Annotated in this window: 48 protein-coding genes and 1 tRNA gene; 13 read left to right on the top strand and 36 right to left on the bottom strand. The window is 72.3% G+C overall.

The features are described from left to right. A partial coding sequence (locus tag NH339_RS18995) for a hypothetical protein (RefSeq protein WP_374208198.1) occupies window positions 1-99 on the bottom strand: 99 nt, incomplete at its 3' end. A 127-nt stretch (window positions 100-226) separates the two neighbouring features. Between NH339_RS18995 and NH339_RS04460 the strand changes: the two genes are divergently transcribed. Further along, window positions 227-2,137, top strand: coding sequence for a glycosyltransferase (locus tag NH339_RS04460; protein WP_253022950.1), 1,911 nt, complete (start codon window positions 227-229; stop codon window positions 2,135-2,137). Window positions 2,138-2,188: 51 nt separating this feature from the next. Here NH339_RS04460 and NH339_RS04455 read toward each other — a convergent pair whose 3' ends face one another. Genes NH339_RS04455 through NH339_RS04445 form a run of 3 tightly spaced genes read right to left on the bottom strand, consistent with a single transcriptional unit; the run spans window position 2,189 to window position 5,611 of the window. Beyond that, on the bottom strand, window positions 2,189-3,160 hold the full coding sequence (locus NH339_RS04455) for a lysylphosphatidylglycerol synthase domain-containing protein (RefSeq protein WP_253022948.1): 972 nt from the start codon (window positions 3,158-3,160) through the stop codon (window positions 2,189-2,191). Continuing rightward, window positions 3,150-4,385, bottom strand: coding sequence for a polysaccharide pyruvyl transferase family protein (locus tag NH339_RS04450; RefSeq protein WP_253022946.1), 1,236 nt, complete (start codon window positions 4,383-4,385; stop codon window positions 3,150-3,152). The genes NH339_RS04455 and NH339_RS04450 overlap by 11 nt, the downstream gene beginning before the upstream one ends. Before the next feature lie 2 nt (window positions 4,386-4,387). Continuing rightward, the gene (locus NH339_RS04445) at window positions 4,388-5,611 is read right to left on the bottom strand and encodes a glycosyltransferase (RefSeq protein ID WP_253022944.1); all 1,224 of its coding nucleotides are present in this window, start codon (window positions 5,609-5,611) and stop codon (window positions 4,388-4,390) included. Window positions 5,612-5,834: 223 nt separating this feature from the next. On the opposite strand from NH339_RS04445, the gene NH339_RS04440 reads away from it, so the two are divergent. Continuing rightward, window positions 5,835-7,661 (top strand): glycosyltransferase family 39 protein, encoded by a 1,827-nt coding sequence (locus tag NH339_RS04440; protein ID WP_253022943.1) that lies wholly within the window; start codon window positions 5,835-5,837, stop codon window positions 7,659-7,661. Between the two features lie 80 nt (window positions 7,662-7,741). On the opposite strand, the gene glf is transcribed toward NH339_RS04440, so the two are convergent. Beyond that, window positions 7,742-8,899, bottom strand: a complete 1,158-nt coding sequence (glf, locus tag NH339_RS04435; protein ID WP_067858856.1) for a UDP-galactopyranose mutase — start codon at window positions 8,897-8,899, stop codon at window positions 7,742-7,744. A 160-nt stretch (window positions 8,900-9,059) separates the two neighbouring features. On the opposite strand from glf, the gene NH339_RS04430 reads away from it, so the two are divergent. Next, complete coding sequence (locus tag NH339_RS04430) at window positions 9,060-10,067, top strand: glycosyltransferase family 2 protein (RefSeq protein ID WP_083516415.1); 1,008 nt, start codon at window positions 9,060-9,062, stop codon at window positions 10,065-10,067. Between the two features lie 63 nt (window positions 10,068-10,130). Here NH339_RS04430 and NH339_RS04425 read toward each other — a convergent pair whose 3' ends face one another. Beyond that, on the bottom strand, window positions 10,131-10,901 hold the full coding sequence (locus tag NH339_RS04425; protein ID WP_236749730.1) for an ABC transporter ATP-binding protein: 771 nt from the start codon (window positions 10,899-10,901) through the stop codon (window positions 10,131-10,133). Then, the gene (locus tag NH339_RS04420; RefSeq protein ID WP_253022942.1) at window positions 10,901-11,761 is read right to left on the bottom strand and encodes an ABC transporter permease; all 861 of its coding nucleotides are present in this window, start codon (window positions 11,759-11,761) and stop codon (window positions 10,901-10,903) included. Before NH339_RS04420 ends, NH339_RS04425 begins: the two co-directional genes overlap by 1 nt. 138 nt (window positions 11,762-11,899) lie before the next feature. Here NH339_RS04420 and rfbB point away from each other — a divergent pair, with 138 nt between their 5' ends. Beyond that, window positions 11,900-12,901, top strand: coding sequence for a dTDP-glucose 4,6-dehydratase (gene rfbB / locus NH339_RS04415; RefSeq protein WP_253022941.1), 1,002 nt, complete (start codon window positions 11,900-11,902; stop codon window positions 12,899-12,901). Window positions 12,902-12,909: 8 nt separating this feature from the next. Here the strand turns inward: rfbB and NH339_RS04410 are convergent, their stop codons facing one another. From NH339_RS04410 to NH339_RS04400, 3 genes are read right to left on the bottom strand one after another with little or no spacing between them, the layout of a single operon-like run. Then, window positions 12,910-14,256, bottom strand: a complete 1,347-nt coding sequence (locus NH339_RS04410; RefSeq protein WP_253022940.1) for a DUF6716 putative glycosyltransferase — start codon at window positions 14,254-14,256, stop codon at window positions 12,910-12,912. Then, on the bottom strand, window positions 14,253-15,146 hold the full coding sequence (locus NH339_RS04405) for an N-acetylneuraminate synthase family protein (RefSeq protein ID WP_253022939.1): 894 nt from the start codon (window positions 15,144-15,146) through the stop codon (window positions 14,253-14,255). Before NH339_RS04405 ends, NH339_RS04410 begins: the two co-directional genes overlap by 4 nt. Then, complete coding sequence (locus tag NH339_RS04400) at window positions 15,139-16,398, bottom strand: acylneuraminate cytidylyltransferase (RefSeq protein ID WP_253022938.1); 1,260 nt, start codon at window positions 16,396-16,398, stop codon at window positions 15,139-15,141. The genes NH339_RS04405 and NH339_RS04400 overlap by 8 nt, the downstream gene beginning before the upstream one ends. 209 nt (window positions 16,399-16,607) lie before the next feature. On the opposite strand from NH339_RS04400, the gene NH339_RS04395 reads away from it, so the two are divergent. Then, complete coding sequence (locus tag NH339_RS04395; RefSeq protein ID WP_253022937.1) at window positions 16,608-17,888, top strand: DUF6716 putative glycosyltransferase; 1,281 nt, start codon at window positions 16,608-16,610, stop codon at window positions 17,886-17,888. Window positions 17,889-17,970: 82 nt separating this feature from the next. Here the strand turns inward: NH339_RS04395 and NH339_RS04390 are convergent, their stop codons facing one another. After that, a complete protein-coding gene (locus NH339_RS04390) occupies window positions 17,971-18,795 on the bottom strand; it encodes a siderophore-interacting protein (RefSeq protein WP_253022936.1) in 825 nt (274 codons plus the stop codon). A 74-nt stretch (window positions 18,796-18,869) separates the two neighbouring features. Between NH339_RS04390 and NH339_RS04385 the strand changes: the two genes are divergently transcribed. Both NH339_RS04385 and NH339_RS04380 read left to right on the top strand, forming a co-directional pair. Next, on the top strand, window positions 18,870-20,828 hold the full coding sequence (locus NH339_RS04385; protein WP_253022957.1) for a M13-type metalloendopeptidase: 1,959 nt from the start codon (window positions 18,870-18,872) through the stop codon (window positions 20,826-20,828). Then, window positions 20,825-22,054 (top strand): MFS transporter, encoded by a 1,230-nt coding sequence (locus NH339_RS04380; protein WP_253022925.1) that lies wholly within the window; start codon window positions 20,825-20,827, stop codon window positions 22,052-22,054. The genes NH339_RS04385 and NH339_RS04380 overlap by 4 nt, the downstream gene beginning before the upstream one ends. On the opposite strand, the gene NH339_RS04375 is transcribed toward NH339_RS04380, so the two are convergent. From NH339_RS04375 to NH339_RS04355, 5 genes are all read right to left on the bottom strand, one after another. Continuing rightward, window positions 22,035-23,096 carry an HTTM domain-containing protein gene (locus NH339_RS04375; RefSeq protein WP_253022923.1) on the bottom strand — a complete coding sequence of 354 codons (1,062 nt, stop codon included), beginning with the start codon at window positions 23,094-23,096 and terminating at the stop codon, window positions 22,035-22,037. The two genes, NH339_RS04380 and NH339_RS04375, sit on opposite strands and share 20 nt — an antisense overlap. Then, entirely contained in the window at window positions 23,093-23,869 is a 777-nt protein-coding gene (locus NH339_RS04370) for a DUF5819 family protein (RefSeq protein ID WP_253022921.1), read from the bottom strand. The genes NH339_RS04375 and NH339_RS04370 overlap by 4 nt, the downstream gene beginning before the upstream one ends. A 77-nt stretch (window positions 23,870-23,946) precedes the next feature. Then, window positions 23,947-25,740, bottom strand: coding sequence for a choice-of-anchor G family protein (locus tag NH339_RS04365; protein WP_253022919.1), 1,794 nt, complete (start codon window positions 25,738-25,740; stop codon window positions 23,947-23,949). 156 nt (window positions 25,741-25,896) lie between these two features. Next, window positions 25,897-26,871, bottom strand: a complete 975-nt coding sequence (locus NH339_RS04360; protein ID WP_253022917.1) for an HTTM domain-containing protein — start codon at window positions 26,869-26,871, stop codon at window positions 25,897-25,899. Then, window positions 26,868-27,647, bottom strand: a complete 780-nt coding sequence (locus NH339_RS04355; RefSeq protein WP_253022915.1) for a DUF5819 family protein — start codon at window positions 27,645-27,647, stop codon at window positions 26,868-26,870. The genes NH339_RS04360 and NH339_RS04355 overlap by 4 nt, the downstream gene beginning before the upstream one ends. Before the next feature lie 40 nt (window positions 27,648-27,687). Here NH339_RS04355 and NH339_RS04350 point away from each other — a divergent pair, with 40 nt between their 5' ends. Further along, entirely contained in the window at window positions 27,688-28,197 is a 510-nt protein-coding gene (locus NH339_RS04350) for a GNAT family N-acetyltransferase (protein ID WP_253022913.1), read from the top strand. Here NH339_RS04350 and NH339_RS04345 read toward each other — a convergent pair. Together NH339_RS04345 and NH339_RS04340 are read right to left on the bottom strand one after the other, a co-directional pair. Next, a complete protein-coding gene (locus NH339_RS04345) occupies window positions 28,167-28,637 on the bottom strand; it encodes a MarR family winged helix-turn-helix transcriptional regulator (protein WP_253022911.1) in 471 nt (156 codons plus the stop codon). The genes NH339_RS04350 and NH339_RS04345 overlap by 31 nt on opposite strands. After that, window positions 28,634-30,265, bottom strand: a complete 1,632-nt coding sequence (locus tag NH339_RS04340) for an MDR family MFS transporter (RefSeq protein ID WP_308207028.1) — start codon at window positions 30,263-30,265, stop codon at window positions 28,634-28,636. Before NH339_RS04340 ends, NH339_RS04345 begins: the two co-directional genes overlap by 4 nt. Before the next feature lie 123 nt (window positions 30,266-30,388). Between NH339_RS04340 and NH339_RS04335 the strand changes: the two genes are divergently transcribed. Next, window positions 30,389-30,772, top strand: coding sequence for a DUF1304 domain-containing protein (locus tag NH339_RS04335; protein WP_253022910.1), 384 nt, complete (start codon window positions 30,389-30,391; stop codon window positions 30,770-30,772). 81 nt (window positions 30,773-30,853) lie between these two features. Here the strand turns inward: NH339_RS04335 and katG are convergent, their stop codons facing one another. Both katG and NH339_RS04325 read right to left on the bottom strand, forming a co-directional pair. Then, on the bottom strand, window positions 30,854-33,046 hold the full coding sequence (katG, locus tag NH339_RS04330) for a catalase/peroxidase HPI (RefSeq protein WP_253022953.1): 2,193 nt from the start codon (window positions 33,044-33,046) through the stop codon (window positions 30,854-30,856). 80 nt (window positions 33,047-33,126) lie between these two features. Further along, window positions 33,127-33,591, bottom strand: coding sequence for a Fur family transcriptional regulator (locus NH339_RS04325; RefSeq protein ID WP_253022909.1), 465 nt, complete (start codon window positions 33,589-33,591; stop codon window positions 33,127-33,129). A 127-nt stretch (window positions 33,592-33,718) separates the two neighbouring features. On the opposite strand from NH339_RS04325, the gene NH339_RS04320 reads away from it, so the two are divergent. Next, window positions 33,719-34,213: a GbsR/MarR family transcriptional regulator gene (locus NH339_RS04320; RefSeq protein WP_253022908.1), complete on the top strand. Its 495-nt coding sequence runs from the start codon at window positions 33,719-33,721 to the stop codon at window positions 34,211-34,213. Here NH339_RS04320 and NH339_RS04315 read toward each other — a convergent pair. From NH339_RS04315 to NH339_RS04300, 4 genes are read right to left on the bottom strand one after another with little or no spacing between them, the layout of a single operon-like run. After that, on the bottom strand, window positions 34,167-34,964 hold the full coding sequence (locus NH339_RS04315; protein WP_253022907.1) for an ABC transporter ATP-binding protein: 798 nt from the start codon (window positions 34,962-34,964) through the stop codon (window positions 34,167-34,169). The two genes, NH339_RS04320 and NH339_RS04315, sit on opposite strands and share 47 nt — an antisense overlap. Next, complete coding sequence (locus NH339_RS04310) at window positions 34,961-35,977, bottom strand: iron chelate uptake ABC transporter family permease subunit (RefSeq protein WP_253022906.1); 1,017 nt, start codon at window positions 35,975-35,977, stop codon at window positions 34,961-34,963. The genes NH339_RS04315 and NH339_RS04310 overlap by 4 nt, the downstream gene beginning before the upstream one ends. Continuing rightward, window positions 35,974-36,954 carry an iron ABC transporter permease gene (locus NH339_RS04305; protein WP_253022905.1) on the bottom strand — a complete coding sequence of 327 codons (981 nt, stop codon included), beginning with the start codon at window positions 36,952-36,954 and terminating at the stop codon, window positions 35,974-35,976. The genes NH339_RS04310 and NH339_RS04305 overlap by 4 nt, the downstream gene beginning before the upstream one ends. Beyond that, entirely contained in the window at window positions 36,954-37,973 is a 1,020-nt protein-coding gene (locus NH339_RS04300) for an iron-siderophore ABC transporter substrate-binding protein (RefSeq protein WP_253022904.1), read from the bottom strand. Before NH339_RS04300 ends, NH339_RS04305 begins: the two co-directional genes overlap by 1 nt. A gap of 246 nt (window positions 37,974-38,219) precedes the next feature. Between NH339_RS04300 and NH339_RS04295 the strand changes: the two genes are divergently transcribed. Then, window positions 38,220-38,696: a neocarzinostatin apoprotein domain-containing protein gene (locus NH339_RS04295; protein ID WP_253022902.1), complete on the top strand. Its 477-nt coding sequence runs from the start codon at window positions 38,220-38,222 to the stop codon at window positions 38,694-38,696. 85 nt (window positions 38,697-38,781) lie between these two features. Further along, window positions 38,782-42,591, top strand: a complete 3,810-nt coding sequence (locus NH339_RS04290; RefSeq protein ID WP_253022899.1) for an HtaA domain-containing protein — start codon at window positions 38,782-38,784, stop codon at window positions 42,589-42,591. A 291-nt stretch (window positions 42,592-42,882) separates the two neighbouring features. On the opposite strand, the gene NH339_RS04285 is transcribed toward NH339_RS04290, so the two are convergent. The 7 genes from NH339_RS04285 to NH339_RS04255 all read right to left on the bottom strand — a co-directional run bounded on the left by NH339_RS04285 (window position 42,883) and on the right by NH339_RS04255 (window position 46,677). Continuing rightward, window positions 42,883-42,955 (bottom strand) — tRNA-Ala (locus NH339_RS04285). Between the two features lie 77 nt (window positions 42,956-43,032). Continuing rightward, window positions 43,033-43,677 carry a histidine phosphatase family protein gene (locus NH339_RS04280; RefSeq protein WP_253022897.1) on the bottom strand — a complete coding sequence of 215 codons (645 nt, stop codon included), beginning with the start codon at window positions 43,675-43,677 and terminating at the stop codon, window positions 43,033-43,035. Continuing rightward, a complete protein-coding gene (rsfS, locus tag NH339_RS04275) occupies window positions 43,674-44,033 on the bottom strand; it encodes a ribosome silencing factor (protein ID WP_253022895.1) in 360 nt (119 codons plus the stop codon). The genes NH339_RS04280 and rsfS overlap by 4 nt, the downstream gene beginning before the upstream one ends. Then, window positions 44,030-44,668, bottom strand: coding sequence for a nicotinate-nucleotide adenylyltransferase (nadD, locus tag NH339_RS04270; RefSeq protein WP_257721377.1), 639 nt, complete (start codon window positions 44,666-44,668; stop codon window positions 44,030-44,032). Before nadD ends, rsfS begins: the two co-directional genes overlap by 4 nt. Before the next feature lie 29 nt (window positions 44,669-44,697). After that, complete coding sequence (locus NH339_RS04265; RefSeq protein ID WP_236749731.1) at window positions 44,698-44,847, bottom strand: hypothetical protein; 150 nt, start codon at window positions 44,845-44,847, stop codon at window positions 44,698-44,700. A 47-nt stretch (window positions 44,848-44,894) separates the two neighbouring features. Next, complete coding sequence (locus NH339_RS04260) at window positions 44,895-46,142, bottom strand: glutamate-5-semialdehyde dehydrogenase (RefSeq protein WP_253022893.1); 1,248 nt, start codon at window positions 46,140-46,142, stop codon at window positions 44,895-44,897. A gap of 19 nt (window positions 46,143-46,161) precedes the next feature. Then, window positions 46,162-46,677 carry a hypothetical protein gene (locus NH339_RS04255; protein WP_253022891.1) on the bottom strand — a complete coding sequence of 172 codons (516 nt, stop codon included), beginning with the start codon at window positions 46,675-46,677 and terminating at the stop codon, window positions 46,162-46,164. A gap of 25 nt (window positions 46,678-46,702) precedes the next feature. On the opposite strand from NH339_RS04255, the gene NH339_RS04250 reads away from it, so the two are divergent. After that, on the top strand, window positions 46,703-47,974 hold the full coding sequence (locus tag NH339_RS04250) for an endonuclease/exonuclease/phosphatase family protein (RefSeq protein ID WP_253022889.1): 1,272 nt from the start codon (window positions 46,703-46,705) through the stop codon (window positions 47,972-47,974). Between the two features lie 70 nt (window positions 47,975-48,044). On the opposite strand, the gene proB is transcribed toward NH339_RS04250, so the two are convergent. The 5 genes from proB to NH339_RS04225 form a co-directional block, all read right to left on the bottom strand. Further along, window positions 48,045-49,145 carry a glutamate 5-kinase gene (gene proB / locus NH339_RS04245; RefSeq protein WP_253022887.1) on the bottom strand — a complete coding sequence of 367 codons (1,101 nt, stop codon included), beginning with the start codon at window positions 49,143-49,145 and terminating at the stop codon, window positions 48,045-48,047. Then, window positions 49,142-50,821, bottom strand: a complete 1,680-nt coding sequence (gene obgE / locus NH339_RS04240) for a GTPase ObgE (RefSeq protein WP_253022885.1) — start codon at window positions 50,819-50,821, stop codon at window positions 49,142-49,144. The genes proB and obgE overlap by 4 nt, the downstream gene beginning before the upstream one ends. Window positions 50,822-50,905: 84 nt before the next feature. Continuing rightward, window positions 50,906-51,160, bottom strand: a complete 255-nt coding sequence (gene rpmA / locus NH339_RS04235) for a 50S ribosomal protein L27 (RefSeq protein ID WP_067858958.1) — start codon at window positions 51,158-51,160, stop codon at window positions 50,906-50,908. Between the two features lie 12 nt (window positions 51,161-51,172). After that, window positions 51,173-51,484, bottom strand: coding sequence for a 50S ribosomal protein L21 (rplU, locus tag NH339_RS04230; RefSeq protein ID WP_067858960.1), 312 nt, complete (start codon window positions 51,482-51,484; stop codon window positions 51,173-51,175). Window positions 51,485-51,645: 161 nt separating this feature from the next. Further along, window positions 51,646-54,635: Rne/Rng family ribonuclease (locus NH339_RS04225; protein ID WP_253022883.1), on the bottom strand; the 2,990-nt coding region annotated here is incomplete at its 5' end.

Genomic DNA, 54,635 nt, shown 5'->3' with positions numbered 1-54,635 from the left:
GGCGGCCACGCTGCGCTGCAGCACGCTGCGGCCGGCGAGGTCGAGCAGCTGCTTGGGCCGGTCGGCGCCGACCCGCAGCCCGAGCCCGCCGGCGAGCACGATCGCCCAGGTCCGACGCTCTGCCACGCCGGTGAGCGTAGCGCAGCAACCGGCGTACTAGGCTCGGACGCGCATGCCGCCGCCCGTCGCCCGGCCGCGGACCGTCGACCTCGGAGACCCCTGACCTATGCCCCACCTGCTGCAGCGCGTCCTCTTCCCCCTCGAGCGGGACCCCGACATCCTGCCGCTCTACGCCGACCCCGAGGTCTGGACGGCCGTCCGGGGCAAGCCGCTGCGGGTGAGCGACGACGCGCACGCGAACGACATCCTGGGCCGCGACCGCTTCCGGGTCCGCACGTCGCGCCGGGTGTCCTTCGCCAGCTACTTCAACGCGTTCCCGGCGGCGTACTGGCAGCGCTGGACGGTCGTCGGCTCGGTGCGCCTGACCGTGCGCACCCAGGGCGAGGGCAGCATCATCGTCTACCGCTCGAACGCGCAGGGCGTGCAGCAGCGGGTCGCCACCAACGACCTGAGCGGCGTCACCGAGAGCGTCTTCGACCTGCCGATCCGCAACTTCGGCGACGGCGGCTGGTACTGGTTCGACATCGTCGCGGGCGACGAGCCGGTGGTGCTCGAGGGCGGCGACTGGAGCACGGACGACGAGCCGATGCGGACCGGCAACACGTCGCTCGGCATCACGACCTTCAACAAGCCCGACTACTGCGTCACGACGCTGCGCACGCTCGCCGACCAGCCCGAGGTGCTGCGCGAGGTCGACGTCGTCTACGTCGTCGACCAGGGCGACCAGAAGGTCGCCGACCAGCCCGGCTTCCCCGACGTGGCCGCCGCGCTGGGCGACCAGCTGCAGATCGTCGACCAGCCGAACCTCGGTGGGTCGGGCGGCTTCTCCCGCGCGATGCTCGAGACCGTCGACGCCGGGCGCAGCGACTTCCTCCTGCTGCTCGACGACGACGTCGAGGTGGAGCCGGAGAGCATCCGCCGCTCGGTGCAGTTCTCGCGCTTCTGCCGCACGCCCACCATCGTCGGCAGCCACATGTTCGACCTGCTCGACAAGCCGATCCTGCACGCGCTGTCGGAGACGGTCGACACCTACTACTTCATGTGGCGCTCGGCGCTGCCCGAGCAGATGCGCCACGACTTCCGGCGCGCGAACCTGCGGCAGACGCCCTGGATGCACCAGCGCCTCGACCCGGACTACAACGGCTGGTGGATGTGCATGATCCCCACCGAGGTGATCCGCGAGATCGGGCTGTCCCTGCCGGTCTTCATCAAGTGGGACGACGCCGAGTACGCCCTGCGCGCCCGCGAGCACGGCTACCGCACCGTCTCCCTGCCGGGCAGCGCGCTGTGGCACGTGTCGTGGGTCGACAAGGACGACTCGCAGGACTGGCAGGCGTACTACCACGCCCGCAACCGCCTCCTCACCGGTCTGCTGCACTCCCCGCACCCGGGCGGCGGCAAGCTGCTGAGCAACTCCGGCCGTATCGACCTCAAGCACCTGCTGACCATGCAGTACTACGCGGCGACGCTGCGCCACCGCGCGATCCGCGACCTGCTCAAGGGTCCGAGCCACCTGCACCCGACCATGGCCGGCACGATGCCGGAGCTGCGCGCAGCGACGCGCGACTTCGTCGAGACGCAGGTCATCAGCGACCCCGAGAAGCTCCCCGACACGTGGGAGGGCAAGCGGGTGTTCCCGCCGAAGTTCGACCGCGAGCCGAGGGGCCCCCGCCTGGCGCTGTTCACGGCGAAGGCCGCGTCGCGGCACTGGCGCACCGAGGTGCCCCAGGGCAACGTCGAGCGTCCACAGGTCGAGCTGGCCAAGGGCGACGCCACGTGGTGGCGCGTGCCGGCCTACGACTCGGCCCTGATCTCCAGCGCCGACGGCCGCGGGCAGTCGCTGTACCGCCGCGACCGGGCGACGTTCCGCCGCCTGTGGCGCGAGAGCCGCCGCCTGCACGCCGAGCTGCGCAAGAACTGGGACCGGCTGGCGCGCGAGTACCGCGAGGCGCTGCCGGAGGTCACCTCGGCCGAGGCCTGGAAGGACACCTTCGGCACCAGCCGCGACCGCGGCTGACCCGGTTCGCCCGCTGCGGTCCCGGTCGCTGCGGTTCCACCGGCCCGCGGGTCAGCCCGCGGGCGGCGGGGCGACCGGGCCCGGCACGGTGTCGTGCCGGGCGAAGAGCTTGCGGCCGAGGACGGCCGTCCCGAGGAACAGCAGGTCGACCAGCGCCGACCACAGCCGGCTCGCCACCGTGATCGCGAGGGCGAACTCGCTCGGCATGATGAGCGAGAGCAGCACGAGCTGGACGCCGTCGCGCACGCCGATGCCGCTGGGCAGCAGCGGCGTCGCCATCCCGAGCGCACCGGCGAGCGTGAACGCGCCCACGATGAACCAGAAGTCGTCGGCCGCGTTGATCTGCGGGTACATCGCCTTGGTGAGGAAGAAGTAGCTGCTGCCGGCCAGCACCGTGCCGATGCTGTAGAGCACGAACGAGCGGATCGTGGCGGTCGCGTTCGTGCGGACCTCCGCGAGCGCCGACTCACGCTTGATCAGGCGGAACGCGAACCGCGTCGCCCGGTTGAAGACCGGCGGCACGAGGATGAGGAGCATGGCGAGCGCCAGGCCCACCATGAACGCCTTCATCGTCGTGGAGATGACGTCGAGCCGGGGGTCGAGGCCGAGGATGAGCAGCGCGACGAACATGGACGCCACGATCTGCATGCCCGCCTCGAGCAGCGACGAGACGGCGAGCCGGCTCTTGGCGATGCCCTGCTGGCTGGCGAGGTAGATCTTGCCGCCGATCCAGGCGACCGTGCCCGGGATGTAGCGGCCCATCCACGCCTTCGCGTAGATGTCGGCGAGCACGGGGAACCGTGGGAGCCTCGGGGCGCCGAGGTCGCGCAGGATGAGCGCCCAGATCATCACGCCCCAGAACCGGAACGCGAGCGAGACGAGCGAGGCGAGGACGACGAGCCACCACGTGAACGTCAGGTCGCCGAGCACGGACCAGTCGAGGTCGTGCAGGTAGAGCGCGAAGAAGACGACGACCAGGACGACGAACGTCGTGACGAGCGCGAGGCGGACCCTAGAGGACACGGAGTGCCTCGTCGTAGGCCGCGGCGACCGACGCGCGCTGGGCCGCGGTCGCCTCCTCCAGGGAGGCCCGCACCTCGTCGGACTCCGCCAGCAGCGTGGTCAGCAGACCGCCGACCCGCGCGCCGAAGCCGTCCTCGAGCGCGTCCTCGATCGGGAGCGCGTACCGGCTCATACCCACCTGGTCGAAGAAGACCCGGCCCTTGTCGACGTAGTACACGTTGATCGACGGTACGCCGGAGCTGATCGCGATGATGTTCGAGTGCAGGCGGAAGCCGACCATGGCACGTGCCGAGGAGATGACCGAGCGCAGCTCGGCCGGCCCCAGGTCGTCCTGGTCGAGCACGCAGGTCTGGGTCAGGTCGCCGACCGCGGCCGCGAGGTCGTGGCAGAGCGCGGTGTCGGCCTCCCCCATGTGCATCGGCAGGAACAGCAGCCGCGAGCCGGACGCCTGGGCGACCTCACGGACCGTGCTGCGCAACGAGGCGAGGTAGGCCTCGTGCCGCTCGTCGCCGACCGTGACGTCGCGGCCGAGGCGCCGCAGCAGAGCCTGGCGGTACTTGAAGGGCAGCAGTCCGCTCTGCTTGTAGTGGAACCAGTCGCGCGGGCCGATGCAGACGACGTCGTCGAAGAAGTCGTCGGCGAGGCCGTAGGTCGCCACGAGCGAGGCGCGCAGCTCCGCCGACATCGGCTCGGGACGGGGCAGCACGGCCGGGTCCGACGCCGCGAGCACCCGGTCGGGGTCGACGCCCCAGCCGAGCAGCTTGTCGCGCGACTCGTCGTCGCGGACGATGAAGCGGCGGCAGCGGCCGACGACGAGGGCGATCAGGCGCCGGCTCGACGCGGACCGCGTGGGGCCGATGCCCTGGAACGCACCCACGACCTTGCGGTTGACGAAGGAGAGCACCGTCATCTTGACCACCCAGTACCAGAGGGCGGCCTTGTTCGTGTAGTCCTTGAGGATCTCCCCGCCGCCCCAGAGCACGACGTCGTGACGCCGCGCCTCGCGGAGCAGCCGCAGCCAGGCGAGCGGCGACAGCGACTGGAAGTCCATGTCGAGGACGTCGATGTCGTACCACCGGCCGTCGCGCTCGGGGTACTGCGAGATGCCGGTGATGCGGGCCTCGGGGTCGCGCGAGCGCACCAGGGCCACGATGCCCTCGGCGATCGCCCGGTCCCCTCGGTTGGCTGCGAGGTCGCTGTTCATCAGCAGGATGCGGCGAGCCACGGTCACACTCCTTCGTCGGCGAACAGGAAGTCGAGATGGGCACGGGCCACGGTGGGCCAGTGGAACTGTCGGGCGGTCCGCATCGCCTCGTGTCCCATGCGTGCGCGTCGTGCGTCGTCCAGGTCGACGGCGGCGGTGAGCGCCCGGGCCAGGGCGGCGCTGTCGCGCTCACCGACCAGGTAGCCGTTCTCGCCGTCGACGAGGAAGTCGTCGGCACCGCTCTCTGCGGTGGCGATGCACACCTGACCGACGGCGAGGCCCTCCATGAGGGCCACGGGCAGGCCCTCGGCGTCGCCGCTGTCGGTGATGATCGAGGGGACCACGTAGGTGCCGTGGTCCGCGAAGAGGGCCGCCTTGTCGGCGCCCGTGAGGTAGCCGGTGAACCGCACGGCGTCGGCGCCGAGACCGAGCTCGGCGGCCCGCTGCTCGAGGTCGCCGCGCAGCGGTCCGTCGCCGGTGACGGTGAGCGTGACCTGCGGCCGGGTGCGACGCACCTCGGCGAGCGCCTCGAGCAGGTAGGCGACGCCCTTCTTCTCGGCCAGCCGTCCGACGAAGAGCACGCGCTCGCCCGGGCCGACGGACGGCTCCTCGGCGTCGGGCAGGTCGACCCCCATCGGGATGATGCGGGTGCGGGGCTCGAGCGCCGCCCAGGCCTCGTCGTCGAAGAAGGCCCGGAGCTTGTCCATGGAGCGCCGGCTCACCGCCGTGATGCGCCGGGCCCGCACGGCGTGGGAGCGGACCACGCGGGGCCCGAGCCACGGGATCTTCCACCAGACGCTGACGTCGGAGGCGTGGGTGGTGAACACGAACGGCGTGCCGGTCAGCCGCCCGACCCAGCGCGCGACGACGGCCTGCGGGGTGAACCAGTGGGCATAGACGACGTCGGGGCGCTCGCGGCGCACCAGCGACCACAGGGCGAGGAACTCGCCGACGAAGAGGGTGAGGACGGTGGGCAGGAGCCACGGCTTGGCCTGCAGCGTGGGCATGATGCCCCGGCCGGCGAGCTGCTCGGCACCGCGCGGCCACGCGTAGTGGAAACGGTGCTCGTCGTAGTCGGCGTGCCGGGTCGACGTCCGCGTGCCCGACCGGCGGTCGTGCGGCGCCAGCACCGTGACCCGCAGCGACGGATCCTCCGCCCGGAGGGCGAGCACCTGGTCGCGGACGAAGGCGGGCACGGGGTCGGCGTCGTGCGCCGGGAAGGTGGAGGCGACCACGAGGAGGTGCACGGTGCTTCGTCCCCGTCCCCGGGCGTGCTGCGGCACGCCCGTCTCGTCTCGCTGTCACTCCCGCTGAACGGGCGGTCTGCTGGCTGCCCGACCGACGATCGGAGCCACCCCACCCTAGCAGCGCGGGCCCACGGCCCCGGGGACGCCGAAGGGCTCGCCGCGCCCCCACAGGGCCGCCGGATAGCATCGTCGATGATCTTCACGACCTGACGAGGGAGCCTCCTTGCGCGAGACCACGCCGCAGCAGCAGAGCGGACGCGGCAGCGTCGACCGCGAGCTGATCGACCCCGCCGGCGCCACGCCCGCCCACGCCCGCTTCTGGTGGGTCGTGTCGGTGGGCCTGCTCGTCGGCCTGGTCCTGCTGAACCTCTACGTGGCCCTGTCCGCCGCCGCGCCCCGCACCCCCTACGACGAGATCGGCGTGCTGCAGGCGTCGCGGCTGCTGTCCGGCGAGGGGACGGTGACGAAGACCCTGTCGCTCGGCTACTACCCGGGCGCGGGCCTGTTCCTCGCGCCGATCTGGTGGTTCACGCAGGACGGCGCCACGGTCTACGCCGCGGCGATCCACGTCAACATCCTGGTCGGGCTGCTCACCGTCGTCCCGCTGACCTTCCTCGGCCGTCGCGTGGGCCTCACGACGCCGCAGGCGATCGCGGCCGCCAGCGTCGTGATGCTGCTGCCCGCGCGCACCGCCGTCTCCGACTACGTCCTCGCCGAGCAGTCCCTCGCGCTGTTCGCGGCATGGGCGATGGTCGCGGCGTACCGGCTGTGGGACCGACCGACGGTCCCCAACGTCGGCTGGTTCGTCCTCGCGACGCTGCTCGCCTACTTCACGCACGCGCGGGCCCTCGTGCTCGTGCTGGTCGCCGGCATCTGGCTGCTGCTGCTCGTGCGACGCCGCTGGCAGACCGCGCTGGTCGGCCTGGTGCTGCTCGGCGTCGGCCAGCGCCTCGTCGCCTGGCTCGCCGGTCTCGTCGTCAGCGAGGTCACGGTCGACGGCTTCGGGCAGGGCACGTCGCTGCTCGGCAAGCTGACGTCGCTCGGGGGCATCTTCGCCCGGGTCAGCCTGGTCCAGACGTGGGCCCAGCTGTGCGCGACGCTCGGCCTGGTCGTCATCGGCGGTCTCGTCCTCACCCGGCACACCTGGTCGGACCTGCGGGTGCGCCGCGCGGTCGGGCCCGACGGCTTCGTGTGGGGACTCGGCGTGGCCGCCGCGCTGCTGTCGTTCGTGGCGTGGTCGTCGACCACGTCGCACGTCTACCCCGACGGCCCGCGCTTCGACTCGTGGACGTACACGCGCTACATCGACCCGTTCATCACCGGCGTCGTGCTGGTCGGCCTGGCCGCCGTGATCCGACGCCTCGACCGGCGCACCGCCGCCGTCGGCCTCGGGCTCGCGCTCGTCGTGGTGGCGGGCACCGTCGCCTGGGCGATCCGCATCGTCCCGACCTGGGGCTCGAACTACGGCCCGGCGAACAACGCTGGCATCTACCCGCTCCTGCGGTTCCGCGACCTCGAGCCGTTCCGGCTTCCGCTCTTCCCGACGTTCACGAACGACAACCAGATCTGGGCCTGGGGCTCCCTGCTGGTCGTGGTCTCGCTCGTCGTGATCCTGCTGCTGGCGTCGCGACCCCGCGTGCTGTTCGTCGTGCTCGCCGTCGGCGCCGTGGCGCTGTCCTGGTACGGCAACCCCTACCAGACGCGTGACGCGCCCTACCGGATCGAGCAGGCCCTCGAGAAGATCGACACCGTCGACGGCGGCGACACCCCCGTCTCGATGCTGATCGACTGCCCGGTCTCCAGCCAGCGCAACGTCGCCACCAACTGGGTCGGCTTCTGGTTCGCCGACCGCGACGTCGACCTGGTCGACGCGACCGACGAGCTCACCGGCGACGAGCCGGCCGTCGTGGCGTGCAACGGCTGGACCAACCCGACCGACGCACCGCGCGTCGCCGGCTCGGACAACTACGGCTACTCGCTGTACGTCCTCGACCCGACGGTCGCGGAGCGGCTGCGCGAGCGCGGCGTCGAGCTGACCTCCCAGCCCTAGTCCCCGGCCGACCGTACGACGACGCCCTCGTCGCGACCGTGGTCGCGACGAGGGCGTCGTCGTCGGTGCTGCGCGCGGACTCAGGCGCCGAGCAGCGGTCCGACCTGGTTGCGGAACATCGACAGCGCGGAGCCGATGGCCATGTGCATGTCGAGGTACTGGTAGGTGCCGAGCCGGCCGCCGAAGAAGACGTCCTGCTCCCCCTCGGTGAGGGTGCGGTAGGCCAGGAGACGCTCGCGGTCGGCGTCGGTGTTGACCGGGTAGTACGGCTCGTCCGTGCGCTCGGCGAACCGCGAGAACTCCCGCATGATCACGGTCTTGTCGTCGGGGTAGGACGTGCGCTCGGGGTGGAAGTGGCGGAACTCGTGGATACGCGTGTACGGGTACTGCGAGTCCGGGTAGTTCATCACCGACGTGCCCTGGAAGTCGCCCGTGGGCAGCACCTCGCGCTCGAAGTCGAGCGTGCGCCACGACAGCTCGCCCTCGGCGTAGTCGAAGTAGCGGTCGACGGCGCCGGTGTAGACGACCGGCACCTGTCCGACGGTCGAGGCCTTGCTGACCGGCTGGTCGGCGTCGAAGAAGTCGACGCCGAGCCGCACCTCGATGTTCGGGTGGTCGGCCATGTTCTCGAGCCAGCGCGTGTACCCCTGCGTCGGCAGGCCCTCGTGGGTGTCGTTGAAGTAGCGGTTGTCGTACGTGTACCGCACGGGCAGGCGGGTGATGATCTCCGCGGGCAGCTGCGTGGGGTCGGTCTGCCACTGCTTGGCCGTGTAGTCGCGGATGAACGCCTCGTACAGCGGGCGGCCGATCAGCGAGATGGCCTTCTCCTCGAGGTTGGCCGCCGACGCGGTGTCGAACTCCCCGGCCTGCTCGGCGATCACGGCGCGCGCCTCGTCGGGCGAGTAGGCGGCCGAGAAGAACTGGTTGATGGTGCCCAGGTTGATGGGCAGCGGGTACACGACGCCGGCGTGGTTCGTGTACACGCGGTGCTGGTACCCGGTGAAGGTCGTGAACCGGTTGACGTACTCCCACACGGTCTCGTTGGAGGTGTGGAAGAGGTGGGCGCCGTAGCGGTGCACCTCGATCCCGGTCTCCGGGTCGTCCTCGGAGTAGGCGTTGCCGCCGACGTGGTCCCGTCGGTCGATGACGACGACCTTGCGACCCAGCTCACGGGCGACCCGCTCGGCGATGGTCAGTCCGAAGAATCCCGATCCGACGACCACGAGGTCGGCGTCCATGTGCACTCCTTGCGTTGGTGGCGAGGGACGCTGCAGTCTACCCGGCGCCCGACGCCGCCCGACCCGCGTGACGCGCCGCGCCAGCGCCCCGCAGGCTGGACCGGCGTGCTCCGGCCGGTAGGATCGTCCGGGCCGTCCCACGGCCTCCTGGAAGGAACTCATGCGACTGTTCGTGCAGGTCCCCTGCCTCAACGAGGAGGCGACCCTCCCCCTCGTCCTCTCGTCGATCCCGCAGCAGATCGACGGCATCGACGAGATCTTCGTCCTCGTCATCGACGACGGCTCCAGCGACCGCACGGTCGAGGTCGCCCGTGAGCACGGTGTCCAGCACTTCGTGTTCCACACCCGCAACATGGGACTGGCCCGCTCCTTCCGCGACGGCGTCGACTACGCGCTGCAGCACGGTGCGGACATCGTCGTGAACACCGACGGCGACAACCAGTACCCGCAGCAGAGCATCGCCGAGCTGGTGCAGCCGCTGCTGCGCGGCGAGGCCGACATCGCGATCGGCGACCGGCAGACCAAGACCATCGAGCACTTCTCGCCGTTCAAGAAGGTCATGCAGTCCTTCGGCAGCAAGGTGGTCAACTACGCGGCCGAGACCGACCTGCCCGACGCCGCCAGCGGCTTCCGCGCGTACTCGCGCGAGTCGCTGATCCGGCTGAACGTCGTCACGCAGTTCAGCTACTGCATGGAGACGATCATCCAGGCCGGCAACAAGCGGCTGCGCATCGCGAGCGTGCCGATCCGCACGAACCCCAAGACCCGCGAGTCGCGGCTGTTCTCCAACATCTTCCAGCACATGGCCCGCTCCGGCCAGGCCATCATCCGCAGCTACATCATGTTCAAGCCGTACGCGGTGTTCACGACGCTCGCGCTCGTGTTCTCCCTCGCCGCGGCCATCCCGTTCGTGCGGTTCCTGGTCCTGTACCTCCAGGGCGCCGGCTCCGGCAACATCCAGTCGCTGGTGTTCGGCGTCGGCATGCTCGTCGCGGCCCTGCTCTGCGTGGCGCTGCTGGTGATCTCCGACATGCTGCGGACGAACCGGGTGCTGCTCGAGGACGCCATGGAGCGCATCAAGCTGGTGCAGTACGCCGACGAGCGGCTGCTCGACCCGCACCGTCCCGACGAGGTGCACGTCAGCCCGCGCGGCCTCCACCACGACTGAGCACCGCTCGGGCCGCGCCCGAGCACGGCGGCCGAGTGGCAGGCACGGCGGCCGAGTGGCAGGTCAGGCCATCATGGCGTCGATGGCGGGCTCGATCGGCCCGTCGTAGACCTGCTTGCCCTGGCGGATGACGATGCCGCGGTCGCACACCTGGCGCACCATCTCCTGGTCGTGGCTGACGATGACCATCGTCTTGCCCTCGCGCGAGAGCTCCTCGATCTTGGCGCGGCACTTGGCCTGGAACGGTGCGTCACCGACCGACAGCACCTCGTCGACGAGCAGGATGTCGAGCTCGCAGTGGATGGCCACCGAGAACGCCAGACGCATGAACATGCCCGAGGAGTAGTGCTTGACCTCCTGGTCGATGAACCGCTCCACCTCGCTGAACGCGATGATGTCGTCGTAGCGCGCGTCGATCTCGTCCTTCTGCATGCCGAGGATCGCGGCGTTCAGGTACACGTTCTCGCGCCCGGTGAGGTCGGGGTGGAAGCCCGCGCCGACCTCGATGAGCCCGGCGAGGCGTCCGCGCACGAGCACCGAGCCGTCGTCGGGCTCCATGACGCCGGAGATGAGCTTGAGCATGGTCGACTTGCCCGAGCCGTTGAAGCCGAGCAGCGCGACGGACTCGCCCTCGTGGATGGTGAACGAGACGTCGTCGAGGGCGAGGAACTTCTCGCTCGAGACGTCCTTGCCCCGCACCCAGCCGACGAACGCCTCCTTGAAGGCGTGCGCACGACGCAGCAGGAACTGCTTGCTGACGTGGTCGACGATGATGCTGGGGCGGGCCTGCACGGCCGTGTCGCCGGGCATGGACGACGTCGTCTCCTGGGACATCACAGCTCCTGGGCGAATCGGCGCTCGAAGCGGCGGAAGACCATCTGGCCGATGACGAGGAAGACGACGCAGATGCCGAGCGCGATGAACGCGTTGGTCCAGAGGTGCTCGGGGTGCGGGATCCTCCCGTCGGAGGTCGGGAACCACATGCCGGCGTGGAACAGCTCGACGGCGGCCGTGAGCGGGTTGGCCATGTAGAGGTCGAAGAGCCAGCGCGGCACGGCGTCGCGCACGAACTGCCACGTGTAGAGCACCGGGGCGGCCCAGGTGGAGAGCATCTGGATCAGCTCGACCACGTTCTGCGCGTCGCGGAACGACACGTTGACGGCGCCGAAGAGCATCCCGAGCCCGAGCGACAGCGCGGCGATGATGACCAGCCCGAGCGCGATGGCCAGCACGCCGCTGACCGACGGCGTCCAGCCGAGGAAGAGGCAGGCGATGAGCAGGATCACGGCCTGGGGCACGAAGTGCACGAAGGCCACGATGATCGCCGCGATCGGGAACAGCTCGCGTGGCAGGTAGATCTTCTGCACCAGGGCACCGTTCTCCAGGATCGAGCGCGTGGCGTTGCCGAAGCCCTCGTTGAAGAAGTTGATGACGACGATGCCGCTGAAGAGGTAGACGGCGAAGTTGTCGACGCCGCGGTTCAGGCCGAGGAACAGGCCCATGACCACGAAGAAGACGCCGAACTGGAACGCGGGCTTGACGTAGGACCAGGTCCACCCGAGGACGGAGTTGCGGTACCGGGTCTGCGTGCCCTTGCGGACGAGGAGACGGAGCAGGTAGCGCCAGGTGAAGACGTCGAGGATCCCGCGGCCCCGGCCGGGGGTGCGGAACTCGCTCAGGTCAAGCGTGGTCACGGGGGTGGGCGGTCCTTCGACTCGGGAACGGGCGGAGCCTCCGCCCTCGGCATCGTAGCGTGCGGGTCCCGACGCCGTGGCTCGACCGGCCGCCCCGACCGGGCCCTCCTCGAGGTCCTGTGTCGGTACGCTCGGCCCATGCGGCAGCTCCTCGTCACCGGCGGTGCGGGTTTCATCGGCTCCAACTTCGTCCACCACGTGGTGGCCCACACCGACCTCTCGGTGACGGTGCTCGACCACCTCGGCTACGCCGGTCACCGGGAGTCCCTCGCCGGGCTCCCCGAGGCGCGCGTCGGGCTCGTCGTGGGCGACGTCGCCGACGCCGAGCTGGTCGACCGGCTCGTCGGCGAGGCCGACGCGGTGGTGCACTTCGCGGCCGAGTCGCACAACGACAACTCGCTGTCCGACCCGAGCCCGTTCGTCACGACGAACCTCGTCGGCACGTTCACGCTGCTCGAGGCCGCGCGGCGCCACGACGTCCGGTTGCACCACATCTCCACCGACGAGGTGTACGGCGACCTCGAGCTCGACGACCCCGAGCGGTTCACCGAGTCCACCCCGTACAACCCCTCGAGCCCCTACTCGGCCACCAAGGCGGGCTCCGACCTGCTGGTGCGGGCGTGGGTGCGCTCGTTCGGCGTCCGGGCGACGCTGAGCAACTGCTCCAACAACTACGGGCCTCGCCAGCACGTCGAGAAGTTCATCCCGCGGCAGGTGACGAACCTGCTCGACGGCGGCCGGGCCAAGCTGTACGGCCGCGGCCTGAACGTGCGCGACTGGATCCACGCCGACGACCACAGCAGCGCCGTCCTCGAGATCGTGCAGCACGGCCGGATCGGCGAGACCTACCTGGTGGGGGCCGACGGCGAGCGCAGCAACCGCGCGGTCGTCGAGCTCATCCTCACGCTGATGGGTCTGCCGTCGGACGCCTACGACCACGTGACCGACCGCGCGGGGCACGACCTGCGCTACGCGATCGACTCCACGAAGCTGCGCACCGAGCTCGGCTGGACGCCGCGGTACACCGACTTCGAGCAGGGGCTGGCCGCGACGATCGACTGGTACCGCGAGAACGAGGCGTGGTGGCGACCGCAGAAGGAGGCCACCGAGGCCCGCTACCGCGAGCTCGGCCACGTCTGACCCGACCGTCACGGGGTGGGCGTGCGCACCTCCTCGGCCCGCGGCGCGGTGGCGCTGTTCTCGGCGGCGAACGTCTGCGCCGCTCCCCCGCGCACGTCGGGGCGCACGAGGCGCAGGAGCCGGCCGCGGCGCTGCGTGAGCCACAGCGCGGCGCCGGCGACCCGGTGCTCGACGGTCGCGAGCAGCGTGGTGCGCTCGGTGCCGTCCGTGAACGCGAAGTGCCGGTAGAGGATCCGCCGGAACCCGTCGCGCCACGACCCGGGGAGCTCGGGATAGGCCGGCAGCCCGGCGGACCGTCGCTGGTCGACGAGGACGCGGACCCGGTCGACCCAGGTGTCCTCGGACGGGTCGTGGAAGTAGTTGTCGACGCACCAGGCGGGGTCGGCGTGGGCGAAGCGGCCCGCCACCACGTCGTCGAGCGAGCCCAGCAGCCCGCTGCCCTGCAGGGCCAGGTTGATCTGCTCGACCCCGACGCCGAAGTCGTCGAGGGCCACCGCGGGCACCCCGCACGCGACGGCCTCGAGCAGCGCGGTGGAGCTGACGGTGACGAACGCCCCGGCGCGCTCCAGGTGCTCGTGCATGGGTCCGGTGCGGACGACGAGGTTCGCAGGTCGGTCGTCGAGCGCCTCGACGAGGTCCTCCAACGGCACCTGCTCGTGGTGCGTCTGCGCCTCGCCGCGCCGGGCGCGCACCTTGACCACCACCTCGCGGTCCGGGTGGGCGCGGGCGGCGTCGGCGAGCCGGGAGACGAGAAGCGTGCGTTCCGCCGCCGAGGCGGGCACGAGCGCCTGCGCGGCGAAGACCACCGGTCCCTTGGCGCGCGGCGGCACGGGCTCGTCCAGCGTCGACCGCCCGAGGTAGGGCAGGTGGCCGAGCTCGAAGCGGTCGGGCAGCTCGAGGCGCCGGCTGGCGTGGCGGAACTCGCGCAGCTCACGGCGGCTGTGCACGACGAACACGTCGGCGGCCCGCCGGAAGCCGAGCCCGTAGGGCAGCACGGGCACGCCCACGCCCGGCAGCCCCGTGACGATCACCGGGCGGTCGGGCACGTTGTCGACGACCGACGTGGCCGCCTGCACGGTCCAGCCCCGCGCCGACAGCACGAGCACGTCGGGGCGCTCGGACAGCAGGCGTCGCCGCAGGTCGGCGAGACCGACCACGTCGGGCGTGCTGCCCGCCGTCGCGGTACCGGCGAGCGCATCGGCCAGCTGCGAGGCGCTCGGCGCCGCCGTGCTGCGGGCGACCACCAGGTCCACGCGCCAGTCGTCCGGGAACCGGTCCCCCAGCGCCGCCCCCCACTTGACGTAGGAGTCGGTGTCGCAGAGGACCAGGACCCGGACGACGTCGGCCTGGTTCACGAGGCGGCGATGACCGCGTCCGTGTGGCGGCGCAGGCGGGCCATCGGCTTGTGCTCGCCCGGCATGACGCGCTTGACGCCGTCGCCGAGCGCGAGCTCGACGGTGCGGATGTCGCGCACGAGGTCGACGAACGGCTGCGGCTCCAGGCTGGCCGCCTGGTCCGATCCCCACATCGCGTTGTCGAGCGTGATGTGCCGCTCGACCGCGACGGCGCCGAGGGCGACGGCCGCGAGGGAGATCTCGAGGCCGGTCTCGTGGCCCGAGTACCCGACCGGGACGCCGTAGCGCTCCTGCAGCGTGTGGATGGTCCGCAGGTTGGCCTCCTCGGCCGGCAGCGGGTACGTCGACGTGGCGTGCAGGATGACCAGCTGGTCGGTGTCGAGCACCTCGACCGCACGGTCGATCTGCTCGAGCGTGCTCATGCCGGTCGAGAGGATGATCGGCTTGCCCGTCTCGTGCAGGGCGGCGAGCATCTCCAGGTCGGTCACCGACGCCGAGGCGACCTTGTGGCACGAGACGCCGAGCTCCTCCAGGAACTCCACGGCCGGCACGTCCCACGGCGAGGCGAACCAGTCGACGCCCCGGTCGGCGGCGTGCGCCGCGATCTCCGCGTACTGCTCGGCCTCGAACTCCACGCGGTAGCGGTAGTCGAGGTAGGTCATCTCGCCCCACGGCGTCTGCCGCACGACGTGACGCATGTCCTCGGGCGTGGAGATGTGCGGGGTCCGCTTCTGGAACTTGACGGCCTGCGCACCCGCGCGGGCGGCGACGTCGATGAGCTCCTTCGCCACCTCGACGTCACCGTTGTGGTTGATGCCGATCTCGCCGATGACGTACGTGGGACGCCTCCGTCCGACGATCGCGTCGCCGATCTTCACCCATTCAGCCATGATCCGGTCCCTCCTGTGTCGTGTCCGTGACGGACGAGTCCTTCGCCGCGAGCACGCGGTCCGCGAGCTCGCGCACCGCGCCCTGCCCCCCGGGTCGGCGCAGCACGTGCCGTGCGGCGACCCGGCAGGCCGGGTGGGCGTCGGCCGGTGCCACCGGCCAGCCCACGGCTGCCAGGACCTCGACGTCGGTGACGTCGTGGCCCAGGTAGGCGATGTCCTGCAGCGCGACGTCGTGCTCGCGCGCCCACGTGCGCAGGGCCGTGAGCTTGTCGGGGGTGCCCTCGAGGTGCACGGCACCGAGGGCCTGGGCGCGGCGTGCCGCGACCGCGTCGGGTCCGTCGGTCAGCACCACGACGGGTCGGTCCGAGCGCAGGAGCCGCTCGACGCCCTCGCCGTCGGCGCGGTGCACGAGGGCCGTCTCGCGACCGTGGGCGTCGAGCGCCACCCGGCCGTCGGTGTGCACGCCGTCGAAGGCCGTGACGACGACGTGCGCCGCGACGGGCGACGCCGACGGGTCCGAGCCGACCGCGCGCCGGTGCTGCAGCAGCTCCTCGGCGAGCCGCAGGTCCTGCTCGGTGTCGATCTCGAGCGCGTCGGCCTGGTCGACCTCGACCATCGCGACCCGTCCGAAGAAGCGGTGGCCGTGACGGCGGAAGCCCTCGGTGCGCATGACGTAGAAGGCGCCGGTCTCCTGGAACTGCGGCTCCATGTCCTGGCGGCGCTGACGTCGGTACATGTCGTGGTTGACGCCCTCGGGGCCGTGCTCGCCGTGGCGCCACAGGTGCGCGTGGGTGCGGACCACGCTGAACGCGACGTCGTGGTCGCCGTCGCGGACCAGCGCCACGGCCTCCGCCACGCGCGCCGGGTCGACGAACGGGCTCGTGGCCTGGGCGAACACGACGACGTCGGGCAGCCGGCCGATCGACTCGAGGTGGTCGAGCGCGTGGGCGACCGCCGACTCCGAGCTGGCGGTGTCACCGGCGATCTGCTGCGGCCGGTCGACCGTGCGGGCGCCCGCCGAGCGCGACGCGTAGGCGATCTCGGCGTCGTCGGTCGTGACGACGACGTGGTCGATGCCGTCGACCGCGCGCAGGGTGCGGACGGTCCGCACGACGAGCGGCTCGCCGCCGACCGGCCGCAGGTTCTTGCGCGGGACGCCCCGGGACCCACCGCGCGCCGGGACGATGGCGCACACGCTGGCGTCGCCCGGGTCCGCACGACGGCGCACGGGCAGGGGGTGGTGGAGGGTCATAGGACGAGACGGTAGGGAGCCGGCCCGACGCGCAGGTGAACGAACAGGGCAGGTTCGGCGAACGTCGCGTGGCGTCCCGACCCCGTCAAGAGGGTTGCGGGACCGAGCGGTGGACATCCGGTGAAGCACCGACGAACCCCCGGACAACAGTGCCCGCAGGCGGCTGCTCGGCCTCGGAGCGGAGCCGCCGCCGGGGCTAGCGTGCCTACGTGCACGAGACCACAGACTCTCCCACCGCGCTCGTCGTCGCGGCGTTCGACTCCCAGCTCAAGTGGGCCGCGGCGCTCTGGACGCAGCTGCGCGACCGAGGCTTCCAGGTCCGGGTCGTGGCCCCGCGCAGCATGGCCACGCTGTCGTCCGCGCAGATCGCGGCGACGGGGGTCGACACCGTCGACGTCGTCCCCGACGACGACCTGGTCGCGCTGGCGCAGGCGCACGACGTGGTGGTCTTCGCGCTCTCCGGCCCCTCCGTGCACCGCTTCACGCTCGACCTCGCCGAGGCGACGGGCGACGGACCGCGCCCGGTCGTCGTCGCGGGCTGGGTGGGCGTGATCATCGAGAAGATCACCGCCGGCTACCTCGACCGGTGCGCGGCCGACGTCGTGGCGGTCAACGCGCGCCACGAGCTCGAGCACTTCCTGCACGTGGCGTCACGGCTCGACATCGCGCCCGGCAACCTGCTGCTCACCGGTCTGCCCATCCTCAGCACCTCGCCCGCACCGCAGCGGACCGGTCCGGTGCGCACCGTGCTGTTCGCCGACCAGCCCACCGTCCCGGCCAGCCCCGTCGACCGGCTGCACCTGTACCGACGCCTCGTCGAGCACGCCCGCCGGCACCCGGACCGCCAGGTCCTGCTCAAGCCTCGCCACCGCCACGGCGAGGGCACCTTCCACCGGATGCACCACCACCCGGAGGACCTGCTCGCCCACGAGGACCTGCCGTCGAACTTCGCCGTCACGTACCGGCCGGTGCCGGAGCTGCTGGAGGAGGCCGACCTGCTCGTGACGGTGTCGTCGACGGCCTGCCTCGAGGCGGTGGACCGCGGACGTCGCGTCGCGCTGGTGCTCGACCTCGGCGTGCACGAGCGACTGGGCAACCACGTGCTCCTCGACTCCGGCCTGCTGCGCACCTTCGACCAGGTCGACGCCGACGACCTCGGCACTCCCGACCCCGACTGGGTCGACAGCTGGTTCGGCGGGCGCGACGTCGCCCCCGCCGTGGCCGTGGTCGACCGGGTGGAGGAGCTGCTGGCCACGGGCGAGCGGCCCTCGCGCGACGCGCTGCGCTCCGCCTACCTGCGCAGCGCCCTGGAGCTGCACCGCGAGCAGCGCGAGGGGGGACGACCCGCGCCTCCGACGGCCTGGGAGCGCCGCACGCGCACGCACGGCCTGGCGAAGGGGGCGGCGGTCCACGTCGGGTTCGAGTGGGTGCCGCCTGCGGTGCAGAAGCCGGTGCGGCGCTGGTGGCGGGAGCACCGCCCTCTGGGCTGAGTCAGGCACCGCCCTCTGGGCTGAGGCAGGCACCGCCCCCTGGTCTGAGGCAGGCACCGCCCGCTGGGCTGAGGCGGACGGCTCAGCCGGGCTCGACGGCGCGCTGCTCCGCCTTCCAGCGCCGGAAGCCCTCCTCCGTCGCGCCGAGCCGCCAGTAGGCGGACACCGACAGGTCGCCTCGGGCGACGCGTTCGCGGACGTAGGGGCGGACGGTCTTGAGCAGCCGCGACTCCCCGTGCACGAAGGCCTGGACGCGTCCCTCGGGCCACGGCCAGGCACGGACGGCGTCGTCGAGCAGCGTCGTCGTGCCGGCCGCCGCCTCGCCGCGGTGCAGCCAGCGCAGGTCGACGTCGGCGACGGTGTGCACGTCGAGCTCGTCGTCGGGGCCGTCGACCTCGCAGAACACGGTGGCGCGGGCTCCGGCGGGCAGCGTCTCCAGGGTCGCGGCGATGGCGGGCAGGGCCGACTCGTCGCCGACGAGGAGGTGGTGGTCGGCGGCGGGGTCGGGCGCGTAGGCGCCGCCGGGACCACGGACGTGGATGGTCGCGCCGGGCCGCACCTGGGCGGCCCACGGGCCGGCCACGCCCTCGTCGCCGTGCAGCACCACGTCGACCCAGAGCTCCCGTGCCTCGAGGTCGAGCCGACGGACGGTGTAGGTGCGCAGCACCGGCCAGACGTCGCTCGGCAGGCTCGCCCGCACCTCGTCGAGGTCGAGCGGGTCGGGGTAGGTGACGCCGTCGGCCAGGAACACGAGCTTGACGTAGGAGTCGGCCCATCCGGACCACCGGGCGGCGAGCGCGTCGAAGCCGCGCGCGACGTCGCCGTCGCCGAGGACGAGGCGGCGCAGGTGCGGCCCCACGTCCTGCACGTCGAGGACGGTCAGATGGGCGGGGTGCGACACGGACACGCAGGTAGCCTATCCAGGTGACCGATGCCAGCGCCCCGTCCACCGAGTCCCTCTCCGCGCCGGCTGGTCCGGCGATCGACACCTCCGCGTTCGACCCCGAGACCCGCCCCCAGGACGACCTCTTCCGGCACGTGAACGGGCCCTGGCTGCGCGACGCGCCCATCCAGCCCGACCGCGCCACGGCCGGGGCGTTCGTGACGCTGGTCGACGAGGCCGAGCGGGTCGTGCGCGGCATCGTCGAGTCCTGCCGCGACGCGCTCGACGACCCGGCCGCCGACCTCGACGCCGACGAGCGCAAGATCGGGGAGCTCTACGCCAGCTTCATGGACACCGACCGCATCGACGCGCTCGGCACCGAGCCGCTGCAGGACGACCTGCACCGCATCGACGGCGTGGCCGACGTGCCGACCTTCGTCGAGGTGCTCGGCCACCTCGAGCGCTCCGGCGTGGCGAGCGTCGTCGGCCTGTACGTCGCACCCGACCGCGGCAACCCCGAGCGGTACGTGACCCACGTCGTGCAGAGCGGCCTGGGCCTGCCCGACGAGTCGTACTACCGGACCGACGAGACCGCCGAGGTCCGGGCCGCCTACCGCGACCACCTCGAGCGGATGTTCACCCTCGGCGGCTTCGAGTCGCCCGCCGACCGCGCGGCCCGCGTCCTCGACCTCGAGACGCAGGTCGCGGCGCACCACTGGGACCGGGTCGCGTGCCGCGACGCGCAGCGCACCTACAACCTCGTCGACCGTGACGGCCTGCAGGCCCTGCTCGGTCCGCTGGACCTGACCACGTGGAGCACGGCCGCCGACATCCCGGCGTCGGTGCTCGACGAGGCGGTCGTGTCGCAGCCGTCCTACCTCGAGGGCCTCGCCGGCCTGCTGACCGTCGAGCACCTTCCTGCGTGGCGCGACTGGCTGCGCTGGCAGGTGCTGCACGCCGCCGCGCCCTACCTGCCGAGCGCGTTCGTGGAGGAGAACTTCGCCTTCTACGGCCGCACGCTGAGCGGCACCGACGAGCTGCGTCCGCGGTGGAAGCGCGGCGTGGGCTTCGTGGAGTCGGCGATGGGCGAGGCGATCGGCCGCATCTACGTGCGCACCGAGTACCCGCCGACCGCGAAGGAGCGCATGGACGACCTCATCGCGCACCTCGTCGAGGCCTACCGTCGCAGCATCACCGCCCTGCCCTGGATGAGCGAGGCGACGCGCACCGAGGCGCTGGCGAAGCTCGACGCGTTCACGCCCAAGGTGGGCCACCCCGAGCGCTTCAAGGACTACACCGCGCTCGAGACCGACCCGACCGACCTCCTGGGCAACGCCCGTCGGTCGCTGACGGTCTCGATGGACCGGGAGCTGGCGAAGATCGGCCGGCCCATCGACCGCGACGAGTGGTACATGACGCCGCAGACGGTCAACGCCTACTACAACCCGACGATGAACGAGATCGTGTTCCCGGCAGCCATCCTGCAGCCCCCGTTCTTCCACCCCGACGCCGACGACGCCGTCAACTACGGGGCGATCGGCGCGGTGATCGGTCACGAGATCGGTCACGGCTTCGACGACCAGGGCAGCCACTACGACGGCACGGGCGCCCTGCGGAACTGGTGGAGCGACGACGACCGCTCCGCGTTCGAGGGCCTCACCGCCGCGCTCGTGGAGCAGTACGGCGCGCTCTCGCCCGACGGCGCCGACGGACAGAGGGTCAACGGCGAGCTGACGATCGGCGAGAACATCGGCGACCTCGGCGGACTCGGCATCGCCTACCAGGCGTACCGGATCGCCACGGGTGGCGAGGCGCCGACGATCGACGGCCTCACCGGCGACCAGCGCTTCTTCATCTCCTGGGCGCAGGCCTGGCAGTCGAAGGTCCGTCCGGCCGAGACGGTCCGCCGGCTCACCGTCGACCCGCACTCCCCGCCGGAGTTCCGGTGCAACCAGGTGGTGCGCAACATCGACGCCTTCCACGAGGCGTTCGGCACCACCTCGGCCGACGCCCTGTGGCTCGACCCGGAGGACCGCGTCACCATCTGGGCCTCGTGACCGCCACGGAGGCGGCGCAGCGCCGCGTCCTGCGGGTGCTGGTGGTCGTGCAGGTCGTCGGCGGCATCGGCAGCGGCGCAGGCCTCGCGGTGGGCGTGCTGCTGCTGCGCGAGGTGTCGGGGTCGTCCGGCTGGGCCGGGATGGCCACCGTGATGCTGACCCTCGGCGCGGCGATCGCGACCGTGCCCCTGGCGACTCTCGCCGTGCGAGCCGGCCGCCGGCCCGCCCTGACGGTGGGTTGGTTCCTCGGTGCCGCCGGCGCGGCGATCGTGGTGCTGGGGGCGACCGCCGACAGCCTCGTGCTCGTGCTCATCGGCCTGTTGCTGTGCGGCGTCAGCACCGCCGCGACGCTGCAGTCGCGCTTCGCCGCCACCGACCTCGCAGCGAGCCACCAGGTCGGCCGCTCGCTCTCGCTCGTCACCTGGGCGACGACGGTCGGCGCGGTCCTCGGCCCGAACCTCACCGGCCCGGGCACCTCGACCGCCCGTGCTCTCGGCGTGCCCGACCTGGCCGGGACCATGGTCTTCGCCTGCGTGGCGTTCCTCGTCGCCGGCCTGATGAACCTCCTGCTCCTGCGACCCGACCCGCTGCCGCCCGCCCGACGCGACGGCATGGAGGTCGCGGTGCCGCGGGTGCGGACAGCGCTGCCGCACGTCCGCGGCGGGACCCGCACCGCCGTCGTCACGATCGCGCTGGCGCACGCGGTGATGGTCTCGGTCATGGCGCTGACGCCCGTGCACATGCAGGACCACGGCGCTGCCGTCGAGGTGATCGGCCTGACCATCAGCCTGCACATCGCAGGCATGTACGCGCTGTCGCCGGTCATGGGCTGGCTCGCCGACCGCTGGGGACCGGCCCGCACGATCCTCGCCGGTCAGCTCGTCCTGCTGCTCGCCGTGGTCGTCTCGGGCACGTCGGGCGACTCCCAGCTGCAGATCACCGTCGGGCTGGTCCTGCTCGGCCTCGGCTGGTCGGCCGCCGTGATCGCCGGTGCCGCGCTGCTCACCGCCTCGACGCCGCCCGACGTGCGCCCGCTGGTCCAGGGGCTGGGCGACCTGACGATGAACCTGTCGGGGGCCGCCGGTGGCCTGCTCGCCGGCGTCCTCGTCGCGTGGCAGGGCTTCGGGACGCTGAACGCCGTCGCCGGCACCCTGGTCGTGCCCGTCGTGCTGCTCGTCGTGGCCGGTCGCCGTGCGGCGACGCAGGTCAGCGTCGGAACACGCTGAACCGCACGCGGTCCCACAGGCCGAGCACGCGGTCGTACCACCAGTCCGCGACGCGGTCGGCCACCGCGTAGCGCAGGTCGGCGGTGCGGTCGAGCACGGGCCACGCGAGGTCGGCCACCCGCTCGCCGAGCGCCGCCCAGCGGTCGTCGCTGACGAACAGGCCGGTCACGGCGATCACGGCCAACGACGACCACGGGGTCGCGAGGACGACGGCGAAGAGGATGTTCACGCCGATCGCGACCCCGGCGACGAGGTTGCGCGTCTCGCGACGCAGCAGCATCGGGGCGAAGAACAGCTGCACCGCCAGCACCGTCCAGGTGAGCAGCGCGAGCAGCACGGTCGCGTTCGACAGCAGGTCCGAGAGCCACGGGAACGGACGGAACTCGGGCAGCTGCAGCGTCGTGTAGAGGGCGGTGCCCTGCTGCCAGACCGGCTGGGAGGCCTTGTCGAGACCGCCCGCCAGGTAGGCCAGCACCGTCTGCGCGCCGAGGCCGACGAGCCCGACGTTGTGCAGCCCCGTGCGCAGCCAGTCCGGCGCGACGTCGTCGCTGTCGCGCGGCTCGAGCCGGTTGGCGTCGAGCGACCAGACGTCGGCGGTCCGCATGAGCAGCATCCACAGCAGCGTGAGGCGCACGAGGTTGTCGCCGATCGACCCGAGCACCGGGTTCTGCGCCGTCACCGCGATGAAGCCGAGCAGCACGACGATGGTCATGGCCTTGGCCCGCCAGCCCAGGACGAGGCCCACGGCCGCGAGCATCACGACCACGTACACGACGGTGAGGAGGTCGCCGCTGACCCCGTCGAGGAGCGACACCTCGGGGAAGCGGCTGACGGCCCGTGCCGGCTCGGCCCACGCCGAGGCGTCGCCGACCCAGACCTGGCGCGTCGAGTAGTTGGTGACGAGCAGGCCCAGCACCGACAGGCCCACGAGGATGCGCGCGAGCGCGACCGCGTGGAGCGCGTGCCGCTCCCCCGTCAGCCACCTCTCCGCGGAGCCGCGGGTCCGGGCCAGCGCGTCCTTCAGACGCCAGAGCGTGCTCATCGGTCGACCCCCAGGTATCCGTCGAACGCGGACTGCGCCTCCGCCGAGCCCCGCACCGCGGCGCGCCATCCGGCGTCGAACCACTCGAACGGCACCGACGACACCCGCCGCTCGTCGCGGTCGGCGTGCGGCGGGACGGTCCGGCGGGCGACGCGGTACTGGACCTGCACGACCCGGCGGTCGGTGTAGGCCTGCGTGTAGAGCGACGCGAAGCGCGTGGCCATCGTGTCGAGGTCGGCGTACGCGGCGACGTCGGCGGGGCGCACGCCGGCCGAGGCGAGTGCGCCGCGCAGCGTCTCCGGCGGACGTCCGACCGTCGACTCCAGCACGACCTGGCGGCCCGACCGGCCCAGCGCGAACATCGCGTTGTTGAGGTTGGTGGCCAGGCGGCGGCCGGCGAGGTGGACCCGGGCCGGCGCGACGTCGTCGCGGGTCCGGGTCAGGTCGGCCTTCGTGACGTCGAGCCACGGCGTGAGCGCCAGCGTCTCGGGTCCGGTGCGCACCCGCGCACGCACCCAGAGCGCCTCGTCGACCCGCTGGGCGCTCGGCTCGAGCAGGTCCCACGACTGGCGGAAGTAGGGGTCGACGTAGGTGGTGAGCAACGAGCCCCCGGCGACGTCGCGCACGGGTCCACGCGGCGCGAGCCAGAGTGCGACGAGCAGCGAGTGCACCAGGGCCAGCACCGCGAGGGCCACGATCAGCGTCGTGCGCCAGTCGTGCCGGTCCTCGTCGCCCTGGCGTGCACCGTCGCCGTCACCTCCCGCCACCGCCATGCCTCCATCGTAGGTCCGGACAGACGCCTGCCCGGCGACCGCGAGCGGTCACCGGGCAGGCGTCGTGGTGTGCAGCGTCAGAGCGACATGCGACGACGCTCGTTGATGAGCACCGCGGCGCCGAAGAGCACCAGGCCCAGACCCAGCAGCCAGAAGGGCAGCAGGTTCGGGGCGCCCGTGCTGGGCAGCGTGGTGGTCACGTCGGCGTCGGCCTGCGCGTCGGCGTCCGCGACCGCGTCGGCCTGGGCGTCGGACGCAGCGTCCGCGATGGCGTCGGCGTCGGCCTGGGCGTCAGCCTGGGCATCGGCCTGGGCGTCAGCCTGCGCGTCGGCGTCGGCCTGCGTGTCGGCCTGCGCGTCGGTGTCGTCCGCCGCGGTCAGCGCGACCTCGGCGTTGGCGAGGTCGACGCTGGCGAGCTGACCACCGAGCAGGTCGACGCGGAGCGCGCCCTGACGGTAGTAGGTACCGGTCGCGGCGGCCGCCAGGACGCCGGCGCTCTCGCCGCCCGCGGACAGCGTGGGCGTCGTGGACGTCGACTGCGTGTTGGCCGTCAGCTTGACGATGCGGGCCAGGTCGGGAGCGAGGTCGCCGAGCAGGTCGTCGATCGGGGCGCCGATCTGCTGCACCGCGTCGGTGACCTGCTTGAGGATCGCCGTCAGCGGGTCGGTGAGCGCACCGAGGTCGGACTCCGGGATGACCGTCGTGCCGGCCACGGTGACCTGCAGGCTGACCTTGCCGATGTTGGTGACGATGTCGTCGATCGCGTTGTTGAGGACGTTCGTGATCTTGCCGGCGATCAGGTCGCTGGTGATGTACTGCACGAGGTCCGTGTTCGGCGGCAGGTTGTTGATGTCGACGCCGGCCGCCTGCAGGATCTTCGCGAGGTCGAGCGAGATCGTGCCGGTCGCCAGGTCGACGGCCACGCCGTCGCTGGAGAAGTTGGCGATGCCGCTCGTGACGTCACCGAGGCCCTTGACCTGGACGGTGATCAGCTGGCTGAGCACGTCGTCGCCGAAGATCGGCGTGCCGCTGACCGGGAGGGTCGGCAGGTTGCACAGGTCGACCTCGTTCAGACCGAGGGTCTGCAGCACCGGACCGAGGGTGTCGGCCAGCGCACCGAGGCCGAGCGAGCGCAGCTGCGCGAGCAGCGTGCTCGTCCCGACGTTCAGCGTGTCGTTGAGCACGGGGCAGAGCGAGGCCGGGCTGATGGTGATGTCGTTCGCCGCGTCCAGGCCGTTCAGCGCCGTGGAGAGGTCACCGGTCAGGTCGGCGAGCAGCGGGACCTTGACGTCCAGCGTGGCGCTGCCGATCTGGTAGTCACGCGTCAGGTCGCCCTTGTCGATGACGGCGGAGCCGGACAGCGCGCCGAGCGACAGGTCGACACCCGCGAGCTCGTCGTTGATGCCGTTCAGGACACCGCCGTCGAGCGAGATCTTCGCGTTCGAGGGGAACTCGCCGTTGCCGGGGGCCAGGATCGCGCCGGTGTTGTTCACGGCACCGCTGGCCGCGGCGGCGGAGTTGGTCTGGGGGGCCGCGGCGTAGTGGTTCGCGACGCCGGCCGAGCCGTTGCCCGGGCTCAGGAAGTCGGCCAGGTTGAGGTCGATCCCGCCGGGGATGTCGATCGGGATGGCCTGCAGCACCGTCAGCGACAGCGGGTTGGTGTTCGGCCCCGGGTCGCCCGGGTTGTCGGCCGAGGTGCCCTCCAGCTCCGCGATGGCGTCGAGGTTCGTGCCGCCGATCGTGCCGCTGAGGAAACGGCTGGTCGCGTGCGACTCCGTCTCGTCGGCCGCGTTGGCGGAGAAGGCCGCCGCTGAGGTGATGAGCAGGGTGCTCAACCCGAGGGCGAGGGTGTTCCTGCCGAGCTTGTTCATCGTGGAGTGACTCCCATGTCGCTGTGTCTTGCGGTGCGCTTCTTGGGGGAAGAGCTGCGGACCGCGGGCCGGTGCAACGCCCGCCTCAGCGGTCGTTGCGGGACATCTTACGCAGATCTCAGGTCACCGTGCGCTCCGACTGTCACCTGAGACACATCACACAGAGTTGCGCAGGTCAACCAGGCCGGCGTGGTCCGGCGTCCCCCGCCGTCGTGCCCACCAGGCCCGGCACCACCGTCCGCCACGCTGCCACGAGGCGTCGCTGACGAGCATCATGTCGACCGCGATCATCACGAGCGAGAAGTACATGATCCCCATGAACACCCCGATGCCGAGGTGCATGCCGGTGATCACCACGAGGGACACGGCCCGGGTGCTGCGGTAGAGCAGCAGCACGGGGAACAGCAGCTGGACGACGATGGCGGTCCAGGTCGCGGCCATCACGACGGGCGACGCGCTCGACAGCGGGTGCAGGAGGTCGCGCCACGGCGAGTAGGCCTCGGTCTGCAGCGGGTAGTACACGGCCGTGCCGTCGAGCCAGAGGTCGCTCTGCACCTTCCAGAGCGCCGAGCCCACGTAGACCATGACCACCTGGTGGATGATCAGGACCACGGCCACGTTGTGGAGCGTGGTCGACAGCCAGCCGGGCAGCACCGGACGCAGCTCCCCGCGGCGGGCACGCAGCCAGGCGTCGACGGAGAGGTGCCGGCCGGAGTCGGTGAAGCAGGCGTACAGCAGCACCATGCGCAGCACCGCGTCGCCGCCGGAGCCGACGAACGGGTTGCAGACGTACAGCGACATCCAGAGGAACAGGGTCAGCAGCGCCGACGCGCGGGTCCAGAGGCCCACCATGAGCAGCACGCCCGCCAGCACCGTGAGCAGGTACAGCGCGTCGAAGCTCGCACCGTGGGCCTGCTGGAAGATGCCCAGGAAGCCCGGCCAGGACTTCACGTCGCGCACGCCCTGCGTCCACGTCGCGCCGTCGCCCCACGTGTAGTGGCGGTCGGACCAGTTGGCGAGCAGCTGCGTCCAGACGATGAGACCGAGCACGATCCGCGTGATGGCGAGGCCGCGCGTCGCGTGCTTGCGCGCGGTCAGCCAGGTCCAGACCCGGTCACCGACGCCGCTCATCGGTGCCTCCGCAGGAAGTCGGCGACCACGGCGCGCTCGGCGGCGTCGCCGCGCAGCGGGGTCCGCCAGCCGTTGATCCGCTGGACCGGCGTGGGACGCGCGGTCTGCCGCTCCGCCGCCGAGCCGTGCCGCGCCGCCCAGGGCGTGACGTCCTGGCTGCGCGTCGCGTACCGGACGGCGACCAGACGGCGTCCGGGGTGGGCGGCCTCCAGCGCGTCGGTGGCCAGCTCCGTCGTCGCGCGGTCGTAGGCGAGGTAGAGGGCCACCTGCGCGTCGTCGAAGCGGTCGTTCGAGCCCGCGCGCAGCTCACGGTCGAGCCGCCGCCACGTCAGGACCTTGGCGGGGTCGACGACGTCGGCGACCGCGCGCTGGGGCTCGTCGAGCGCCGCGTAGCGGTTCGCCAGCGGACCGTAGAGCTTGTTGGTGACGTAGCCGGCGCGACCGCCGACGAGGCGGTGGCGCACGAGGTCGAGCTCGACGTCGGTCCAGTCCAGCCACGGCGTGACCTCGGTGCGGCCGTCCTCCTCGTAGGCCCCCTGGAAGCGCACGACCCGGTCGGACGCGATCGGGTTCGGGGCGAACAGCCGCCAGTTCTGCGAGAAGTAGGCGCCGAGGTACGACGTCGCGGGACGCGCGGCGTCGGAGTACGCGTTGGGCGGCAGGGCGGCTGCGGTGACGCCGAGCAGGTGCGCGGCGCCGAGCGCGACGACCACGCCGACGACCGCGACACGCCACCGGGAGGGACGCGGACGCGCGTCGACCGACTCGTGCTGCACCCGGTCACGGTACTCGCCGGACCCGCGCGAAGATGGCCACATGCACGTACGGACCGTCTCGCCCCACGACCCCGACGTCGCGGCGCTGCTCGACGAGCACCTCGCCGAGATGCGGGCGACGTCACCGCCGGAGAGCGTCCACGCCCTCCCCCACGACGCGCTGGCCCGTCCGGACGTGCGCATGGTCGCCGCCTGGACCGACGAGGAGCCGCCCGTGCTGCTCGGGGTCGGCGCGCTGAGGACGCATCCCGGACTGCTCGGGGAGCTCAAGGCCATGCGGACCCCGCAGGCAGCCCGAGGTCGCGGTGTCGCGGCCGCCGTCCTGGAGCACCTCGTCGACGTCGCCAGGGCCGACGGTCTCCAGCGGGTCTCCCTCGAGACCGGCGCGGAGGAGCACTTCGCCCCCGCCCGGCGGCTCTACGCGCGGCGCGGCTTCGTCGAGTGCGGGCCGTTCGCCGACTACGGACCGGACCCGCTCAGCGTCTTCATGACGCTCGACCTCGCGGCGGACGCAGGCGCTCAGGCCTCGGGGCCGAAGCTCGCGTTGTAGCGGCGCAACGTCGCGGCGACGTCGCAGAGGTCCTCACGGCTCCAGTCCGCGAACCGCTCGCCGAGCAGCTCCCGCCGGGCGGCGTCGACGGCCCGGACCCGACGACGCCCCTCGTCGCTGACCGAGAGGAGCGTCGCCCGTCCGTCGTCGGGGTCGGGCGTCCGGTCGACGAGGCCGAGGTCGAGCAGGTGCTGCACGGAGCGGCTCACCGCGCCCTTGTCGAGGTGGAGGACGTCGCACAGACCGCTCCCCCGGACCGGGCCGTCGGCCTCGACCTGCACGAGGACGAGGTACCCGATGGCCTGCAGGTCCGGGTGCACGAGCCGCGCGCGCTCGGTGAGCGCCCGGCGGGCCCGGCGCATCAGCACCCCCACCTCGTGCTCGACGAGCCGGAGCGCGTCGAGCGACGAGGCGGCGGGGGGCACCGTGCCGGCGGTCATCGCAGGCTCGCCACCGTGTCGGCCGGCTGGCCCTCGGTCTCGAGCACCTCCACGTCCTTCTGGATCGTGGTGCGCAGCGGCACCTCCTTGATGAACAGGATGCACACGAGCGCGGCGACCGCGAACGGCGTGGCCACGAGGAAGATGTGGCCGAACGCGTCGCCGAAGGCGGTCTCGTACAGCGTCCGGAACGGCCCAGGCAGCGTGGACAGGTCGGGGATCTGGCCCGTCGAGTGGCTCAGCCGCTCGAGGTCGGCCCGGTCGAGCTGGCCGGAGGCGGCGAGGTCGCGCACGCCGTCGGAGACGTTGCCCTTCACGTCGTGGCTCAGGATCGTGCCGAGCACGGCCACGCCGGCCGACCCGCCCAGCGAGCGGAAGAACGCGACGACGGAGCTGGCGGCGCCCATGTCCTCGAGCCGCGTGTTGTTCTGCACGGCGAGCACCAGGTTCTGCATCGTGGCGCCGAGACCGAGGCCGACGAGTGCCATGTAGAGCCCGACGACGTACAGCGGGGTGCTGGCGTCGATCGTGCCGAGCAGGCCGAAGCCGAGCACGACGAGCAGCATGCCGCCGACCAGCCAGCGCTTCCAGACGCCGGTGCGGCTGATGATCCGCCCGGAGGTGATGCTCGAGACGAGCAGGCCGCCGACCATCGCGATCGACATCAGGCCGGCCTCGGTCGGCGTCATGCCGCGCGAGTACTGGAAGTACTGGCTCAGGTAGACCGTCGCGCCGAACATCGCGACGCCGATCATGACGGAGGCGAGCGTGGCCAGCGACGTGGTGCGGTCGCGGAAGAGTCGCAGCGGGATGATCGGCTCGCGGGCGTACCGGGCCTCGACGACGAGGGCGAGCGCGATGAGCAGCACACCACCGACGACGAGCAGGGCGGACGTGGCGGAGACCCAGGCGAAGTGCGCACCGGCGAGGGAGATCCAGACGAGCAGGAGGCTGACGCCGCCCATGATCAGCGTGGCGCCGAGGTAGTCGATCGAGACCTCGCGGCGCACGACGGGCAGGTGCAGCGTGCGCTGCAGCAGGACGAAGGCGGCGACGGCGAACGGCAGGCCGACGAAGAAGCAGCCGCGCCAGCCGAGCGGGCTGTCGACGATCACGCCACCGATGAGCGGTCCGCTGACGGTCGCGAGGGCGAAGACGGCACCGATGTAGCCGGAGTAGCGACCACGCTCACGGGGGCTGACCATCGAGGCGATGACGACCTGCACGAGGGCGGTGAGACCGCCGACGCCGAGGCCCTGCACGGCGCGGGCGCCGATGAGCACGCCCATGCTCTGTGCGGAGGCGGCGATGAGCGACCCGATCGTGAAGATGACGAGCGCCACCTGCACGAGCAGCTTCTTGCTGAACAGGTCGGCCAGCTTGCCCCAGATGGGCGTGGTGGCGGTCATGGTGAGCAGCGTCGCGACGACGACCCAGGTGTAGCCGGTCTGGCTGCCCTTCAGGTCGGTGACGATCCGCGGCAGCGCGTTCGTGACGACGGTGCTGGACACCATGGCGACGAACATCGCGAGGAGGAGGCCGCTCAGCGCCTCGAGCACCTGGCGATGGGTCATCTCCCCGCTGTCCTCGGACGACGGTGGTGCGGCGGCGGTGGTGGGTTCTGGCACGGCTCCTCTTTCTGCTCGGACGGACTGGTTGACATCCACAACCATACTCCGATAGTTGTCGTCTGCAACCAAGCACGACGTGACCTCGGCCACCCCGTCGCGGCATCGGCCATGATGGGGCGCATGACCGCGCTCGGAGTCGTCCTCGTCGCCCTCGCAGCAGCGCTGCACGTGTACATCTTCTGGCTCGAGTCCTTCGCCTGGACGAGTCCGCGGGGACGCCGCACCTTCGGCCTCGGCCCGGAGGAGGCCGAGGCCACGCGCGAGCTCGCCTACAACCAGGGCTTCTACAACCTCTTCCTGGCCGTGACGGCCGGAGCAGGAGCCGTGCTCCTGGCACTCGACGTCACCACCGTCGGCGCCACCCTCGCGTTCACGGGTGCGGGCTCGATGGTCGCGGCCGCCCTCGTGCTCCTCGTGTCGAGCCCCGACAAGGCGCGCGCCGCCGTCTCGCAGGGCACGCTGCCGCTGCTCGGTGTCCTCGCGCTGGCCGTCGGCCTGCTCTGAGCCACGCTCCCCCGCCGTCCAGGACGACGCAGGAGGGCCCGGACCGTCGCGGTCCGGGCCCTCCTGTGCGTACGGGGTGCGTCAGCGGTGCAGGTCGAAGCGGTCTGCCTCCATGACCTGGACCCAGGCGCCGACGAACTCCTCGACGAACGCGTCCGCGCCGTCGTCGCTCGCGTACACCTCGGCCACCGCCCGCAGCTCGGAGTTCGAGCCGAAGACCAGGTCGGCCCGGCTGCCCGTCCAGCGGACGGCACCGGCGGCGTCGCGGCCCTCGTAGATCCCGGCCTCGGGGTCGACGGAGGTCCACGTGACGTCCATGTCGAGCAGGTTCACGAAGAAGTCGTTCGTGAGGGTGCCCGGGGCGTCGGTGAGGACACCGAGCGTGGACCGGTCGTAGGTGGCGCCCAACACCCGCAGACCGCCGACCAGGGCGGTCAGCTGCGGGGCGCTGACGCCGAGCAGGTTCGCGCGGTCGAGGAGCAGGTGCTCCGCCGGCAGCCGGTTGCCCTTGCCGAGGTAGTTGCGGAACCCGTCGGCCCGCGGCTCGAGCCACTCGAACGACGGGACGTCGGTGTGCTCGAGGGTCGCGTCGACGCGGCCCGGCGTGAACGGCACCTCCAGCTCGCGACCGGCCGCCTTCGCGGCCAGCTCGATGCCGACACCGCCCGCGAGGACGATGAGGTCGGCGAGGGAGACGCCGGTCCCCGACTCCGCCTGGATGCCCTCGAGCACGCCGAGGACACGACGCAGCTCGCCCGGGTTGTTGACCTCCCAGCCGATCTGCGGCTCGAGCCGGATGCGCGCACCGTTGGCGCCACCGCGCTTGTCGCTGCTGCGGAACGTCGACGCCGACGCCCACGCGGTGCCGACCAGGTCGGTCACGCTCAGGCCGGAGTCGGCGACGCGCTGCTTGAGGTCCGCGATGGCTGCGGCGTCGAGCGGGGCGCCCGTCGCCTCGGGCAGCGGGTCCTGCCAGATCAGCGTCTCCGCCGGGACCTCGGGGCCGAGGTAGCGGTCCTTCGGGCCCATGTCGCGGTGGGTGAGCTTGAACCAGGCGCGCGCGAACGCATCGGCGAACGCGGCCGGGTCGTCCTTGTAGCGACGCGAGATCTGCTCGTAGGCGGGGTCGACGCGCAGCGCCACGTCGGTCACGAGCATGCGCGGCTTGCGGTTCGGGCCGCCGTGGGCGTCGGGGATGATCGCCTCGGCGTCCTTCGCCTCGAACTGCCAGGCGCCGGCGGGGCTCTTGGTCAGCTCCCACTCGTACCCGAAGAGCAGCTCGAAGTAGTCGTTGGACCACTGGACGGGCGTGCGCGTCCAGGTGACCTCGAGACCCGACGTGATCGTGTCGTTGCCGTGGCCGGCGCCGAAGGAGTTCTTCCAGCCCAGGCCCTGCTCCTCCAGCGACGCGCCCTCGGGCTCGGCGCCGACGTACTTCTCCGGGTCGGCCGCACCGTGCGTCTTGCCGAGCGTGTGGCCGCCGGCGATCAGGGCGACGGTCTCCTCGTCGTTCATGGCCATGCGGCCGAACGTCTCGCGGATGTCGCGGGCCGCGGCCAGCGGGTCGGGCTCGCCGTTGGGGCCCTCGGGGTTGACGTAGATGAGGCCCATCTGGACGGCGGCGAGGGGGCGCTCGAGCTCCCGGTCGCCGGTGTAGCGCTCGTCGCCGAGCCACTCGGTCTCCGGGCCCCAGTACACGTCGGCGTCCGGCTCCCACACGTCCTCGCGGCCGCCGGCGAAGCCGAAGGTCTCGAAGCCCATGGACTCCAGCGCCACGTTGCCGGTGAGCACGATGAGGTCGGCCCACGAGAGGTTCTTGCCGTACTTCTTCTTGACCGGCCAGAGCAGGCGGCGGGCCTTGTCGAGGTTGCCGTTGTCGGGCCAGCTGTTCAGCGGGGCGAAGCGCTGCTGGCCGGCGCCCGCGCCGCCACGGCCGTCGTGCACGCGGTAGGTGCCGGCGCTGTGCCACGCCATGCGGATCATGAGACCGCCGTAGTGGCCGAAGTCGGCGGGCCACCAGTCCTGCGAGGTGGTGAGGACCTGCTCGATGTCGCGCTTGACCTCGGCGAGGTCGAGCGACTCGAACGCCGCGGCGTAGTCGAAGTCGTCGCCGAGCGGGTTGGCGACCGAGGGGTTCTTCGCCAGGATCTTGAGGTTCAGGCCCTCGGGCCACCACACCTTGTTGGCGTCCTGGCGCGTCGGGTAGGGCAGGCTGTCGTGCGCGACGGGGCACTGGCCCTCCGGCGCACCCTTGGCCTCCAGCGGGTCGTTCATCTCGCCGACTTCGGCGTTCGGCTTGTCGTGCTCGCTCACGATGTTCCTCTCAGGTGGGTGGACGGTGCGGACCGCTGCCCTCAGGCGGGCGCGGGAGTCTGGGGGTCGCGCGGGGTCGCTGTCGACCCGGCGCGCGCACAGGCGGGGCAGGTGCCCCAGAAGATCACCTCGGCCTCGTCGATGACGAAGCCGTGGTCCTGCGACGGGACGAGGCAGGGCGCCTCCCCCGTCGCGCAGTCGACGTCGGCGATGGTGCCGCAGGTACGGCACACGACGTGGTGGTGGTTGTCGCCCACGCGCCGCTCGTACCGGGCCGTGTGGCCGTGCGGCTGGATGCGACGCACGAGACCGGCCTCGGTGAGCGCCGCGAGCGAGTCGTAGACCGCCTGGTGCGAGACGTCGGGGACGTCGCGCCGCGCGGCGTCGATCACGTCGCCGGTGTCGGCGTGCGGCAGCCGCTCCAGCGCCTCGAGCACGGCCACCCGCGGGCGGGTGACACGCAGACCGACCCCGCGGAGGAGATCGGCGACGTCGAGGGGCGGCATGGCGTCGACTCTACCGGCTTTCTTGAACGAGTCAAGAAAGGACACGCGGTGTTCACCTGCTGCCCGCGTGCCGGTTCCTCGAGCGCGCTGACGAGCCGGCGCCCCCGCCGGCTCGTACCCTGGTCCGATGACGATCAGCGGCGCTCGTCGAGCCGAGTTCATCGAGTCCTTCGCGCGGGCGTGGACGTCGCGGGGCGCGTCGCGCACCGAGGGTCGGATCGCCGCGTACCTCCTCCTCGACGAGTCCGACGGCGTCACGGCCGCGCAGATCGCCGCCGACCTCGACGTGAGCACGGGGTCGGTCTCCAACGCCACCCGCAGCCTCGCCGACGCCGGCTTCGTCCACCACGAGCGACGTCCCGGCGAGCGGGCCACACGCCACTTCATGGCGCGCGACGTGTGGGGTCGCTTCCTCCAGCACGAGCGGCCCTACCTGCAGGCCCAGCGCGACCTCGCCGCCCGCGCGCTGCCCGACGTCCCGGAGGGCAGCCCGGCCCACGAGCGACTCACCCACATGCACCACTACATGGCGTGGCTGCTCGACGACGTCCGCCTCGACGAGCGCTGGCAGGAGGTCAAGGCCGAGCGCGCTGGTCCTGCAGCGGGACCATCAGCGGAGTAGCCGACTCCGGGTCCTCGATCAGCCGGCAGCGCACGCCGAAGACCTCCTCGACCTGGGCGCTCGTCACGACCTCGCGCGGCGTGCCCTCGGCCACGACGCCGCCGTCACGCATGAGCACGACGCGGTCGGCGTAGCGGGCCGCCTGGTTCAGGTCGTGCAGCACCGCCACGACGGTGCGTCCGGCGGCCCGGATCTCCTGGCACAGGCGCAGCACGTCGAGCTGGTGCGCGAGGTCGAGGAACGACGTCGGCTCGTCGAGCAGGACGAACTCGGTCTGCTGCGCGAGGACCATGGCGATCCACGCACGCTGCCGCTGCCCTCCCGAGAGGTCCGCCACCCGTCGACCCGCCAGCGCGTCGACGCCCGTGGCCGTCAGCGCCGAGGCGATCGCCTCGTCGTCGCCCTCGCTCCACTGCCGCAGCGGCGCGTGGTACGGGTGCCGGCCCCGGGCGACCAGCTCCTCGACGGTGATGCCGTCGGGCACCACGGGCTCCTGCGGCAGCAGGCCGATCCGTCGGGCGACGTGCTTGGAGCGGTGCCGCTCGACGGGCACGCCGTCGAGCACGACCCGGCCCGCCGTCGGCCGCAGCGTCCGGGCGAGGGTCTTGACCAGGGTCGACTTGCCGCAGCCGTTGGGCCCGATCACGGCCGTGAAGTGACCGCGGCTCACCGTGAAGTCGAGGTCGCGCAGCACCGGGGCGCCGCCGTAGCCCACGGTGATCCCGTCGGCACGCAGGGACGAGGCGTTCATGGCGTGACGTTCCTCCAGTGGACGAGCAGCAGGTAGCCGAGGTAGGCGCCGCCGACCCCGATCGTGACGACCCCGACGGGCAGCCCCTCCGCGGCGGGGACGTGCTGGGCGACCACGTCGGCGGAGAGCACGATCAGCACGCCGACGAGCGCCGAGGCCACGAGGTTGGGGCCCACGGCGCAGGTGAGACGACGGGCGACGTGCGGCGCGGTCAGGGCGACGAACGAGATGGGCCCGGAGACCGAGACGGCCACGGCAGCCAGGAGCACCGACAGCACGATGGCCCAGGTCCGGGTCGCCGAGGCGCGGGCACCGAGCGCGTCGCAGAGCTCGTCACCCATGTCCATGACGAGCAGCCGGTGGTGCAGGGCCGCGACGCAGGGCAGCAGCAGGAGCAGGCCCCCCGCGATGGTCGCGGCGTGCCCGAGGTCGCGGGCCGAGAGCGAGCCGACCGTGTAGGCGGCCAGCGCGTGCGCACTGTCGCGCATCTCGACGGCCACGACGTACTGGGTCACCGCCGTGCACATGGCCGCCACGCCGATGCCGGTGACGATGACCCGGGCAGGCGACGCGAAGCCCGAGCCGTTCGCCAGGTACACGACGCCGATCGCCGCGCCGGCGCCCAGCACCGCTCCGACGGGGGCCGGCACGGTGGAGCCGAGCACCACCGTCACGGCCACGCCGGCCCCCGCTCCGGCAGCCAGGCCGATGACGTCAGGGCTGCCCAGGGGGTTGCGGGTCACGGTCTGGAACAGGGCACCCGCGACACCGAGGGCGACGCCCACCCCGACCGCGACGAGCAGGCGCGGTCCCCGCAGCCGTTCGAGCACGAACCGCGACCTCGCGTCGAGGTCGCCGGTGACGGCGTCGCGCAGGTCCACCGCGGACAGACCGAGCCGGCCGAGCGACAGCGTCAGCAGCGAGAGCACCACGCTCACCGCCACGACGACCAGGCAGACGGTCACGGTGCGGCGACGGACGGGCAGGACCACCCGCCGCACGGCCGCGCTCATGCGGCGAGCCTCGTCCGTCGCACCGCCGCGAGCAGGAAGGGCGCGCCGAGGAACGCGGTCACGACGCCGACCATGAGCTCGGTGGGCCGCGCCACCACCCTGGCCAGCACGTCGGACCCCACGAGCAGGGCGGCCCCGAGCAGCAGGGCCACGGGCACCTGCCAGCGCAGGTCGGAGGCGACGAGCGCCCGCGCGACGTGCGGCACCGCCAGGCCGACGAAGACGATGGGCCCGGCCGCCGCCGTGGCCGCTGCCGCGAGCAGCGTGGCAGCGGCGAGGGCCCCGAACCGCACCCACACGACCCGCACGCCGAGCGACGTCGCGACGGCGTCACCGAGCTGCACGGTGTTCAGGCCGGGCGCGACCAGCACCGTCAGCAGCAGACCGACGAGCATGACCGGGGCCACCATGGCCAGCGTCTCCCAGCGCACCCCGGCGAGGGACCCGACCACCCAGAAGCGGTAGGAGTCGAACGCGTCGGGCCGGGTCAGGATCATCGCCTGGACGTAGGCGCCCAGCACCGCGCTGACGACCGCTCCGGCGAGGATCAACGGGACGACCGACTCGCCGCCAGCACGCCGCCCCAGGGCGTAGACGACCGCCACGGCGACGAGGGCGCCCGGGATGGCCACCCACACCGTCGCCGTGCCCGCCCCGAGCCCGAGGAACGCCGTGGCGGTCACGATGGCGGCGGAGGCGCCCATGCTCACGCCGAGCAGTCCCGGCTCGGCGAGCGGGTTGCGGGTCACCGCCTGGATCAGCAGCCCGGCCACGGCCAGCGCGGCTCCCACCACCGCGCCGACCACGGTGCGCGGCACCCGGGCCTCGACGATCCGACCCAGGTACTCGTCGCCGCGACCGGTCAGCACGTCCCAGACGTCCGACACCTCGTTGGCGCGCACCCCGAGCACGACGCTCAGCGCCGCGGTGCACGCGAGGACGACGACCAGGCCGAGGAGCAGAGCCCCTCGACGCATCACGCGTCGGCCCGCGCCAGGGCTCGGTCGATGATCGGCTGGTAGCGCTCGAGCGCCCAGGGCACGGTCAACGGCGTGATGATCGAGGACGCCGTCACGAAGGACTGGTCCGTGGGCGCGACGAGCGCACCCTTCTGCACCGCGGGGATCCCGGCGTACAGCGGCTGGGACTCGGTCTCCCGGCGACTCTTCTCGTCGGCGTAGAAGGTGAAGACCAGGTCGGAGTCGTCGAGCATGTCGGCGTTCTCGAGGCCGATGAGCGCGGAGTCGGTGCCCGGCTCCTCCCAGTCCTTCAGCTCCTTCTCGCTCAGTGCGGGCTCCAGCCCGAGGGCCGACACGAACGTCACCCGCTGCTCGCCCGGGTAGAACACGCCGAGCGTGCCGGGACCGTTCGTGTAGACGAAGGAGAACGTCCGTCCCTCGTACTCCGGGTTCGCGGCGGAGGCGAACTGCTGCTCGATGTCGTCGACGAGCCCGGCGGCGGCCTCCTCCTCGCCCAGCGAGCGGCCGATCGTCGCGATCTGGTCCTCCCAGGTGATGACCCACGGCTCCTTCTCGTAGGCGACGGTGGGGGCGATGTCGCTGAGCAGGTCGTACTGCTCCTGCGTCACGCCCGACCACGGAGCCAGGATGAGGTCGGGCTCGAGCTCGAGGATCGCCTCGACGTCGAGCTCGGTGCCGCCCGTGAACTGCTGCGGCAGCTCGTCGCCGCGCTCGGTGACGGCCTCGTGGATCCACGGCAGGTAGCCGGTGTCGTCGGCGCCCCAGGGGTAGGACTCGATGCCGACCGGCGTGACGCCCAGCGCGATGGCCGTCTCGGCCGACCCCTGACCCAGGGTGACCACGCGCTCGGGCTTCTCGGTGATCTCGGCGGTGCCCAGCGCGTGCTCGATCCGCACGGTGTCGAAGTCGCTCGACGCGGGGTCCTCGGCCGTGGACGACCCTCCGCAGGCGGACAGCAGCAGGGCGGCGCACAGCGCTCCCACGACGCCGGTGAGCACGGGACGGACGGACGACATGGGGCCTCCTGGTCGACGGGTGGCACGACGTGCCACTGATCACTCAGGTGGACCTTAGTTGATGTTCAAATTTTATGAAACACTCAGTCGTGCGACGTGGGACACGTGCCGACCCCCTGCCGTGCACCGCCGTCCCGCACGACCCACACCGCCTCACGGTGCCGTGGGACCGGGTCTTGCGCTCTCGGTCCCACCGCCTCTACGGTACGAGCTGTTAGGACAGCCTAACCTTACCGAAGGAGCACGATGAGCACCTCCCTCCCCCGCCGCCTCCCCCTCGCCCTGGGTCTCGCCGCTGCGGCGGTGACCCTCGCCGCGCCGACCGTGGCGCACGCGGCCGGCACCATCTCCGTCACGCCGAGCATGGGCCTGTCGTCCAGCGCCAGCGGCTCCGTCGTCACCGTCACCGGCTCCGGCTACACGGCCAACGGGACCTACAAGGTCGGCACCTGCTCGACGAAGTCCTACGGGATCCTCGGCGTGCCCGCGTGCTCGTCCGGTGTGGAGACGACGGCCGACGCGAACGGGAACATCTCCGTCAGCTACACCGCGAAGAAGGTCAACTCCAACGCCCACTACGGCATCCCGGTGGCCGGCGCGGGACAGCCCGCGACGTTCACCTGCAAGGGCAGCGCGGCCAACGACCAGTGCGCCGTGACGATCACCTCGCACAACGGCACGTCCTCGACCGTCGAGGCACAGGCCAACATCACCTTCCAGTGAGCCCCGGACGGGGGCGCGGACCGGAGTCCGCGCCCCCGTCGCGTCCTCCCCTCCTCCCCCGTCACCCTCCCCCTGAAGGACCGCCATGGCTCCCGTCCGCCTCCTCCCCCACGTCGTCCTGACGGCGCTCCTCGCGGGGCTGCTCGTCGCACTGCCGACCACGGCCCCCGCGACCGCGGCCGGGTCGTCGAGCACGATCACCTCCGGCTCCGTGGTCTGGGGCCTGAAGGACTCCTGGCGCTCCTACATCGGCGACGGCTCCGAGGCCGGCGACGGCGCGACCGTCACCGCGTGGAAGGGCACCACGCCCGTCGCCTTCCGGTTCCCGGTCGAGTCCGGCAGCTACGATCCCGAGTCCCGCACCACGACCCTCGACCTCGCCGGGTCGGTCCACTTCCGCAGCTGGTACGGCCAGGTCCAGCCCGACAAGTGGGCCCTCGACACGAAGTACTCCGACCTCACCCTGACGATCAGTCCCACGGTGCAGGAGATCCGCGGCACCCACACCGGCTACACGCGCGACGATCCCGGGGGCGAGCTGCACCACGACGTCGACGTCGTCCTGGCCCAGCTCGACGTGACCGACGTCGAGCCGACCACCGCCTCCGGCACCACCACGTGGACCGACGTCCCTGCCGTCGCGGGCCCGGGCTTCTCCATCTACGGCCAGGGCACGACCCTCGACCCCGTCTCGATCGAGTACGCGGGCGACGGCGGCAAGCCCGACCTGACCGAGCGCTTCGACCGTCCCGGCGTCCCGGCGCTGCGCGAGGACGGCCGCTGGATGTCGGTGAGCACGACGTCGGGCCTCGGCACGGCGAGCCGGGCCCTGGAGGTCTCCCCGCGCGGCGACGTCGTCTACGTCGCCGAGATCGCGCCGGAGATCGGCGACACGCTCGTCGTCCGTGCGCTCGACGCCCGCACGATGGAGCCGGTGGGCCAGCCCTTCGAGCAGCCCGTCGCCCCCGAGGAGGTCTACACGGGTCGCTACCTGCGCACCACGATCGACCCCGCCACCGACACGCTCTTCTACGTGACGAGCCGCGACGGCGACCCTGCCGTCCGGACGACCGTGCGGTCCCTGACGTTCGACCGCGGGACCGGCACGTTCACGTCCTCCGTCGTCGGCCGTCTGCACGACGGCCGGACGGACGAGGACGGGAACACCCAGGTCCCCGGCGTCGGCTCGCTGGCGTGGAACCCGGTGGCCCACGAGCTCGCCGTCCTCTCCGACGACCCGGAGGCGACCGACCTGGCCGGCAAGGTCACCCTCTTCCGCTTCAGCCGCGCGGGCGACGGCTGGACCCGGTCCGCGGGCACGATGACGCTGCCCACGACCGGCGAGTACGCGGGTGCCGTCGAGTACGCGGGTCCGTTCACGAGCGGTGAGATGGACACCGACCCCGACCTCGCGGCGCTGGGCGACGGCTCCTACGTGCTGGCCACCGGGACCGGGTACGGCTACGTCGACGACGAGGTCCGCTACCTGCCCGCCCTGCACCTGCGGCCGTCGGGCGACACGGTCGAGGTCACGCCCATCGCGGGGACGCGGCACACCAGCACGGTGTTCGGCACCTACTACGGCTACACCTCGGCGACACCCGGGCCGGACGGCTCGGTGCTGCTGCACGGGTCGGGTCAGTCGATCGAGGACTACGTGCGCGTCGACCTGGTCGACGGTGTCGCCACGGCCCGCGAGCCCTTCCGCGGCCCGGACGTCTACCCCGACTACGGCTACTCGGTGTTCGCGGCGTCGATGGTCTACGACGCCGGCCGCGACCTGCTGTGGGCGACCGACAACGCCAACACCGACGGCGAGGCCGTCCAGCTCGTGCGCCGCGACGGGTCGACGGTGGGCTACCGCGTGCCCGACTACGCGACCTACTCCTTCGGACGCGCCCTGCTCAAGGTGGGTCCCGACGGCTCGCTCTACGTCCCGCTGAAGAAGGACGGCTTCGGCTACGCACGACTCGCGTTCGGCGGAATCACCCCGACGGTCGACGCGCAGCCGCAGGACGTGTCGGTCCGGCTCGGCGCCGACGAGACCGCGCGCGACGTCAGCCTGCGCGCCGAGCTCTCCGGCGCCTCGAGCGTGCAGTGGCAGCGACGAGCCGTCGGCGCCTCCCGCTTCACCGACGTCGAGGGCGCCACGGGCTCCTCGCTGACGGTGGCCGCCTCACCCACCACCGCCGGGACCACCTACCGCCTCAAGGTCGTCAACGACGCCGGCACGGTGGTCTCCGACGAGGCGCGGCTGAGCGTCACCTACCCGCCGCGCTTCGCCGTGCAGCCCCGCGACGTCCGCACCCGTCCGGGCACCGTCGCGAACCTCAACGCCGAGGTGCTCGCGTCCCCCGAGGTCACGTCGAGCAGCTGGCAGCGTCGGGTGGGCGGGTTCTGGACGACGGTCGGCACGGACGACGAGGACCTCGTCGTCGGCGACACGTCGCTCACGGTCCGCGAGACCAGCACCAACCAGACCGGCTCGCAGTTCCGGCTCAAGGTCACCAGCGACCTCGGCACGACCTACTCCCGGACGGCGACGCTGACGGTCGAGGCACCGGCGCCCCAGGCAGGCAGGGTGAGCGGGGCGACGCTGGAGTGGTCGGGCTCGCAGGAGCTGCAGAAGGCGCCGCCGTTCGGCGGGTCGTCCTACTTCTCGGCCGGCGTCTCCGACGGCAGCGAGGGCACCTACCGGGCCGAGGCCGGCAGCGTGTCGGTGCTGCAGCTCGACGGCGAGGAGCGCACCCCCGCCTCCTGGGCCACGCGTGCGGCGCACGTCGACTCCGACCCCGGCACCCGTCAGGTCGTGACGCTGGACGACGGACGGGGACGCATCGACCAGGACGGGTCGGCGACGATCACGTGGTCGGGCGCCTGGACCGTGAACTTCTACGGCGGGCTCGTGCCGTTCACGCTGAGCGACCCGGTCCTCACCGTCGACCCGAAGGGCGTCGGCCGGCTGACCGCAGACCTCTCGGGCTACGGGTCCTCGCAGGAGAACCCGGGCGAGAAGACCCCGATCGCCCCCGTCGAGGACGTCGTCGTCGCCACCTACCGCGACGTCGAGGTCGACCCCGACGGCTTCGTGGTCGAGCCCGACTACGCGGGCGTCGAGGTGGACGTCCCCGAGGGTGCGAGTGCGCAGCTGCGGACGGGCGACGCGTGGGGCTCCTGGCCCCAGCCGTTCGTCGACTTCCACGCACGCACCGGGCTCACGTCGTACTGGTACAGCTCGGGCGGCGCGGCCGACCCGGACAAGCCCCCGGCGCCGATCACCGTCGGCCCGTTCGAGGTCGACGGGACCGACCCGGTGGCGGAACCGCCGACGATCCTGACCCAGCCGAGCCCCATGACCGCCACGGTCGGCCGTCGGGCACGGTTCTCGGTCATGGCGTCGGGAGAGGACCTGTCGTACCAGTGGCAGCGCAGGGTCGGCTCGAGCTGGCTGGCCGTCGCCGACGCGGACGGCCCGACGCTGACGCTCGACCGCGTGGTCACGGCCGACCGGCGTGCGACCTTCCGGGTGCGGGTCAGCAACGCGAGCGGCACGGTCGTCTCGCGGGCCGTCCGGCTCGACGTCGCTGCCGCACGCACCGCGGCACACGTGTCGCTCTCCCGCGCGTCGCAGACGTCCAGGGCCCCCGCCTCGAGGCGGGCCTTGGTCCGCGTGCGGCTCACCGCGTCGAACGGCACGACACCCGTCGGCACCGTCACCGTCCGGCTCGGCAGCCGCAAGGTCGCGACCGCACGCACCAGCGGCGGCCGCGCCACGGTCCGCCTCCCGGCGGGCCTCGCCCGCCGCGGCTACGCGGTCCGCGCCACCTTCACCCCGCGCGACCCCGCCTCGTTCACGACGGCGACGAGCCGCCCGGTGGGGTTCCGCGTGCGCTGAGCAAGCGGTAGGTGCGGCGCGGAACCCGGGTCAGCGGTAGGTCAGCCGCCTCATCTGGACGCGGTCACGCGTCTCACCTACCGCTGCCGGGGGAAGGCCCGCGACAGCGAAGAGCCCCCCAGCACGATTGCTGGGGGGCTCTTCTTCGTCCGAGTGGAGCATAGGAGACTCCGTCGCTCGCTGACGCTCGCTCCTCCCCGAATCGCCAGTCCCGATTCGGACGAAGAAGAGCCCCCACAGACAGCGAAGAGCCCCCCAGCACGATTGCTGGGGGGCTCTTCTTCGTCCGAGTGGAGCATAGGAGATTCGAACTCCTGACCTCTTCCATGCCATGGAAGCGCGCTACCAACTGCGCCAATGCCCCTCGCGGGTGGTTCTCGCACTCGTCGATCACCGAGTAAGAACTCTAGACCCTCCCCCTGGGCGGGTAAACACCGGGGGTCACCCGTCGTCCGACATCACCGGCTCGGGCAGCGTGCCCGCGTTCCACTCGGTGAGCCGCCACCGGGTGTCGTGCTCGGGCGAGATCTGCTCCAACGCGATCCACGAGCAGTTCGACAGCCCCGCGAACGTGCGCCAGGTGGCCTCCGGGAAGCCGAGGAACGTGCACACGCCCACGCGGAGCACGGCACCGTGCGCGACGACCACGAGCGTCTGCTCGTCCTCGAGCGTCTCCAGGGCCTCCGTCACCGCGGCCGACAGACGGGCACCCGCCTCCGCGTGGAGCTCCGCGCCCGGGAACCGCTCCTCGCGGTCCTCCAGCATGGCCTTCATCAGGTCGGGGAAGCGCTCCCACGACTCCTTCCAGGTGAGGCCCTCGCGCTCACCGAAGTTCATCTCGCGCAACCGCTCGTCGAGCTCCACCGGCACCCCGGTCAGCCTCGACAGCTCCTCGGCCGTGTGGCGGGCCCGCTGCAGGTCCGAGCTGACGATCCGCACCGGCCGCAACGACGCCAGGCGCGCCGCCGCCGCAGCGGCCTGCCGGACACCGACCTCGTCGAGCGCCGTGTCCGTCTGGCCCTGCACCCGACCGGCGACGTTCCACTCCGTGCGCCCGTGGCGCCACAGGACGACCCGGCGGGTCACGCGAGCCCGAGGTCGATCGTCGGGCAGTCGCTCCACAGCCGCTCGAGGGCGTAGAACGCGCGCTCCTCGGTGTGCTGGACGTGCACCACGACGTCGGAGAAGTCGAGCAGGATCCAGCGACCCTCGCGGTCGCCCTCGCGGCGCACCGGCTTCGCGCCCTGCTCCAGCAGCTTCTCCTCGACCGCGTCCTTGATGGCGCGGGCCTGCGGTTGGTTCGCGGCGCTGCACAGCAGGAACACGTCGGTGATGAACAGCTGCTCGGAGACGTCGAAGGCGATGATCTCGGTCGCCAGCTTCTCGTCCGCGGCGGCCGCAGCCACCCGGGTCAGCTCGACGGCACGGTCGGTTGCGGTCATGAGGGGTCCTCGGAGTCGGAGGCGGAGTAGAGACGGTGCTTCGCGATGTACTGCACGACACCGTCGGGAACGAGGTACCAGACCGGCTCGCCCGACGCGACGCGTCCACGGCAGTCGGTCGAGGAGATCGCGAGGGCCGGGATCTCGACGAGCGTGATCCGCTCGGCCGGCAGGCCGGCGAGCGTCTGCTCGTCCATCTCGTGCCCGGGACGGGTACAACCGACGAAGTGGGCGAGCTCGAACAGCTCGTCGTGGTCGCGCCACGTCAGGATCGCGGCCATCGCGTCGGCACCGGTGATGAAGTACAGGTCGGCGTCGGGCATGGCCGCGGCCAGCTCGCGCAGCGTGTCGATCGTGTAGGTGAGTCCGTCGCGGTCGATGTCGACCCGGCTCACCTCGAAGCGCGGGTTCGCCGCCGTCGCGATCACCGTCATCAGGTAGCGGTGCTCGGCCGGCGAGACCTCACGGTCGGCCTTCTGCCACGGGCGCCCGGTGGGGACGAAGACGACCTCGTCGAGGTCGAACCACGACTGCACCTCGCTCGCGGCGACGAGGTGCCCGTGGTGGATGGGGTCGAACGTGCCACCCATGACGCCGACGCGACGTCGGCGGATCGGTGCGTGCTCGGGGGCCACGTCGACGACCTGGGGCCCGTGGGTCGTGCTCAGGAGTGCTCGCGGCCCTTGCCGAAGGCCAGCAGCGCGATGAGCAGGACCAGGAGGATGCCCAGGGCGGTACCTCCGATGAGCATCGCCGTGAAGAGGAAGCTTCCTTCTTCTCCGGACTCCTCCATGGCGGCCAGGATCTCGAGCATGGCCGCAATCTACCAGCGTGCCCGCGAGCCCGACGATCCGGCGTGCGTCAGCGCACGTGCCCGTCGCCCGTGACCACGTACGTCGTCGTGGTCATCTCCGGCAGGCCCATCGGTCCGCGCGCGTGCAGCTTCTGCGTGGAGATGCCGATCTCCGCACCGAACCCGAACTCGCCGCCGTCGGTGAAGCGCGTCGACGCGTTCACCATCACGGCCGCCGAGTCGACGCCGAGCGTGAACCGTCGCGCCGCGTCGATCGACCGGGTGACGATCGCCTCGGTGTGACCCGAGGACCAGGTGCGGATGTGCTCGACGGCGTCCTCGAGGGAGTCGACCACCTTCGCGGCGATGTCGAGCGACAGGTACTCGGTGGCCCAGTCCTCGTCGGTCGCGTCGAGCACCCCGGGTGCCACGGACCGGAAGGCGGGGTCGCCGTGGATCGTCACCCCGGCCGCCTGCAGCGCCTTCGTCACCCGGGGCAGGAACTCCTCGGCGACGTCGCGGTGCACGAGCAGCGACTCCGCGGCGTTGCACACGCTCGTGCGGTGCGTCTTGGCGTTGAGGACGACGTCGAGCGCCATGTCGAGGTCGGCGTCCGCGTCGACGTAGACGTGCACGTTGCCGGTGCCGGTCTCGATGACGGGCACGGTCGACTGCTCCACGACGGTGCGGATGAGGCCCTCGCCGCCGCGCGGGATCACGAGGTCGACGAGACCGCGGGCCTGCATCAGGTGCGTCGCGCTGCTGCGGTCGTCGGCGGGCACGGCCTGCACGACGTCGGCAGGGAGCCCGGTGCCCGCGATGGCCTCGCGCATGACGTCGACGATGGCCGCGTTGGACCGCGCCGCCGAGCGCGACCCGCGCAGCAGCGACGCACTCCCGGCCTTCAGGCAGATGGCGGCGGCGTCGGCGGTGACGTTGGGCCGTCCCTCGTAGATCATGCCGATGACGCCCATGGGCACACGGACCTGCTCCAGCCGCAGGCCGTTGGGCAGCGTGGAACCGCGGACGACCTCGCCGACCGGGTCCGGCAGCGCGGCGACGTCGCGCACGCCCTGGGCGAACGCGGCCACGCGGTCGTGGTCGAGCAGCAGCCGGTCGATGACGTTCTCGGGGGTGCCTGCGGCGCGCGCGGCCTCGACGTCGAGCGTGTTGGCCGCGACGATGCGGTCGGTGGCGGCCACCAGCGCGTCGGCCGTGGCCAGCAGGGCCGCATCCTTCTGCGCCCGGGAGGCCAGCGCCAGCGACCGTGCCGCCGTGCGGGCGCGGCGGGCGAGCTCGTGCACCTGATTCTTCACGGCTGAAGCCTAGTCGGGGTCACGGACGGGCGTCCCACGGCTCGACGACGCCGACCACCTGCTCCGGCGCCGGGTCGTGGAGCGCCCTCACGACCCCGGCGACGATCTCGTCGTCGGACAGCCACCGCGACGCACCCTCCTCGCGCACGAAGCCGAGGACGACGTGCCGGACGCTCAGGTCCGGTCGCGACGACACCAGCGTCCGCGCGCGCGGCCTCGCGGCGCTCGACCCCCACACGTGCACGACCAGGGCTCCGTCGGCGAGCGCAGGCTCCAGGGCCTCGACCACGCCCTGACGGTACGGGTGGTGCACCCAGAGCACCGCGACGTCGAAGTGCCCTCCCGTGAACTGCTCCGCCAGCGACCGCGGGTCGGTCCAGTCGGCGGCCACCGCCGTCGTGCCCTCGACCGTGCGACCCGCCCGACGGGAGACCACCACGGTGCGCGAGCCCGCGTCCCTCAGGTGCTCGACGACGCCCCGCAGCATGCCGGTGCCGCCGACGACGACCGACTCCTGCGGCGCGGGAGACCTCACGGGCCCAGGCTAGGAGCGTCACCGGATGTTCACCGACCCGGGCTCGACCCGCGCCGACGCCGACCGCGAGACTGGACCCATGATTCGGGGGAATCGGCTCGTCGCCGCGCTTGCACTCGTCCTGGTCGGTACGGTCCTGGCCGTGCCCGCCACCTCGTCACCCGCCGACGCGCGCGACGAGCGCGGGCGCCCGGAGCCCACCGTCCGGGTCGCCACGTTCAACGCCTCGTTGAACCGCCCCGCTGCGGGCGACCTGCGCCGCGACCTGTCGACGCCGTCGAACGCGCAGGCACGCGCCGTCGCGGAGATCGTCCAGCGCACCCGTCCCGACGTGCTCGTGCTCCAGGAGCTCGACCACGACCCGGAGGCGCTGCGCCGGTTCCAGCGGAACTACCTCGAGCGCGGGCAGCAGGGAGCCGACCCCGTCTACTACCGGTACACGTTCACGGCACCGGTCAACACGGGCGTGCCCACCGGCCTCGACCTCAACGGCGACGGACGCACCGACGGCCCCGACGACGCCTACGGCTTCGGCGCTTTCCCCGGCCAGTACGGCATGGCGGTGCTCAGCCGCTACCCGATCGACGCGAAGCACGTCCGCACCTTCCAGAAGCTGCTGTGGAAGGACATGCCCGGCAACCGCATGCCGCAGGGCTACTACTCCCCCGACGCCGTCGACGTCCTGCGCCTCTCGAGCAAGTCGCACTGGGACGTGCCGGTGAAGGTCGGGCGACGCTCCGTCCACCTGCTCGTCAGCCACCCGACCCCGCCGGTCTTCGACGGGCCCGAGGACCGCAACGGTCGTCGCAACGCCGACGAGATCCGCTTCTGGGCCGACTACACCGGCCCCGCCCGGGAGGCTCGGTGGATCAGGGACGACCGCGGCCGTCCCGGCGGACTGCAGCGCGGTGCGTCGTTCGTGATCGCGGGCGACCTGAACTCCGACCCCGTCGACGGCGACTCGCTGCCGGGTGCCACGAACCAGCTCCTCGACCTGCGCCGGGTGAACACCTCGCTGACGCCGTCGAGCGCCGGCGCGGTGGAGGCCGCTCGCCTGCAGGGCGGCGCCAACCTCTCCCACCGGGGCGACCCGCAGTTCGACACCGCCGACTTCTCCGAGCCGCCGGGCAACATCCGCGCCGACTACGTGCTCCCGAGCGCCGACCTCGACATCCGCGACGCGCAGGTCTTCTGGCCGGTGCAGGCCGATCCGCTCTCGCGCCTCACCGGCACCTACCCGTTCCCGGCCTCCGACCACCGCCTCGTCTGGGTCGACCTGCGCCGCCCTCCGCGCTGAGTGTGACTTTCGCGGGGTTCGGCGCGCTGTTCCGGCCCGCGAACGTCACACTCAGCGGGGTGGGGGACGGTCAGTGGGGGTGGAGGACGACGAGGTCGTCGCGGTGGACGACCTCGCGCTCGTAGTCGGCGCCGAGGTCGGCCGCCAGGTCAGGGGTGCTGCGCCCGAGCAGCGTCGGGAGCTCGGCGCTGTCGTAGGTGACGAGGCCGCGCGCGACCACGGTGCCGTCGGGCGCCACGACGTCGACCGGCTCCCCCGCACCGAACTCGCCCTCCACGCCGACGATGCCCGCCGCGAGGAGCGACGCCTTGCGCACGGTGAGCGCCCGGACCGCGCCGTCGTCGACGAGCAGCCGACCCTTGGTCTCGCTGGCGTGCTCGAGCCACAGCAGCCGGGTCGGACGACGTCGGCCGGTCGGGTGGAACCGCGTGCCCGTCGGCTCACCCAGCACGGCGGCGCGCGCGTGGTCGGCACGGGCGAGGACCACGGGGATCCCGGCGCCCGTCGCGATCCGTGCCGCCTCGACCTTCGTCACCATGCCACCGGTGCCCACCTTCGAGCCCACGCGCGCGACGTCGACGTCGTCGAGGTCGTCAGGGCCGTGCACGTCGGTGATCGGTCGCGACTCCGGCAGCGAGGGGTGCCCCGTGTAGAGCCCGTCGACGTCGGACAGCAGCACCAGCAGGTCGGCGTGCACCAGATGGGCGACGAGCGCGGCCAGCCGGTCGTTGTCGCCGAAGCGGATCTCGCTCGTGGCCACGGTGTCGTTCTCGTTGACGACCGGCAGCACGCCGAGCTCGTGCAGGCGCGCGAACGTCTGGTGCGCGTTGCGGTAGTGGCTGCGCCGCGTGACGTCCTCGACGGTCAGCAGCACCTGCCCGACGGTGATCCCGTGCGCGGCGAACCGCTCGGAGTAGTGCGCCACGAGCGCGCCCTGGCCGACGCTGGCGGCCGCCTGCTGGGTCGGCAGGTCGCGCGGGCGCGTCGTGAGCCCGAGCGGGCCGAGGCCCGCGGCGATCGCACCCGAGCTCACCAGCACCACCTCGTCGCCCCGGCGGCGGGCCGCGGCGAGCGCGTCGACGACGTGACCCACCTTCTCCGGGTCGAGGTGCCCGGCCGCCGAGGTCAGCGACGACGAGCCGACCTTGACGACGACGCGCCGCGCGCTCACGACCGGTCGTCCGCCGTGACGTCGGCAGGGCTGTCGTGGGCGGGGCTGTCGTCGGCGGGGCTGTCGTCGCCCGACCCGGGCTCGACGTCGTCGTCGAGGTCGAGCAGGTCGTCGTCGTCCTCGAACGTCCAGTCGGGCGCCGCGCTGGGCTCCTCGCCGCGCGCACGCGCCTCGCGCGCCTCGGCCTCGTAGGCCCGCTTGGCCGCGAGCTGCTCGCGTCGCTCGACGTTGGTGCGCCGGTCGTCGCGGTCGAGGCGCTGGTCCTCGCCACGGCGCCCGAGCATCTCGGCACCGGCCTGGACGGTCGGGTCGAAGTCGAAGACGACGGCGTCCTCCCAGCCCTGGCCGGCGGTGCCACCGATGACGACGTCGTCGCCCGGCTCGGCACCCTGCTTGGCGAGCGCCTCCTCGACGCCCAACCGGGCGAGCCGGTCGGCGAGGAAGCCAACGGCCTCGTCGTTGCTGAAGTCGGTCTGGCCGACCCAGCGGGTGAGCTTCGCACCGCGCACGATCCACTGCCGCTGGCCGTCGGGGCCCCGACGCTGGTCGACCGTGAACTCCGCTCCGACCCCGGCTGCGGCCTGCGGGCGCAGCACGATGCGGGTGATCTCCTGCGTGGGTGTCTCGGCGCGCCGCCGGGCGACGATCTGCGCCATCGCGAAGGACAGCTCGCGCAGTCCCTGGTGGCTCGCTGCCGACACGTCGTACACGTCGTAGCCGCGCTCCTCGAGGTCGCCGCGCACGAACTCGGCGATCTGTGCGGCGTCCGGCACGTCGGTCTTGTTCAGGGCCACCAGCCGCGGCCGCTCGAGCAGGTCCTTGCCGGTCGCGCCCTCGGGCAGCGCCTCGGCGTACGCGCGCAGCTCGGCGTCGATGACGTCGAGGTCGGTCAGCGGGTCGCGGCCGGGCTCGACCGTCGCGCAGTCGACGACGTGCACGAGCGCGGCACACCGCTCGACGTGCCGCAGGAAGTCGTGGCCGAGGCCGCGCCCCTCGCTCGCGCCCTCGATGAGACCGGGCACGTCGGCGACCGTGAAGGTCGTGGAGCCGGCGGTGACGACGCCGAGGTTGGGCACGAGGGTGGTGAACGGGTAGTCGGCGATCTTCGGGCGGGCACGCGAGAGCGCCGCGATGAGGCTCGACTTGCCGGCGCTCGGGAACCCGACCAGACCGATGTCGGCCACGACCTTCAGCTCGAGCACGATGGTGCGCTCCTGGCCGGGCTCGCCCTTGAGCGCGAAGCCGGGGGCCTTGCGCTTGCTCGACGCGAGCGCGGCGTTGCCGAGGCCGCCTCGGCCGCCTGCGGCGATCACGACCTCCGTGCCGACGCCCACGAGGTCGGCCAGGACCTCGCCGGTGCCGTGCGGCCCGCCCGAGCGCACGACGGTGCCGTCGGGCACCTTGAGGACGAGGTCCTCGCCGTGGGCGCCGCTCTTGTTGCTGCCCCCGCCGGGCGCACCGTTGCCGGCCTTGCGGCGCGGCTCGTGGTGGTAGTCGACGAGCGTCGTGACGTCGGCCGCCACGCGCAGCACGACGTCGCCGCCGTGCCCGCCGTTGCCGCCGTCGGGGCCGCCGAGCGGCTTGAACTTCTCGCGGTGGACCGACGCGACGCCGTGCCCGCCGTTGCCGGCGACGACCTGGAGGGTCACGCGGTCGACGAAGGTGGGGACGGCCATGTCAGGTGCTCCTGGGGGTGGTGTGGGGACGTCGAAGGGGTGGCCCGCATGCGCGGACCACCCCTTCGACGGATGTTCTGCCGGTTACTCGCCCGGAACGATGTTCACGACCTTGCGGCCGCGACGCGTCCCGAACTCGACCGAGCCGGCCGACAGCGCGAAGAGCGTGTCGTCGCCGCCACGGCCGACGTTGGTGCCGGGGTGGAAGTGGGTGCCGCGCTGGCGGACGATGATCTCGCCGGCGTTGACGAGCTGGCCGCCGAAGCGCTTGACGCCGAGGCGCTGTGCGTTGGAGTCGCGGCCGTTCTTGGTGGAGGCTGCGCCCTTCTTGTGTGCCATGAGTTCAGTCCTCTACTTCGCGATGCCGGTGATCTTGACCTGGGTGTACTTCTGACGGTGACCCTGGCGCTTCTTGTAGCCGGTCTTGTTCTTGTACTTCTGGATGATGATCTTCGGACCCTTGGTCGCGCCGATCGCCTCGGCGGTCACGGAGACCGTCGAGAGGCTGTCGGCGTCGGCCGTGACGGCGTCGCCGTCGACGTACAGGACGGCCGGCAGCGAGACGGACTCGCCCTCGGCCAGGCCGAGCTGGTCGATCTCGATGACGTCGCCGACGGCGACCTTCTGCTGCGTGCCGCCACTGCGCACGATTGCGTAGACCACGGGATTCCTCACTCGGTTCTTGCTGGAAGCTGTGTGTGCCGGGGGCCGGGGGCGTCCGGGTCCGACGGGGGCCTGGGCTCAGCGGCTGCGCTGGCCCGGGCCGGTGCCGGGCTCACACCCGGACAGGACGATCGGCGCGCACGGCGCGCCGAGGGTCCATACTACGGACCCTCCCCCGGCTCGGTCAAAGCGGGGGTCTCGGCGGTCGGCTCGTCACCCTCGTCACCGGCGTCCGGCCCCGACTCGAGCTCCGACTCCGGCTCGACGGTCGCGGGGACCTGCTCGGCCTCGGGCGTGGGCAGGGCGTCCTGCACCGGCTGCGGGGCCGAGCCGACGATCGGCTCGGGGACGTCGGACGGGACGGGATCGGCGGCCTCCGACGCGTCGGCACCGGCCTCCTCCGCGGGGCTCTCGGTCTCGTCCGCCGGGCTCTCGGCCGGGGCCTCGTCGGTCGGCGTCGGCTCGAGGACGGCGTCGACCGCGGGGGCGGGCGACTCCGTCAGCGCCTCCTCCGACGTGCCGGTGGGCGTGTCGTCGCCCGTCGCGGACTCGCTCGCGGCGGCATCGGTCCTCGCGCGCGACGAGCCGCGACGCGAGCGACCACCGCGCGACGACCCGGAGGTCGAGCCGCCGGAGGTGCCGTTCGAGGTGCTCGTGCCAGGACCGGACGTCTCGTCCGCCGCCTCGTCGGTGGCCGTGTCGGCGGCGGTGTCGGCGGCGGGGGTGTCGACAGGCTCGTCGTCCCGACCGCGGCGGTTCCCGTTGCCGTTCCCGTTCCCGTTGCCGTTGCCGTTGCCGTTCCCGTTGCCGTTGCCGTTGCCGTTGCCGTTGCCGCGTCCCCGACGGGAGCGGCCGCGCGGCTCCTCCTTCTTGGGCTCGACCGGCTCGGCGGTCACGACCACGCCGCGACCGTCGCAGTGCTCGCAGTCGGTGCTGAACGACTCGAGCAGGCCGGTGCCGATCCGCTTGCGGGTCATCTGCACCAGGCCGAGCGACGTCACCTCGGCCACCTGGTGGCGGGTGCGGTCGCGACCGAGGCACTCCACGAGGCGTCGCAGCACCAGGTCGCGGTTGCTCTCGAGCACCATGTCGATGAAGTCGACGACGATGATGCCGCCGATGTCGCGCAGCCTCAGCTGGCGCACGATCTCCTCGGCGGCCTCGAGGTTGTTCTTGGTCACCGTCTCCTCGAGGTTGCCCCCGGAGCCGGTGAACTTGCCGGTGTTGACGTCGACGACGGTCATCGCCTCGGTGCGGTCGATCACGAGCGAGCCGCCGGACGGCAGCCAGACCTTGCGCTGCAGCGCCTTCTGGATCTGCTCGTCGATGCGCAGCACGTCGAAGGAGTCGCGGCCGTCGTGGTCGGCGGGCGACCACTCCTGCAGCCGCTCCGCCAGGTCGGGCGCGACGTGGCGGATGTAGCCGGAGATGTTGTCCCAGGCGTCGGAGCCCTCGACCACGAGCGATGCGAAGTCCTCGTTGAAGAGGTCGCGCACGACCTTGATGACGAGGTCGGGCTCGGCGTACAGCAGCTGCGGGGCCTTCGCCTTCGGCGACGCGTCGTCGTCGAGCCCGGCCTTGACCTTGATGTCCTCCCAGCGGGCGGTCAGCGCCGTGACGTCGCGGGTGAGCTGGTCCTCCGTGGCCCCCTCGGCGGCCGTGCGCACGATGACGCCGGCGTCCTCGGGCAGCACCTCCTTGAGGAGGGCCTTGAGCCGCGAGCGCTCGGTGTCGGGCAGCTTGCGGGAGATGCCGTTGGACTGTCCGCCGGGCACGTAGACGAGGAAGCGGCCGGGCAGGCTGATCTGGCTGGTGAGCCGGGCGCCCTTCTGTCCGACGGGGTCCTTCGTGACCTGCACGAGGATCTGCTGGCCCGGGCTCAGCGCCTCCTCGATCTTGCGCGCCTTGCCGTTCTGCACGCCGCTCCAGTCGACCTCGCCGGCGTAGATGACGGCGTTGCGACCGGCACCGATGTCGACGAACGCGGCCTCCATGCTCGGCAGCACGTTCTGGACCTTGCCGAGGTAGACGTTGCCGATGAGCGACGTCTGGCTCTCGCGGGCCACGTAGTGCTCGACGAGCACGGAGTCCTCGAGGACGGCGATCTGGGTGTAGTTGTCGGTGGAGCCGTGGCTGGTCGCGCGGTGCTGACGCACCACCATCTGGCGGTCGACGGCCTCGCGGCGGGCCAGGAACTCGGCCTCGGAGACGATCGGCGCACGACGACGCCCGGCCTCGCGACCCTCGCGGCGGCGCTGCTTCTTCGCCTCCAGACGGGTCGAGCCGGAGACACCGGCGATCTCGTCCTCGGGGTTGCGGCCCTCACGGACGCGCACGACGGTGTTCTCCGGGTCGTCGGGCGACGCGGCCGGCTTGTCACCGGCGCGCGCACGACGACGACGACGGCGCGTGGTGCCGCCCTGGCCCTCGCCCTCGTGGTCGTCGGAGTCGGTGGCGGACTGCTCGCCGTCGGCGTCGTCGGTCTGGGACTCGGCGGCGTCCTGGCCCTGGCTGTCGCGCGGCTCGTCGCTCTTGTTCCGGCGGCGCCCGCCACGGCTGCGGCGACGGCGCTTCGAGCCGCCTCCGCCGCCCTCGCCGGACTCGTCCTGGTCCTGCTCGGACGCCGCGGTCGCCTCTGCGGTGGTCGCGTCGACGGTGGGCGTCTGCTCGTCGTCCTCGTCCTCGTCCTGCGCCGCGGGCGCGGCGACCGGCTCGGGGGCCTGGAAGGCGACGGCGACGGGCGAGACCTCGTCGTTCGGGCGAGCCGCCCGGGGGGCGCGCTTGCGCGCCGGACGCTTGGCGGGCTCCTCGCCCGTGCCGGCCTCGTCGGCCGCCGCCTCGTCGGCGACGGTCTCGTCGGCCGCGGAGTCGGTCGGCGCGCCCTCCTCGACGGGGTCGGCCGCGGGCTTCGGGGCGGCCTTCTTGCGCGGCGGACGCTTGCGTGCCGGCTTGGCGGCCGGTGCCTCGGCGGTGTCGGCAGCGGTGTCGCCGGCCGCGGCGACCTCGTCGGTCGACGGCTGACCGGCAGCCTCGTCGGCGACGGCGTCGGACACGGGGGCCGGCGGGGCGGCCTTGCGGGTGGAGCGTCGCGCGGGCGTCTTGGTGACGACCGTGGCGGTCGGTGCCTTCTCGGCCGCCGGCGGGGTCGGCG

Source organism: Aeromicrobium sp. CnD17-E, assembly GCF_024124745.1.
Lineage (GTDB): Bacteria > Actinomycetota > Actinomycetes > Propionibacteriales > Nocardioidaceae > Aeromicrobium.
Note: the sequence above shows the minus strand (reverse complement) of the source record. Positions and strands in the feature narration are given on the sequence as shown.

Bases quoted from the DNA above. Each gene is read 5' to 3' on its own strand.
- NH339_RS04460 (WP_253022950.1), top strand. From the start codon at position 227: ATGCCCCACCTGCTGCAGCGCGTCCTCTTCCCCCTCGAGCGGGACCCC.
- glf (WP_067858856.1), bottom strand. From the start codon at position 8,899: ATGGACGCCGACCTCGTGGTCGTCGGATCGGGATTCTTCGGACTGACC.
- NH339_RS04430 (WP_083516415.1), top strand. From the start codon at position 9,060: ATGCGACTGTTCGTGCAGGTCCCCTGCCTCAACGAGGAGGCGACCCTC.
- NH339_RS04425 (WP_236749730.1), bottom strand. From the start codon at position 10,901: ATGTCCCAGGAGACGACGTCGTCCATGCCCGGCGACACGGCCGTGCAG.
- rfbB (WP_253022941.1), top strand. From the start codon at position 11,900: ATGCGGCAGCTCCTCGTCACCGGCGGTGCGGGTTTCATCGGCTCCAAC.
- NH339_RS04405 (WP_253022939.1), bottom strand. From the start codon at position 15,146: ATGGCTGAATGGGTGAAGATCGGCGACGCGATCGTCGGACGGAGGCGT.
- NH339_RS04400 (WP_253022938.1), bottom strand. From the start codon at position 16,398: ATGACCCTCCACCACCCCCTGCCCGTGCGCCGTCGTGCGGACCCGGGC.
- NH339_RS04375 (WP_253022923.1), bottom strand. From the start codon at position 23,096: ATGAGCACGCTCTGGCGTCTGAAGGACGCGCTGGCCCGGACCCGCGGC.
- NH339_RS04370 (WP_253022921.1), bottom strand. From the start codon at position 23,869: ATGGCGGTGGCGGGAGGTGACGGCGACGGTGCACGCCAGGGCGACGAG.
- NH339_RS04365 (WP_253022919.1), bottom strand. From the start codon at position 25,740: ATGAACAAGCTCGGCAGGAACACCCTCGCCCTCGGGTTGAGCACCCTG.
- NH339_RS04360 (WP_253022917.1), bottom strand. From the start codon at position 26,871: ATGAGCGGCGTCGGTGACCGGGTCTGGACCTGGCTGACCGCGCGCAAG.
- NH339_RS04350 (WP_253022913.1), top strand. From the start codon at position 27,688: ATGCACGTACGGACCGTCTCGCCCCACGACCCCGACGTCGCGGCGCTG.
- NH339_RS04345 (WP_253022911.1), bottom strand. From the start codon at position 28,637: ATGACCGCCGGCACGGTGCCCCCCGCCGCCTCGTCGCTCGACGCGCTC.
- NH339_RS04335 (WP_253022910.1), top strand. From the start codon at position 30,389: ATGACCGCGCTCGGAGTCGTCCTCGTCGCCCTCGCAGCAGCGCTGCAC.
- katG (WP_253022953.1), bottom strand. From the start codon at position 33,046: ATGAACGACCCGCTGGAGGCCAAGGGTGCGCCGGAGGGCCAGTGCCCC.
- NH339_RS04325 (WP_253022909.1), bottom strand. From the start codon at position 33,591: ATGCCGCCCCTCGACGTCGCCGATCTCCTCCGCGGGGTCGGTCTGCGT.
- NH339_RS04320 (WP_253022908.1), top strand. From the start codon at position 33,719: ATGACGATCAGCGGCGCTCGTCGAGCCGAGTTCATCGAGTCCTTCGCG.
- NH339_RS04315 (WP_253022907.1), bottom strand. From the start codon at position 34,964: ATGAACGCCTCGTCCCTGCGTGCCGACGGGATCACCGTGGGCTACGGC.
- NH339_RS04310 (WP_253022906.1), bottom strand. From the start codon at position 35,977: ATGAGCGCGGCCGTGCGGCGGGTGGTCCTGCCCGTCCGTCGCCGCACC.
- NH339_RS04305 (WP_253022905.1), bottom strand. From the start codon at position 36,954: ATGCGTCGAGGGGCTCTGCTCCTCGGCCTGGTCGTCGTCCTCGCGTGC.
- NH339_RS04300 (WP_253022904.1), bottom strand. From the start codon at position 37,973: ATGTCGTCCGTCCGTCCCGTGCTCACCGGCGTCGTGGGAGCGCTGTGC.
- NH339_RS04295 (WP_253022902.1), top strand. From the start codon at position 38,220: ATGAGCACCTCCCTCCCCCGCCGCCTCCCCCTCGCCCTGGGTCTCGCC.
- NH339_RS04290 (WP_253022899.1), top strand. From the start codon at position 38,782: ATGGCTCCCGTCCGCCTCCTCCCCCACGTCGTCCTGACGGCGCTCCTC.
- rsfS (WP_253022895.1), bottom strand. From the start codon at position 44,033: ATGACCGCAACCGACCGTGCCGTCGAGCTGACCCGGGTGGCTGCGGCC.
- NH339_RS04265 (WP_236749731.1), bottom strand. From the start codon at position 44,847: ATGCTCGAGATCCTGGCCGCCATGGAGGAGTCCGGAGAAGAAGGAAGC.
- NH339_RS04250 (WP_253022889.1), top strand. From the start codon at position 46,703: ATGTTCACCGACCCGGGCTCGACCCGCGCCGACGCCGACCGCGAGACT.
- obgE (WP_253022885.1), bottom strand. From the start codon at position 50,821: ATGGCCGTCCCCACCTTCGTCGACCGCGTGACCCTCCAGGTCGTCGCC.
- rpmA (WP_067858958.1), bottom strand. From the start codon at position 51,160: ATGGCACACAAGAAGGGCGCAGCCTCCACCAAGAACGGCCGCGACTCC.